We start from the raw sequence: 44,773 nt of genomic DNA on the forward strand, positions 1-44,773 counted from the left end.
ACTGGTAACGCTCTCTTTTTCAAGCTCTTTGTCAGATTAAGTCGGAACTAATACATTTCAATCTTTCCTCGGTTTTTAATAGAAAGTTACTAACTATTTGGATATTTATCTAAATAGCCCTGACTGGATGGATATTTTGTAAAAAATGAAATTTTATTACCATCAATAATTTCAATATCAAAAATCAGAGAGCCATTTTCTTTTAAACCTATGTGATATGAATAGAGTTTCTCCTCGATTTCGTCCAAAAGAGATAATGCCATCTCATTAATAATTCCATTACATTCTGCAATAAGGAAAGTTATTTCTTCCGGGAAATGAGACTCTATAATCACGCCTTCATAATAATAATCGAACTTATCGACTTTAGTATATTCTATAAGAGCATATTTCTGATTATTTCTAAATGAAATGATATAATCTTTCATCTTTATCCCTGACATCTTTTGAAAATACCAAATAGTTTCTCTTTGTTTGCATTAAAACCTGATCCTCGCCAAAATATCAGACCATGCTCACCTCTATAATCTTGTTGTTTTGGTAGAACTGCCTTTCATATTGCTGCCGCGATATCCAGCCGTTGGTAGAATGACGACGAAGGCGATTATAATAAATTTCAATATATTCAAATAGTGCTTTATTTGCTAATTCCCTCGTTTGGTAGTAACAATCATGAATAATATGCGTTTTTAGTGTATGAAAGAAGCTTTCAGCAACCGCATTATCCCAACAATTTCCTGCCCGACTCATACTTTGTTTAAGTCCATAGTGTAACACTAACTGTTTAAAATCAGCACGACAATATTGGCTTCCCCAATCACTGTGAATTAAGACATTTTTAAGAAAAGCACGTCGAAATAATGCTTGTTTTAATGCCTGACAGACTAAATGGCGGTTAATATAACGACTTGTTTGTCGAGCAATGACTTTACGTCCATATAAATCAATAATCACGCACAAGTATAACCAACCCTCACCGGTTTTGATGTAAGTAATATCACTCACCCAGACAATATTAGGTTTATCCGGGTTAAACGCTTTATTTAACTTATTTAGCACCACATTATGACCGCTACCCGAATCGGTTTTATACTTGAATTTGCGTGCAGCTTTACTGCGTAACCCTAAGTGTTGTAAAACACGACTTATTGTCCTCTCTGAGACGTGATAACTTTTATCCCTTGCATCATGAACTAAGCTCGGCGCACCTAAACGAGCTTTATGATACCAATATTGCTTTTTAATATGCCCGGTCAGTACTGTTGACTTAGCTGGCCGGTTTAACCAAGCGTAATAACCGGACCGACTCACATTAAGTAACCGGCAGACTAAACTTATCCGGTAATGCGATAACTGTGTTTTCATATAACTGTACTTTATCGACTTGGATTGTTGATAAAGTACACCTGCGCCTTTTTTAGTATTTCATTCGCCATTTTAAGTTCTTTGTTTTCTTTTTCAAGCGCAATAATCCGTTGTTGCTCTGGCGTTAATTCACGGCGACTGGTTTTATTGGGGGCAAGTTGCCTTACCCATTTATCAAGGGTTGATTGATCCTCACCAAAATATCAGACAGTGCTCATTCATACAGTTCATGGTAGCGGGGAAGTAATGAAAATTTAAATGGATTAATTAGACATTACTTTCCAAAAAGTAATGGTATTTGATAGTATCAGTGATGAAGAGATTAAGGCGGTTGAAAACCGGCTTAATCATCGTCCAAGAAAACGGCTTAAGTATAAAACACCTTATGAAGCCTTTTACTGACTGGATTCGCACTTAGATGTTGAATGTAGGCCATAATTTATACTAAAACGTATAGCATTCCTGAAACATCTTGACAAGCATAATCACTTGTCAAGATGTTAATTGGTATAATTTACGGGCAACTTAGGAAATTCGCATGCCGGGTTTAGCACCGCTATCTGGTGATAATAGATAAATACCATCACTATCATCTTTACCACTGGCAGCTAGTACCATACCTTCTGAGATACCAAAGCGCATTTTTCTAGGTACCAGGTTAGCAATCATCACAGTTAAGCGACCGATTAATACTTGTGGATCAGGGTAGTATTGTTTAATCCCCGAAAATACATTACGGGTTTCATCGCCAATATCTAAGGTTAGTTGTAATAACTTATCTGAACCTTCTACTAAGGTGGCATTTTTAATGAACGCTACGCGCAAATCAATTTTAGCAAAATCATCAAAATTGATGGTTTCGGCAATCGGTTCAGCCATTTTTGCTGTCGCTGGCGTAGCTGATGCGGCTTGTTGTTTTGAGTCTTCAATCATGGCGGTGATTTTATCCATATCAATACGATTAAATAGGGCTTTAAAGCGATTAATAGTATGATTAATTAAGGCGTTATCAATAGTATGCCACTCTAATTTGCTATTTAAAAATTCCTCAGTGCGTTTTGCTAGTGAAGGCACAATCGGTTTTAAATAAGTCATTAAAATGCGGAATAAGTGGATCCCCATGGAGCAGATATCATGTAACGCCTGATCTTGACCCTCTTGTTTGGCAACTACCCAAGGGGCTTTTTCATCAATATAGCGATTAGCTTCGTCCGCTAGTGCCATAATTTCACGAATCGCTTTACTGGATTCGCGTTGTTCAAAGTAATCGGCAATAATTTGTGCTTTTTCCACAAACTGCGCATATAGTTCTGGCTCTGAAACTTGTGCTGACAGTTTACCGTCAAAACGTTTATTAATAAAGCCAGCCGAACGCGAAGCTATATTGACCACTTTATTAACTAAATCACTATTGACGCGTTGGACAAAGTCTTCCAGATTTAAATCAATATCATCAATATGTGGTGATAATTTAGCGGCATAATAATAGCGCAGGCAATCAGGATCTAAGTGTTTTAAATAGGTACTGGCTTGAATAAAGGTACCGCGCGATTTAGACATTTTGGCACCATCGACAGTCACATAACCATGTACAAAAATATTCGATGGTTTGCGGTGGTCGCTCCCTTCTAACATGGCTGGCCAAAATAGGCTATGGAAGTAAACAATATCTTTACCAATAAAATGATACAGTTCAGTTTGTGAGTTTTTATTCCAAAACTCATCAAAAATTGCTTTATTATTTTTATTACAATAATTCAAGAACGAACCCATATAACCGATTGGTGCATCTAACCAAACGTAGAAATATTTACCTGGCGCGTCGGGAATTTCAAAGCCAAAATACGGCGCATCGCGGCTAATATCCCATGGTTGTAAGCCCGCTGCAAACCACTCTTGCATTTTATTTGCCACTTGATCTTGTAAAGTGCCCGAACGTATCCATTCTTGTAACATTGTTGAAAAAGCTGGCAAATCAAAAAAGAAATGCTCAGAATCTTTCATAATCGGCGTCGCACCAGAAACAACTGACTGCGGATTAATTAAATCAATTGGATTGTAGGTGGCACCACAAACTTCACAGTTATCACCATATTGATCCGGCGCTTTACAACGCGGACAGGTACCTTTTACAAATCGATCCGGTAAAAACATCTGTTTTTCTGGATCGAACAGTTGCGAAATCACTTTAGTTTTAATATAGCCATTAGCTTTTAAGCGTTTATAAATCTGCTCGGAGATTTCTCTATTTTCTGGGCTGTGAGTAGAATGGTAATTATCGAAACTAATATTAAACCCTGAAAAATCACGTTGATGCTCGGCTTTTACTGTATCAATCATCTGTTCTGGTGTAATGCCTAATTGCTGAGCTTTGAGCATAATTGGTGTACCATGAGCGTCATCGGCACAAATAAAATAGATTTCATTACCACGCATCCGCTGATAACGCACCCAAACATCCGCCTGAATATGTTCAAGCATATGACCTAAGTGAATTGATCCATTAGCATAAGGAAGCGCACAAGTAACCAGTATTTTGCGTTGAGTTGTCATGTTGATTTATTACCTTTTTTTACATAATGGCAGAAATAGTACATCAATCATGGGATTATCGCCAGATTTATGCCATAATTTGATAAAAATTCTTTAAATACTCAACTAACCTGAAAGTTAAATAATAAGAAGATAAAACTACAAGGCTCATCTTTCTAGTTTTATCTTCTCGTTATCTTTATAAAACAATGTTAAAAGATACTAGCTTACAGTTATATGAGTATAAACATCTTTATCTAGAGAAATAAGGCTTATTCTTATGGAAGCAAAAACGATTCTTGAGCGATTTACTCACCCTACACTAACTAAAAACTTGATTGAACTTGGTGCAGTAAAACAATGTGAATGCATAAATAAACAATTGTTAATTACGTTGGAAATGCCATTTGCCTGGCAAATGGCGTTTGTAGAATTACAACAAGTACTGACTCCTGCATTACTAAAGCTCGATAATGTTGACCAAGTTAACTGGCAGATTAAATATAACATTGCTACCCTAAAACGCGCTAATAACCAACCAGCGATTAATAATATCAAAAATATTATTGCGATAAGTTCAGGTAAAGGTGGAGTTGGTAAATCATCAACTGCCGTTAACCTTGCTTTAGCCTTACAAAAACAAGGCGGTAAAGTTGGCATTTTAGATGCTGATATTTATGGCCCGTCAATCCCTACTATGCTTGGTACTGAAAAACAGCAACCTTTATCACCTGATAATAAACATATGACCCCAATAATGGCTTACGGACTTGCCAGTAATTCCATTGGCTATTTAGTTGATACAGATGGTGCCATGGTTTGGCGAGGCCCTATGGCCAGCAAGGCTTTATTGCAGATTTTACAAGATACGCTATGGCCAGAACTTGATTATTTAGTTATTGATATGCCACCGGGCACAGGAGATATCCAATTAACCTTAGCACAAAATATTCCCGTCACTGCGGCAATTATTGTCACAACGCCACAAGATATTGCCTTAATTGATGCTAAAAAAGGGATCTCGATGTTTAATAAAGTGAATATCCCAACAATTGGTATAATTGAAAATATGAGCTATCACATTTGTGAGAATTGTGGTCACCATGAGGCTATTTTTGGCGAAGGCGGCGCTGAACGCTTAGCAGAGCAATATCACACCAGACTACTCGGCAAAATGCCTTTGCATAAAATGCTTCGCCAAGATTTAGATGTCGGTAAACCAACAATAATTAGCCATCCGGAAAGTGACTTTACCCAACTTTATTGTCAAATTGCAGGACGGATTGCTAGCGAACTTTATTGGCAAGGTAAAGCAATTTTACCGGACATTTCGTTTAAAACATTATAAACAGATATATTTTCCGCTATGGCAATATAGGGTGGGTATTGAGCGGAAAATCTGCCAATCTTTAACTCATAATTTTATTCCGAAACATAAAAAATACCGCCCCAAGTAAACATAATCCCGCCCAAATATAATCCGTTTTAAAAGGTTCTTTTAGGATGAAAATCGAAAATGGTATAAAGACTGATAAACTAATCACTTCTTGAATAATTTTTAATTGCCCGGCACTGGCAACTTGAAAACCAATACGATTAGCTGGCACTTGCAATAAATATTCAAATAACGCAATCCCCCAACTTATAAATACCGCTACAATCCAAACTTGATTATGTAAAAAACGTAAATGACCATACCAGGCAAATGTCATAAAAATATTACTAACAGTAAGTAAACAAACAGTGATAAATAGCTGGTTCATAATTATGATAATAGTAATAGAATAAGTATAGGCATTATATACCCGTATTTATTAGATTTACAAAACTGATACTTAACAATTTTATTATCTAAGTAATTAACTATTTTATTAATTGGAGTAATCACTTATTTTTATAAGTGATAGCTATTGCCGACAAATCATTCTGGCCTTATAGTGTCTATTGGTTTTTGTTTAAACGTCTCAGCCTCAAAGTATTGCAAGTAATTGTTCAATAAATATTGTCATCTGACACAACACTGAGGAACTGGTTATGCAAAAAAGAGCAAACGAAGTCACCATGCACCAAATACCCGTTACTTTACTCGGTCCCAAAATAAAAGTAGGTGATCTGGCGCCAGATTTTGTGGTACAAGATGCAGCGATGAAAACCATTAAATTATCAGATTTTGATGGTAAAATTAGAATTCTTAATTCTGTTCCTTCAATTGATACTTCGGTATGCAGTGCGCAAGTTCACCGTTTCAATATCGAATCGGCTAAATTAAAAGATACGGTTATATTTTCAATCAGTGTCGATCTGCCTTTTGCTTTAAACCGTTATTGCGCAGCTGAAGGCATTGACGCTGTGAAAGTTACCTCTGACCATAAAGATCTCGATTTTGGTCTAAAATACGGGGTAGTTATAGAACAAAAACGATTACTTTCCCGAGCAGTTTTTGTTATTGATAAAAATAATAAAATTGTTTATGTCCAATATGTTAAAGAAACATCTGATGAACCTAATTATGACCAAGTTCTGCAAGTTGTAAAAACACTGGCATAAACTGCCATAATATTATTAACCCAACCCAATATAACTAATAAGTGCCATTAAGATTTATCATCGTGCCGGTTTAATATTAAAAAATATTGGGTTATAATCGCGGGCAATTTATCTATCCCGTCTACAAAATTAAATCATGAATAATACCCAAAAACGGTCTCGTATATGGTCTTCTATTCTTTGTTTGGCTTTTGCTGCCTTCATTTTTAATACTACCGAATTTGTACCGGTCGGATTGTTACCCAATATTGCTAAAAGTTTTTCAATGGATGTGGCCCATGCAGGATTACTGTTAACCATTTATGCGTGGGCTGTGTCATTATTATCTTTACCTTTAACAATATTAACGTCAAAAATGGATCGAAGTAAACTACTGATTGGTTTGTTTGGTTTATTCATTGGTAGTCATATTCTAGCTGGTTTCGCTTGGAATTTTTATAGTTTAATAGCGGCAAGAATTGGCATAGCTTGTGCACATGCCGTGTTTTGGGCAATCACCACACCGTTAGCGGTTCGATTAGCGCCTAATGGTAAAAAAGCAAAAGCAATGGGTTTTATCGTCATTGGTGTATCAATGGCAACAATCCTTGGTATTCCAATTGGCACGATGATTGGTCAACTTGTTGGTTGGCGAATTACTTTCCTGTGTATTGGCTTTATTGCTTTTTGTATCATGGTGTTATTACTTTATTTATTGCCTAGTGTACCAAGTATGGATACTATTTCTATCAAAGATATTCCTCACGTGTTAAAACGCCCTGTTTTATTAAATATCTATCTTTTGACAGCAATTGTTGTAACCGGACATTTTACTGCTTATACTTACATAACACCATTTATGCTCAATGTTGGCGGATTTAGTTCGCATACTGTAGTTATTTTACTATTAGCCGTTGGTTTTTCTGGCATGATAGGAAGTGTTATTTTCGCCAAATTTGCCGAAAAACATCCAACCGCTATTTTAATCATCCCAATGATGTTATTAACTGTCTGCTTATTATCGTTGTATGTTTGTTCATTCAGCTTTTATACAGCTATCTTGCAAGGTATGCTATGGGGACTTTCGATTACAATTATCGGAATGGTAATGCAAAGTAAAGTGATTGATGTCGCGCCAGATGCTACTGATATTGCCACTTCTGTTTATTCGGGCATTTACAATATTGGTATTGGTGGTGGTGCTTTTGTTGGTAGTCAAGTACTGGTGCTACTATCGACTCAATATATTGGTTTTATCGGTGCGATATTTGTTATTATCGCACTAATTTTGTTCTACTTGTTATCCAGAAGAATTTGGTAATATTTAATAATTAATCGGGTAGATATAAGAGCTTGTTTAAACAAGCTCTTATTTATTGATTGATTCTAACAACTCCCACCTTGCAAATACTGTTTCAAGTTCAGCTTCTTTATCAGCTAAGGTTTGTAATATTAAGTTGGTTTGTTCGTGAGGTTGATTAAAAAAGTCACTTTGCCCAATTTGTGCTTGCAGCGCCGTTATTTCAGCTTCTAACTGTTCTATTTTACTTGGCAATTGGGTTAATTCCCGTTGTTCATTATAGCTAAGCTTTACCTTCTTTTTCGTTGGCTGATTATTTTGATTAATAACACGGTTATCTTCTTTTTTAGTAGATTTACTATTATTAGTAATTTCAACTTTAGTTGTTACTGGCCTTGTTTGTTGCTGTTGTTGTAAAGCATCAGTATAACCGCCAGCATAAACCCCGATATGACCTTTATCCTCAAAAAACCAGCAATTTGTTACCACATTATCGACAAACTGCCGATCATGGCTCACTAGTAATACGGTACCTTGATAATCATTAACCAACTCTTCTAATAATTCTAATGTTTCTATATCAAGATCGTTGGTTGGTTCATCAAGTACCAATAAATTGCTTGGTTTTAGAAATAGTTTAGCCAATAATAAACGATTGCGTTCACCACCAGATAATGCTCGGACCGGCGTTCTAGCGCGTTTAGGTGGGAATAAAAAATCTTGCAAATAACCAAGTACATGACGCGATCGACCATTGACCATAACTTCTTGTTTACCTTCCGCAAGATTATCCATTACGGTTTTTTCGGGATCTAATTCTAACCGATACTGATCAAAATAGGCCACTTCAAGCTTAGTACCACAATGTACAGTGCCAGATGTTGGTTCTATATCACCTAACATCAGTTTTAATAGTGTGGTTTTACCAATACCATTTGGACCAATAAGCGCAATTTTATCACCACGTAGTACTTGCACAGTGAAATCATTGACTAATTGTTTGTCGGCGATTTGATAACTGACATGTTCAAGTTCAAAAACGATTTTCCCAGAGCGTAGTGCTTCTTCAATCTGCATTTTAGCACTACCCATAACTTGACGGCGCTGAGAATATTCTTGGCGCATCGCTTTTAAAGCCCGAACGCGACCCTCATTGCGAGTGCGCCGCGCTTTAATCCCCTGGCGGATCCACACTTCTTCTTGGGCGAGTTTTTTATCAAATTCAGCATTTTGTAGTTCTTCTACGCGTAATGCCTCTTCTTTACCGAGTAAATAACTATCGTAATCACATCCCCAAGAAGCAACTTTACCTCGATCCAAATCAATAATACGGGTAGCCATCTGCCGGATAAACGATCGATCATGCGAAATGAACACAATGCTACCATTAAAGCTCTTTAAAAATTCTTCAAGCCATTGGATAGTTTCAATATCTAAATGGTTAGTTGGTTCATCGAGCAATAAAACAGTAGGTTGACAAACTAGTGCTTTAGCCAGTGCCGCTTTACGTAACCATCCACCTGACAATGAAGACAACAATGCTTCACCATCCAACGAAAGTGAAGAAATAATATTACTAATACGGTTATTTAACTGCCAACCATTTTGCTGATCAAGCTGTTCTTGCATTTTGGCTAACTTGGCTAAATTAGCTTCACTAGCATCGCGCTCAATGAGATGAGATAATTCATGGTAGGCTTTAAGTAATTGCGCTTGTTCTTGCAAACCTTCTGCTACAAAATCAAACACATTACCTTGAATATCTCGAGGAGGATCTTGTTGCAAACGCGATACTACAACATTATTTTCATAGATGATTTGCCCTTCATCTAATAATACTTCTTTATTTAGTACTTTAAGTAAAGTGGATTTCCCCGCCCCATTACGCCCAACCAGGCAAACGCGCTCCCCTTCTTCAATCGACATATCAATGTGATCAAGTAATGGCGCGTCGCTAAATGAAAGATAAGCATTTGTAAGATTAATTAATGACATACTTGTGGTTTTTGTTTGGATATAGAATAATAAAACAGTATTCTATCATAAAGTTGTTATAGGCAACTAAAATCAATTACCAAAGATATAATAAAAAAGCCTCACTAATGTGAGATCTCAGTTCTCTTCCTTTATAAAACTAATACTGTAGTATTTGTTAATTAACTGAAAATATTAATAAATCTCGGTATGGAGGTTATTATGAATCATATGTGGACATTTCAACGTGTCGGTGGATTAGATCAAGTTGTTTTTAAAAATACAAATGACATTATCAATTTATCTAACTTAGATCCCAAATTATGGGTAGCACTTAGTTGCCCAACAACAGGCCTCAACTTTGATGAAAGAACACTTGCTCTACTTGATGTTGATCAAGATGGACGGATTCGTATCCCCGATATTTTAGATGCAATTAGCTGGACCAACGATAAAGTAGTATCTTTTGATAAGATCTTACAGTCATCCGATATACTGCCCCTTAATCAAATTGATACTACAACGCAACCAGGCCATAAACTAGTAGTTACCGCGCATAGCATCTTAGCCAATTTAAATAAAAACCAACAAGATTATTTAACTCAAGATGATGTGCAACAATCTATTAAAATTAATGCCAGTAAACTTTATAATGGCGATTTAATTTTTCCACCTTCAGCAGAATTATCATCAGCCATGCAAACTTTCATTCAATCAGCAATTAAAATTACTGGTGCCGAAAAAGATATGAGTGGACAAGATGGTATTAATTTAGATATTGCCACTACCTTTGTGCACAATTTACAAACCTGGTTGCAATGGCAAACCAATATTAGCAAGACTCAAACACCTTTTGGTGAGAATAGAGCTGAAATATGGAAGCTGGTGCAAATTCTAAAACCTAAAATAGATGATTACTTTTTACGAATAGAACTTGCTCAATATGCCCCTCAAGCGCAAACGGCACTGAATGTAAATGAAAAATATATTGTACCAACGGAAAATGGTTTATTATCCGATGAAGCTTTAGCTGAACTACCTTTGTCTAAAATTGACACTAGCAGTTCACTTGATTTAGTCAATGGTCTTAATCCATTATGGAAAGACAAAATTACCCAGTTTAAATCCTTAATTGCATCATCATTGACTAATCCAGATCAACTTACTCAATCTGAGTGGCAGCATATTCAAAGTAGTCTTGAAGCTTACACTAGTTTAATTAATACCAAACCCGAAATGGTACAACTTAAGGTAACCATACCACCTACTGGTAGTATCGAAGATATACCCGCGAAACTTATCGCTAATATGGCTGATGATAAACTTCTCACCGAATTTCAACAAATGGTTGAGCAAGATAATAAAACGCCGATTTCAGCTTCTGATGTCCTCATTTTAGAAAAGCTAGTGCTTTTTCATAAACACCTTTATCGGTTATTGGTCAACTTTGCATCTTTTTCTGATTTCTTCTCACTAGAAAAAACCGCAGCCTTTCAGCTCGGCAAGCTTTATATTGACGGTCGTTGCGCGACGTTATGTGTTGCGGTTGATAATATAGCTAAACACGCGGTACTATCCAATTATTCTGAACTTTGCCTACTTTATTGTGAATGTACCAGACATGGCCAAAAACAACTCATTGCCGCGGCAATAACTGCTGGACAAGGTGACCTATTAATAGAAGGACGTAATGGTGTATTTATTGACAATGAGGGTAATGATTGGGATGCCAATGTGGTTAAAATAATTAGTAAACCAATTAGTATTCAACAAGCGATCTGGGAACCTTATCAACGTATTGGTCGCTTAATTACCGAACAAATTAATAAATGGGCAAGCACTAAAGATGCAGAAATAGAAAAATCCAGTGCGCAAGTAATCCAAAATCCAGAAAATAAATTTGATATAGGCAAAAGTGTAGGGGTTTTTGCTGCTATTGGTTTAGCCATTGGTGCAATTGGTACCGCATTAGCGACTATATTCCAAGCAATTTTTTCATTGTCTTGGTGGCAGTTCCCGTTGGTGATTATTGGACTATTTTTGATTATTTCAGGCCCTTCAGTAATTTTGGCATGGCTAAAATTAAGGCGTAGAACATTAGGTCCGCTACTCGAAGCATCGGGTTGGGCAATTAATGGCCAAGTTAAGATCAATTTATTACTTGGTGGACTGCTTACAAGCAAAGCACAACTCCCAGCCAATGCCAAGCGTAACTTACGCGACCCTATGAGAATTGGTACTAAAAAGCCAATAATAATTTTGTTATTGGCTATAGTCATTGGTATTGGCATAACTGCGGCATGGTTTTGGCATAAAGGTTATTTACATCAATTTTTTGAGCCGCAAAAACAACAACAGATCACCAATAATTCAAATACCGAAAAGGAAAAATAGTGATAAGTCTATTACTGTTATTGTGCTTTATTCGCCGATAATGTCGGCGAACATCCCAACAAATTAATGCTGATACACCGGGAAACGATGACAAATAGCTAACACTTTTTCTTTCACTGCTTGAATTGCTTGTTCATCATTAATGTTATCTAATACATCACAAATCCAATTAGCCAGATCGCGTGATTCAGCTTCTTTAAAACCACGTCGTGTTATTGCTGGTGAACCAATACGTACCCCTGATGTAACAAACGGGCTTTGTGGATCTTTTGGCACACTGTTTTTATTCACCGTGATATTAGCACTACCTAACGCTGCATCGGCTTCTTTACCAGTAATATTTTTATCGACTAAATCAATTAAAAATAAATGATTTTGCGTTTCGCCAGCTACCACTTTGTAACCACGTTTTACAATCACCTCAACCATGGCTTGCGCATTTTTAATAACTTGCTGTTGATATGTTTTATATGCAGGCTCCATTGCTTCTTTCAATGCTACCGCTTTGGCTGCAATCACATGCATTAATGGACCACCTTGCGCGCCAGGGAATACTGATGAATTCAACTTTTTATACAGATCTTCACTACCACCTTTAACTAAAATTAATCCACCGCGAGGCCCACCAAGGGTTTTATGGGTAGTAGTGGTAACAACATGAGCAAACGGCACAGGATTAGGGTAAACACCCGCAGCAACTAAACCTGCCACATGTGCCATATCGACAAATAAATAAGCGCCTACGCTATCAGCAATGTCACGCATTTTTTGCCAGTCAACAATGCCAGAATAAGCAGAAAATCCACCAACAATCATTTTAGGTTGAGATTGTTTAGCAATCCTTGCCACTTCGTCATAATCAATATGTCCAGTATCATCAACACCATAAGCAACAACTTTATACAATTTACCGGAAAAATTAACTGGTGAACCATGCGTTAAATGACCACCTTCCGATAAATTCATACCCAGAATCGTATCACCTGGTTGCAATAAAGCAGTATAAACCGCAAAATTTGCTTGCGAACCAGAATGAGGCTGTACATTTGCATAATCAGCGCCAAATAATGCTTTAGCACGATCAATAGCTAATTGTTCAACAACATCAACATATTCACATCCACCGTAGTAACGTTTACCGGGATAGCCTTCAGCATATTTATTGGTTAGTTGAGAACCTTGTGCTTGCATTACCCGGGGGCTGGTGTAGTTTTCTGAAGCAATTAACTCAAGATGATCTTCTTGACGTTGTTCTTCACCCTGAATTGCATCCCATAAATCCTTATCATAATCGGCAATTGTCATTTCTTTACTGAACATATTGGCTCCTTGTTATCAATTAGATCAGCCTTTAAACTAGTAACAGTACTGGTAGGCATAAAAAATATTACACAATGATCCTACTCAATTAATAGTTAATTTCAATCTTTTTTATTTGTTATAAAAAAACTACTAATCAATTAAAAGTTAAATATCAGCATTTGAATATTATTTATCTAACTTTACTCAATTAAAAGAATCTTACACGGACTACATCTAGCTACCCAATCATTCGAGTCAGGACTAGAAATTTTATCTCCATTTTACCGTATTCCCAGTGGTATAAATCATATAAAAAATGGTACGCTAATAAAAACCTATTTAATTCAAGGATAAACACATGCTCCTTGATAACTAGAAGAAGAAGGATCTATTGCACCTTCACCTGCATCAATAGTATAGTTGCGATCAGAAGTCCAAAACCAATCGTCACTGTGTTGCAAAGGCCAATCTGAATTTGGATAATTACCTGTGGAAGACCATACTTTTCCCCATTCATTTAATAAACCACCAATCCACTTATCATTTTCATCTTTATAACTTAGTTGTCGTCGATAATTATTGATGTTTCTATTTGGTATGCCACCACTCCAATTAACTCTATTATTTCCAGATTTATAACTAGTATTGGTAAAATCGGATACATAGGGAAGTCGGTAATTCATTTCTTTACACAATTCTTCTGCCCTTGATTGTCTCATATATGTTCTAGCACCTAGTGATATGAACCAACGTTCCAATCTAAAACTATATAACAAATTACTTTTTGCTCTATCAGAGTATAATTTAAAGGTCATTGGTGTAAATGATTTGTCATTACTATTTTTTGAAGGTCCTTGTAAAACGATCTGTAAAGCAACACGTTTTGAAGTGTTCCCCCAACCAGGTGTTTTTGTTGACGATAATGCCAATTTAACATTCCCCCCTATTTCAGATGACACTGTTTCACCATTAGCCGCTACAACATCACTGGGTGAAATTCCATCTAATAATAAATAAAATCGTAAATTGTTCGATCCTGTTGTGGGGAAATTTTTTATTGGATTATTTATATTTTGCGGAACAAAACCTTTACTTGCAACCCAATCAGGACCATCTAAATCTTTTAACGGAGTTCCGTTAACCCACCTATCACGGGTTTCTTTATCACTAGTACTAGAGTCAATAGAAATATTCGGCTGAGCATAACAAACCTTAGGTTGAGAAGAATTTTGTGTAATATAATAACTATGACTTTTATCAGTAAAATCGGTTTTACTCGGTATACCATATTTGGTTGACAGGCTGCCATCTACCACGGTTAATGTTAACTTATATGGTGAATCACATCCATCAAACTGTTTTGACGGATCATTTTTTACAACTTTAGTCACATCAATGCCATCTACCGTTTGCCATTTTACATTTACTGTTCCTGCTGTAGTTACTTCATTATCACCATCATCATCGCCCCAATAATTATTGGAACCAGTGATTAAACTACCTAAAGTTATACTTGGATAATCTTCATTGCCTTCAGTTGATAATGGCACAGAAGTTTTGATACTGGCAAATGTATTGGAACTGCCAGATAACACGATAGGATTTGCTTCACTTGACTCATCTTTAGTTGAAAGAATCTCTGAATCATCAGATAATTTTATATTGAGAAATTTTTCAGTAGTATATAATTTGGTTGCGCCTTCATCAAATGTTAAGTATGGTGCTGTGCCATTTATTAGACCAATAGTCTGAGTGGTTATCGCTACTGAGCTCTTTACTGTTAACGCAAGTAAACTTACCACTCCCATTAAATAATAAGTTACTAACCAAAATCGATAACTTAAAATAGAAATAACCAACATTAACGTATTACATTTTGAAGATTTACAATCCATTGTTTAATTTATTTTTATTCCTATAACTACTCAAGCAAATCATATTACTTAGGGAAATAAAATAGTAACTAGCTATAATTTCTAACCTAAACGAAAATAATTTGACAAAAAAAACCATTAATTTAGATAAAAACGGTAATATATTCTTACAGTAAATCTACATATAATTTATCTAAATTGAAATAAATCAATAAATTTACCACTTATAGAAGTATATCTTACCTTATGATTAAAAATCTATTGAAATTTTTTATTTTTTCAGCATTAAGTATATACTAATGTTAAATTTATTTTTGAGTTATTATTCTAAATGCCTTTAGCTACACTGACTGTTATACCTTTTTTTATGTTGACCATTGTTTTTGCTTCACTGTTCCAACAAAAAAAATGGCAATTACTAACCATAATATCAATGGCTATACTTATCACTATGGAGCTCACATCCATTTATTTTAGTGGTGGCTTTATTGATTACCAGTTTTACGTTAATTTGAATATTAATGATATTATTGAAGGGTTATTTATCTTTAAGTTACAAGCGGTTTTGGTCATAGTAGTTTTTTTGGCCTTATTATGGCTTTTAGCCAAATTAGCCAATTTATTAAGAGATAAATGCCGATTACTATTACGATTGTCATTAGCTGTTTTAGCCATTATTTCAATTAGTTATCATAATGGACCATTAAGTCGCTTATTTGAAATATATCAGGTAACCAGTGCGCCTCGTCAACCATTTGCACAAGCATTACAATCGCTAAAAATGCATGACTATCCCAACAAGAATCAACTTATTAGTCATAAAGGCAAAAATATTATTGTGTTGTCTTTAGAATCTTTTGAACAAGGTTTTTTTGATTTTAACGATATAACGCCAAATCTAAAACAATTGCGTGAAAATTATACCTTCTTTCCAAACATGCCGATGAGTGCAGGTAGCAGTTGGACCACTGCTTCAATGTATACCTATATGACTGGTATGCCTTTTTTAATTGGTGGTTATTCTACCACACCATTAATGAAAGCTAATGCGACTAAGTTAGTAAGCTTAGCTGATGTGTTAAAGCAAGCTGGCTATCAAACACGCTATGTGATGGCTAGTCCAGATTTTGCAGCAATTGGACATATTGCTGAACTGCTTGGCACGCAAGTAATCTCCGAAAAAAATTATGTTGGCCAATACCCTAAAGCACCTTTTGGATTATATGATAAAGATATTTTAGATATTGCGCAAAAACAGATTGCCGACCTGAGTCAAAGTGATCAACCTTTTGCCTTATTTATCTCAACGGTGTCAACTCATGCCCCAAATGGTTTTGAAGATGAGCGAATGAAAGCAATCATTGCACCAAAAGATGATAATATGTCATTTGTAGCAGCTTCGCTCGATCATAATTTAGGGATGTTTATTCAAAACCTAAAACAACAAGGATTATTAGACAATACCGTATTTTACATTTTTCCAGATCACTTAATGATGGGCGCAGCTACACCAACAATAAATCATTTATCCCAAAAAGAACGTAAACTGTACTTACTCACTAATGCAACAACTGAGCATTTACAAAAAACACCCGATCAAACAATCTATCAAATAGATTTACCTAGATTGATTCTAAATGGGGCGCAAATTGCAACGAATGCTAAATTTTTGACTGATTATTTGACCGAACCAAATTTAGACAAAAAACAGTTTATTGAACAACATAAATCAGATATTGCAACATTAAATCATTCAGCCGAAGAGTTTAAATAAAATCCATCATGACACTTGATACTTTGATTTTAGTCACTATTATAAGTGGTCTAGGGATGATTTCCCCCGGGCCTGACTTTGTTTTAATAGTAAAAAACAGTTTAAGTTATAACCGAAAACTGGCATTATTCACTTGTCTTGGTGTGATAATGGCAATTTTTGTACATATGAGTTATTGTGTGGCGGGTATAGCGGTTATCATTACAGCAACACCATGGCTATTTAATACACTACGTTACGCTGGGGCAGCATATTTAATTTGGTTAGGGATTAAGGCATTACTTACTAAAGAATCGACCATCACTTATATTAGTAAGTCAACCAATAAGCAACTAATTTCGACTAAAACTGCTTTTATGCAAGGTTTTTTATGTAACCTACTTAATCCTAAAGCAACTTTATTTTTTCTGGCAATTTTTACCCAAGTATTAAATGCAAATTCATCATTATCCGATAAATTATTAGTCGCATGGATTATTTGGGTGGAAGCAGTTTTTTGGTGGCCATTTGTGGTATTTATTTTTCAAACACAGGCTATACAACGACGTTATTTTAAAGCGCAGTTCATAATTGATAAGTTATTAGGTGTTATTTTGACCACTCTTGGTATTAAAGTTGCATTAGGCTTTTAATATTGGTGCGGTTTTTATACTGAAACATATAGCATACCTGAAACTTTTTTACAAATTGAAACTAGTGGCATTTTCTTTTTTGAATATTTAACTGTTAATTGTTAAACTGCTTATTTAATAAATAGTTAACTGGTTAACAATCTACTTTACTCACAATTATAAAAACAGTTAGTTTTTAATACACACTTTTAGGCTATTTAAAATGGATAAATTATTACAATATGGTCGAGAACTGCTTGAATTAGAACTTCATGAAGCGCAAAAATTACCGAATCGACTAGGCAATGATTTTATTAAAGCTTGTCAGCTTATTTTAGCCACTAAAGGCAAAGTGGTGGTGTCGGGTATTGGCAAGTCTGGGCACATAGGTAAAAAAATTGCCGCATCTTTAGCGAGTACTGGTAGTCCAGCTTTTTTTATGCACCCCTCTGAAGCTTTGCATGGCGATCTCGGTATGGTGACCGAAAATGATGTGGCTATTTTAATTTCCTATTCCGGTCGAGCTAAAGAATTCAATTTTATTTTACCCATTCTTGCCGCTATGAATATCCCGGTTATTGCTATTACTAGTGGATTGGACTCACCACTTGCCAAATCGGCACAAGCTGTTTTGGATATTTCCATCGAAAAAGAAGCATGCCCGATGGGACTCGCTCCAACTTCAAGTTCCACTAATACATTATTAATGGGGGATGCTCTAGCCATCGCCGTTATGCGAGCGAGAGGATTTAAAGAGGAAGATTTTGCCCGTTCTCACCCAGCAGGTAGTTTAGGCGCGAAATTACTTAATCATGTTAAAGATGTCATGCGCACTGGTGATGCTATCCCTAAAGTTGGTCAATCAGCAACGGTATTAGATACCATGTTAGAACTGAGTCGAACTGGCCTGGGTTTAGTTGTGATTTGTGAAGATCATAACAAAATGATTGGCGTCTTTACCGATGGTGATTTAAGACGCTTATTATTAAAAAATGGTACTCTACAAGATAGTATTAAGGCTGTAATGACCAGCCCGGGTTATCGAATACCCGAAAACTGGAAAGCCGTTGAGGCTTTAAAATTATTCAATGACCACAATATCACTGCAGCTCCTGTGGTTAACACTGAAGGAGAATTAGTAGGCGCATTAAATATTCATGATTTGCACCAAGCGGGAATTAGCTAAAACTATTGATAAATACCTATTGCAAAAAGGGGCTATCTATTGAGATAATTACCGACCTAAATTTTTGTCGTTAGACGGAGATCCAAGAAAAGTTACACAGTTTATAACCAAAGTGATTTATAAATCATGACAAGTTAATATTGTGTTGTATATTTTAACCAAAATTAATAGATGATGAAACTACAATGGCAGAAAAGCGAAATATCTTTCTAATTGGTCCTATGGGTGCGGGGAAAAGTACTATAGGTCGACAAATTGCACAACAGTTAGGCATGGAATTTTTTGATTCTGATCAAGAAATCGAGAAACGTACTGGTGCTGATATAGCATGGATTTTTGACTTGGAAGGTGAAGACGGATTCCGTGCCAGAGAAGAGAAAGTTATTAATGAATTAACAGAAAAACAAGGCGTTGTCCTTGCAACTGGTGGTGGTTCTGTTTTATCTAAAGAAACCCGAAATCGTTTATCGGCTCGCGGTATTGTGGTCTATTTGGAAACCACTATTGAAAAACAAATGGCTCGAACTCAGAAAGATAAACGTCGACCATTATTACAAGGTGGTAATACTCCTCGTGAACTTTATGAAGAACTTGCTGGCGAACGAGAACCACTTTACGAAGAAATCGCCGACATTACTATCAAGACAGATGAACAAAGTGCTAAAGGTGTAGCAAGTTACATTATTGAAAAAATAGAGCAAATCTAAAAACCTTTATTTCAATAAACATAATGTTAATTATAAAGAAGCAATGAACTGATTGACAGGTGAAGGAGTTAATATGCGTGTAGATAAAGATGATCGCTATATAGCTGAACAATCTAATAAGGACTCCACGCCCTCATTAAAATTACCAAGCTTTGTTAATAATTTTCCAAAGAGAAAATTAATTATTTTGGGTTTAGCAATTGTCATTATTTTTTTATTACTTAGTTTGATTTTATACCGTTCTCCACAAAAAAAAGAACCAACATCATTAACGCCACCAATCGTTAATGATGTAGCATCTACCGATGTTAACAATAATGCACAAAACGATTCTTATGCATCGCTTACTGATTCACAAGTTATCTCTATTTTAAATCAACCATCAAAAATGGAAGAAAATATTGAAATTATCGATAACACAACTACTTATGGGGATAAGCAATCTGTATCATCTGCAATGAATTCGTCAACTGTTAGTTCAGAAAATAACATTACCAAAGCGAATCAAAATACTGATGAAACAAATTCTATTAATCCCAAAGTGACAGATAACAATTTAATTCCAAAGGTCAATATAAAAAACGATCACTATACTATTCAACTTAGTGCATCGGCCTCAGCTGAAAACTTGAGAAAATTCGCTAAACAAAATAGCATTACTGACTATAAAATATATGAAACAAAACTAAATAATAGCCCATGGTTTGTTTTAATAAAAGGTGATTATTCCTCGACTAATGAAGCAATAAAAGCACTTAAATCTTTACCACATACGCTACAAAAAGATAAACCATGGGTCAAATCAGGTGCGACTATTAATAAAGAAAAAGCAATAAAATAAAGGATATAGTTCATTTATCCTACCAACAACACAATAGGAGTATCCGTTGAAGAAACAACGAGCCTTTTTAAAATGGGCTGGCGGAAAATATGAGCTTGTAGATACCATCAGACAGTATCTACCAGAAGGGAATCAATTAATTGAACCCTTTGTCGGTGCAGGTTCTGTTTTCTTAAATACCAACTATAAAAGTTATATTTTAGCGGACATCAATCATGACTTAATTGCGTTATTTAATCTGCTTAAATCAAAACCACAAGAATTTATCGACGATCTTAGACTTTTTTTTAAGAAACAAAATAATCAAGCTGAAGCATTTTATCAACTGCGCGATTTATTTAACGGCAGTAGTGATCAATACCTACGATCACTTTTATTTGTTTATTTAAATCGACACTGTTATAACGGCTTATGTCGCTATAATAATAGCGGTAAATTTAATGTGCCTTTTGGTCGCTATAAAACGATTTATTTTCCTGAAAAGGAATTGTATTTTTTTGCTCAAAAAGCGCAAACTGCGCAATTTATTTGTGCTCCTTATCAGGATGTAATGAAAATGGCCAAAAAAAATTCAGTCATTTATTGTGACCCTCCTTATCTTTCTTCGAACGAGTCTGCTGGGTTTACTGCGTATTATTCGAATAACTTTGGATTTGAAGAACATAGAAAGCTATCATGTTTAGCTGAAAAAATAGCCCATAAAAATGGAATTCCGGTGTTAGTGTCTAATCATTATACAGATGACACCAAAACACTATATAATAAAGCCAGTTATTTGTATCGCGCCGAAATGCGACGTTCAATTAGTTGTGCTGGCGAAGGACGTAAAAAAATTGATGAGATTTTAGCGTTATATGAATGATCTTAAATGAGTTTACGTATAAGCTCCATCAAGAGGTAGATTATGAAACAATTTATTATTGCCCCATCAATACTTTCGGCCAATTTTGCCTGTCTTGGCGAAGATACGCAAAAAGTATTAGATGCGGGTGCTGATGTGGTGCATTTTGATGTCATGGATAATCACTTTGTGCCCAATTTAACTATGGGTGCCATGTTTTGCCAAGCATTACGTGATTATGGTATTACCGCCCCCATTGATGTTCATTTGATGACCTCACCGGTTGAAGAGCTAATTGTCTCTTTTGCCAAAGCAGGAGCAACCAATATTTCCATTCATCCAGAAGCAACCATACATCTTGATCGTTCTTTACAATTAATTAAAGATCATGGTTGCACAGCAGGTATTGTACTTAATCCTGCTACACCTCTTGATTATTTGGATTATATCATTGATAAAATTGACATTATTTTATTAATGGGGGTTAATCCGGGTTTTGGCGGGCAATCATTTATTCCCACAACTTTAAAAAAATTACAACAAGTTAAACAACGCATCTTACACTCTGGCTGTGATATTCGCTTGGAGATTGATGGTGGTGTAAAAGTGGAAAATATTGCTGAAATAGCCAAAGCTGGAGCCGATATGTTTGTAGCTGGTTCAGCTATATTTGGGCAACCAAATTATAAAACCGTTATTGATGCAATGCGCAAAGAGTTAGCAGGAGTTAAGCATGCGTAAATTAGATGATATACAAGCCATAGCATTTGATCTGGATGGAACTTTAGTTGATAGCGTACCGGGACTAGCACTGGCTCTACAACTGATGTTAGCTGATTTAAAATTACCGACCGTGACTAATGAACAAGTCAAAAACTGGGTGGGTAATGGCCTTGATGTAATGTTAGAACGAGTATTTACCTCAATTAAAGTCGAATTATCACAACAACTTTTTACTGACGCTAAAAATCTATTTAATAAACATTATGATAAAGTCATTGATGCAGAAACAAAATTGTTTCCGCATGTTAAAGAAACCCTAGACACCCTTTATAAAAATCATTATCCGTTAGCATTAGTTACCAATAAACCAGCACAATTTTTACCGGCGTTACTAACCTCATTAGGGATTAAAGACTATTTTACTTTAGTACTTGGTGGTGGTGATGTCATTAAGTTAAAACCACACCCAGCGCCACTTTATCAAGTAATGGCCACTTTCGGTTTGTTTAATGATCAACTCCTCTTTGTTGGTGATTCTAAAAATGATATTAGTGCGGCTAAAAATGCCAACTGCCCAACAGTTGCTTTAAGTTATGGTTATAACTATGGCATCTCCATCGCTACTAGCCAGCCAGATTTTTTATTTGATGAATTTAAAGATATTTTAACTATACTACCTCAGCCTAAAGCTGACGCAAAAAAATAATTAGCATAAATTAGGAATAAATTATGAGTAAACCTATTGTCTTTAGTGGTGCCCAGCCATCAGGAGAACTTACACTTGGTAACTATTTAGGCGCATTAAAAAATTGGGTCGCCTTGCAAAGTGAATATGATTGCGTTTATTGCATTGTGAATCAACATGCGATTACCGTTCGTCAAGATCCAATCAAATTACGCAAAGCGACACTAGACACAATGGCACTTTACTTAGCCTGTGGCATCGATCCTCAAAAAAGTACTATTTTTGTGCAATCACATGTCCCGGCACATGCTGAATTAGGTTGGGCATTAAATTGTTACACTTATTTTGGTGAACTTAGTCGTATGACTCAATTTAAAGACAAATCATCACGTTATGCAGAAAACATTAATGCTGGATTATTTGATTACCCGGTCCTTATGGCTGCCGATATTCTTTTATATCAAGCCAATTTAGTTCCGGTTGGTGATGACCAAAAGCAACATTTAGAATTATCCCGGGATATTGCCATGCGGTTTAATGCGCTTTATGGTGAGATTTTTACTGTTCCGGAACCATTTATTCCTAAAGTTGGTGCCCGAGTAATGTCACTGCAAGAACCGACTAAAAAAATGTCTAAATCAGATACTAACCGCAATAATGTCATTGGATTACTTGAAAATCCTAAAGATGTTGAGAAAAAAATTAAACGAGCAATAACTGATTCAGATGAACCGCCTGTTGTTCGTTATGACCTTAACAATAAAGCTGGCGTGTCGAATCTGTTAGATATCTTAACTGGTGTAACAGGTAAAACCATTGCCGAACTTGAACAAGAGTTTGCCGGTAAAATGTATGGTCACCTAAAAACAGAAGTTGCCGAGCAAGTTATCAATATGCTGACAACATTACAAACCAAATATCACCAATACCGTAGTGACGAAAATTACCTGTTCGCTATTATGCAAGAAGGTGCCGAAAAAGCTCGATCTAAAGCCGAACCAACGTTGAAAAAGGTATATGACGCAATTGGTTTTGTCTAAACAAAATAATTAACTATCATCTCAATTGAGTTGTAGGCAAGGTATTATAGTCATTTTAATGATACAGTGGATGGGCTATGAAGATTATCATTCTTGGTGCAGGACAAACAGGTAGCGCGCTGGCTGAATATCTAGTTACCGAAAAACAAAACGATGTTACTATCGTTGATGAAAATCAGGATAAACTACAATCTTTGCAAGAACGTTTTGATTTGCAAGTAATCTTAGGTAAATCTTCCTATCCACAAGTATTAGAAAGTGCAGGTGCTGAATCAGCAGATATGCTGGTTGCAGTCACTAATTCTGATGAAGTTAATATGATGGCATGTCAAATTGCCCATGTACTTTTCAAGGTGCCGCAAAAACTCGCACGAATTCGAGCACCTGAATATAATGATGAAAATTATCCTTTTTTTAACCAAGATTGTATATCGATTGATCATATCATCGCCCCAGAAAATCTTATCACTAACCATATTAGCCAATTAATCCAATATCCAGGGGCACTACAATTTGCCTCTTTTTATGACAACCGTGTCTGCTTGGTTGCTGTCACCGCTTATTATGGTGGGGCACTAGTGGGGAGTGAACTTTCAGAACTGAAAGAGCATTTACCGCATGTTGAAGCAAGAGTCGTGGCAATTTATCGTAAAAATCGTTTTATTCGCCCAATTGGTTCAACTTTAATAGAAGCGGGTGATATGGTTTATTTTATTACACCGCCAGTTAATATAAAAGCAGTAACCAGTGAACTGCAACGTTTAGAAAAACCTTATAAACGTATTATTATCAGTGGTGGCGGTGGTGTAGCGGTAGCTTTAGCTAAACGTTTAGAAAATGATTATCAAGTAAAACTCATTGAACGTAATGCGGAGCGAGCAGAACTTATTGCCGAACAACTCATTAATACCACGGTATTACATGGTGAATCATCAGATCAAGAGTTATTATCACAAGAGCAAGTAGAGTTAACTGATCTGTTTATAGCCGTAACAAATGACGATGAATCAAATATCATGTCATCTATGCTTGCTAAACGCATGGGTGCTAAAAAAGTAATTGTATCAATTCAACGCCAAGCATACCTCGAACTGATTAATGATAGTGTGATTGATATAGCAATTTCACCACAACACGCAACTATTTCAGAATTACTTAGTCATGTAAGGCAAACAGGGGTAGTTAAAGTTGTCTCGCTCAGGCAAGGAGAATCTGAAATTATCGAAATAGTAGCGCATGGCGATAATGAAAGCTCAAAATTAGTAGGGAAAAACATTAATGGCATAAAACTACCGTCTGGCGCAACAATAGGTGCGGTGGTACGCGGTGAAGATGTGATTATTGTCAATACCGATCTTACTATTGAAAATAATGATCATCTAATCATCTTCCTGTCAGATAGGAAAGCTATAACCGATATTGAACGATTATTACAATAACTTGTTTTAAACTAAGTTGTATTTTGTAAAAAAGTTTCAGGTTAAGCATACGTTTCAGTATAAAATCCTTTGGAATTAAATAACTAATTAAATTGGCAATAAGCTAAGAATTTATTAATTCGAAGTCATTTCTATGGAGTTCTAGTCAATGGTAAGGTGGGCAATAAGTCAGCATCTTACCATCACTTTATTAACTTTAAACATCGAATAAGGTTAACTAGCAACACTTAATAAGCTATACCAACAAATTGATAACCCGCTTCGTCAACCGCAGCTATTGCTGCTTCTTGCGAAATGGTGCCATTTTCAATATTAACTTCACGTTTAGCCAAATCAACGGTTACTTTAGCTTTAGGATCAATATCGTTAATTGCCTTAGTAATAGCTTTAACACAATGTTGGCAGCTCATATTGTCAACTATCAATTTCATACTCGCCTCTCTTTTAATATATAAATGCTAACACAGCAAAACAAGTATATGCTTCTTTGCTTACCAATACAAAATGAACATAAATAATAAACCTTATTATTAATATATATTGGCGAGAATCAATACTCATTTAAATAACTCTCGATAGCTATATTTATTAAGTGTATGTTTAATCGATATACTCTAATGTAACGGTAGTATTTTGCTTAAGTTGAGCAAGTAGTTCTTTTCCTTCTTTAATCCTACCTAATGCATAGACACCATCAGCTTGACCATAACCTTTATAAAATATGGCTAAATTTCCCCATGGCGCATAGTAAGTAAAATCACTCGGTATTGTGTTTGCTTTAGGTGTATCTTGCAAGATTAGTTTATCAGGAAGATAGGCTATTTTTTCTTCCCCGGCAAAATCAGATAATTCTAAGGTAAGAGGAATCTGCTTTAGTAATTGCCTGCTAGCAGCGTTATCAAATAATTCAATAATAACAGGTTGGTTATCAATGGTTATTTTGATATCAGCGATTATTTTAGCTTTATTATTAGTAGCGTGAACTTGCATAAAAAATACCATAAGTAGATTAATAATTAGCAGCTTGTAGCATAGTTTAATCATAGCTCCCTCTGCCTTGTAAAATAAATTTTACTTTAAGTATTTGTTAAAAAAATCGGTTAATTTATCAAATGGAATAAGGTCAACGCGATCATAGAGATCCACATGCCCAGCCCCTTTAACATAGTAAAGCTCTTTAGGTTCTAAGGCACGCTGGTAAGCATCTTCACTAAACGCTTTAGAGTGTGCTTTGTCACCAGTGATAAATAAAAGTGGCCGTGGAGAGATAATTTCCAGGTCATTAAATGGATAAAAATTCATAAATTTAACATTACTGGTAAAAGTAAGATGTAATGGTTATGGTAATTACCATTACTGATTGTTTTAACCAAATAAATTGCTTTTTCATATAATCCCCATTAGTCAATGGTACTTTTTTTAACAGTACGGTTATATCGGTTTATTCATCATCTTTAAATAAATCGAAAAACTATGATGTATAAGTAAAATGGCGAATAACATAACGACTGCAGATGCAATAAAAAGTCCACCACTACCAAAATAATCATATAAATTGCCACCAATTGCTGCGGCCAAACCAATAGAAAGTTGAATAGCAGCAACAGATAAACCACCCATTAATTCAGCTTTATTTGATAATGTACGCGTTATCCAAGTTGTCCAACCAACAGGAATAAAACCAAATAAAAGCCCCCAAACAAAAATCATTATTAGGTTTTCCGTAATAAGGTGTTTGCTAAAAAAGAGTGTTATTGCTATAACAAAAAATAACAAGTGAACCATAACCATGGTGATTTTAAAAAATTGTCCTAAAAATAAACCAGCTATAAGTGTTCCAACACAATTAGCAATACCAAATAAAAGCAGTGTAAGCGTGACTATGTTTGATGCCAATTGAAGATCATTTTGTAACCAAGGTCGTAGATAGCTAAAAACAATATGATAACCACCATAACTCGATATAATTGCCAATATGCCAATAAAGATCCATTGTTGTTGTAATAAATTAAACATTGAACTAAAGCTATTTCCCTTTTGAGCGGGTATTGATGGTAACGTAAAGAGTTGCCATATTAAAGAGACTAAACCCATTAAGGCCGCAATAATAAAAACATTACGCCATCCTATAATATTCCCCATATAACTTGAAAGCGGTAAGGCAATGATAGTGGCAATCGAAACACCAGCATAGACAATACTTAGTGCTCGAGATATATCTTTAGGTGTTGCCAGTTGTAGTGTTACCGCCGACGCCATTGACCAAAAACCACCTACACAAATACCCAATAAAGCTCGGCCAATTAACAGAACGGTATAGTTTAGGGAGAATGCTACGATAAGATTGGAAATAATCACCATAACTGAAAAACTGAGCAAAATAATTTTACGATTAATATGTTTAACCACAGGAGACAACGATAGGCTGGTAATCACAGCAAAAACACCAACCATCGTGATACTCTGCCCAGCTACACCTTCACTAATACTTAAGTCATGCGCAATAGGTGTTAGCAGACTAATTGGTATAAATTCAGAGGTAATAAGACTCGATACCCCCATAAACAGGGACAAAATAGCTAACCAGTAAGTATGTTTAGGAACAGCAAATAATTCTTGTTCTCTCACGATATATAAGTTACCTAGTAATGTATGTTTAATTAAATTCTAATCACATTATTGGTTCATAACAAATACCTATATTTTATGGTGTATAATACCTTTTAGGCATAAATATGATTTTATAAGAGAATAGATAAGTGGATATTAGAGTATTAAAGTATTTTTTAGCCATTGCCAATGAAGGTAGTATTACAGCGGCAGCTAATGCTTTGTATTTGACTCAACCAACACTTTCACGCCAATTAAAAGAATTAGAAGATGAACTGGGAAAAAAGTTATTTAATCGCAGCAATCACCGTATTAGCTTAACGGAAGAAGGTATTTTGTTACGTAAACGGGCAAATGAGATTCTAGATTTAGTCAATAAAACTAAAGCCGAGTTTGTGGATATAAAGGAAAATATTACTGGCAATATTCATATCGGCTGCGGTGAAACAGAAGCCTTTAGCTATATTGCCCGCATCACCAAAGAGCTACAAGAAAACTATCCACAGATTCATTTTCATTTTTATAGTGGTAATTCTGAATATGTAATGGAAAAACTCGATAAAGGCTTGTTTGATTTTGGCATAGTAATTGAACCGGTTAATGTCTCTAATTACTATTACTTAACTATGCCAAGCAAAGAGGTCTGGGGTTTATTAATGCGTAAAGACAGCCCTTTAGCCACATTCAATGCAATAACTGCTTCCCATTTAGCTAATTTGCCAATTATTTGTTCCAGACAGTTATTAATAGAATCATTATCTAAAAATAATGTCATTAATTGGCTTGGTGATATGGCTACCAAACTTAATATTGTCGCAACCTATAACTTGATTTTTAATGCTTCAATATTGGTCCGTGAAGGTGTTGGTTATGCCATCACTCTTGATGAACTAGTGAACACCAGCGATGAAAGTCAAATATGCTTTAAACCATTTGCACCAAAACTAGAGTCTGGTTTAAATATTATCTGGAAAAAAGATCAAGTCTTATCAAATGCAAGTAAGTTGTTTTTAGCAAAAGTAAAAGAGGTGTGTGAGTTTAGTTAAGCTCACATAGCTTTAGCACCTAAACGCCTTTAACTATAGTGAATGTTAGTTTAACTTAAAACAGAGTATATTTATTTTTATAAAGTGAGGTTTTTATTTGCTGGCGGAAACTGAATCATATCAACTTAATCCTTTTAAAATAAGGAAATGATATTTATAAAATGCAATTCATAGTCCCAAACGTAGTCCCAAAATAAAAAATGACCCCATAAATTAGATATTATTATCCTGCTACATAAAGCATAAAAATTAAAAAAATCGGGTTAGCGTTAAAATGAAAGAGGGCGAGCGGTTTGGATGATTAAAATCTGTAGAAATTGACCCTACCCCCCATAAAAATAAAATTTAATAAAAAAGTGTTCACGGTGTTCACTATTTCTTTTAAGCCTTATTCTAAAAGGCTTTAGGCGGTGAACACTTTAGGATTTACTATTCACAAGTGTTCACTTTAGGTGTTCACTAAATAAAAAAACCGCCAAAATTAAGCGGTTTATATGATAACAAATAATAACAACTAACTAGGTTCTTCTGCTCTTGGTAGCCAGTCTTTGCTTATGTCTAAGTTTATTTCTAAATTAGTTTTTATACCGGTATTAGTGCGCTTCTTGATATATGCCTTTCTATTTTCATTTATCGCATAATTTAATGATGCTCCAAAGCCACTCAAGGACAATGGATTATTAAGCCCTGTGTTTCGGACGTACTCAATATAAGCATGATATAAATATTTCTTAGGGTTAAATGGTATTATGCCTAAATTGCCAATTAACATCCCATTAGGATAATCAAGAGTTTCAAGATAACTACAAAAATCCACCAAGTGGTCAGATTCGCGTTTAATCGCGGTTGCTTCCTCTGATTGTTGTTGCTTGTGTAGTCTTTCTTTCGCTTCTATAGGATTGGTAAATTCATTTAATAGCAATCTGACAATTGAGGGGAGCTCTTGTTCTATTTTGCTGACTAAGTTTAAATCTCGCTCTTTTTCGGGTATGACCTTGCCAAAGTGAAAGATTACCCTGCGTCGAGATATACCGCCGTTGCGCTCGTTAAATCTCATTGCTTCATTGTTGATTACCAATACCACGGCAGGAATTTTACATGAGTAAGGTTGCTTGTGTTTTGGATCTATTGCGACTTCATCACCACCGGTAATTGCTTTTAAACCTGCACCACTGCCCATGTAGCGCGGTTGGTCGGGTAATATAACCAATGAATAACCCACAATTAAGGCTCTGTCTCTTGCTTTCTCTAAAGCGTCCATTGTGCCTATTACGGTATTACTTTTACCTGCTAACATGGTGGCAATCTCAGCAAAAACACTTTTACCGCTACCGCCTGCGCCTGTAACTTCTAGGAACAATTGCCAGTCATGCCGATTGGCTAATATCATATATAGTGAAGCAAGGATATTTTTAGCCTTATCTTGATTGCCTGATACTCTTTTTAGCCATTTAGCAAAATTCGGCGCGTGAGTTTCAAGAGATTCTTTTTCCTTGGCAGGGTAATAATCAATATCGTTACTGACTAATAACCAATCTTGCTTATTGTGTGGTCTAAAGGTTTGGCTTTTTAGCTCATACACTCCATTTTTAAAGCAGATTACATCTTTTTGAGGTATTCCCATTATAGGCAGTGATAGCCTGAGCGATTCAACTGCTGAGCTTATCCTTAAGGGGTTAAATGGTTCGCCTGATTGGGTAAATAATTCGGCTAACGTTCGCATTAAGACTTTATCGCTAATAGGTCGCCATGCATTATCTTGATAGTGGTAGATTTCATCTGTTCCAAGATTAATCACGAGGTTATTACCATAATATTGTTTTAAAAGGTCAGCGCGTTGACTGGATGCCATTTGCGATAAATTCATGGTGGATAAATCTTTTTGCATTTTATGGTTCGTTTCGGTTTGTAACTCAGGTTTTATAAGGTTTGCATTAAATGAAGCTGAGGTTTTCTCAAGTCCAAATTGTTGCCTGTAATCATCCCAATCTGCTTTGAAATCGGTATCAGGTATTGAGTAATAGCCATTGACGGCTTGCGCTGTTTCTATCGCTTTTTCTTTCCCTGTGTTTTTGTCACTGCCAATATCGTTATCGCCTGCAATGATGATTTTAGCCATAGCATTTAGTTCACGAATAGCCTTAGCTACATGAATAAGATTACCTGCGTCAATGGCTGATATAACAAGAGACTGATGGCGGAATTGCGCTATCGATATTCCGGTGGCCAAACCCTCACAAATAATAATCTCATTATGTGAGCGCACTTTTGCACTTACCTCGGCAGGTCTGCTCAAAATTGAGCTAACTAAAATAAACGCCCCTTTTTTATTTGAGCCTTTCATTAAGTGCTTACTGCCGTCTAGCTCAATAAATTGACCGCCTGCGTATTTATTATCAAGATTCAGCATAGGCGCAAAAATGCGCCCGTTATCCAGTAAAGGTAAGTCAAAGGTTAACCCTTTCTTGGTGAGGTACTCAGATTGTCCTAATGTTGCTTTAGAGAGTAAATATTCTACTTTTTTACATACTGGGTTTTCTGGTATGTTGTTATTATGTAACTGTTCAGAAGCTATCTTTTTAAATACGGTTTTATCTCGTATTTGGTCACTTTGATTAGGCAGATTCAAACATTCCGCCACTTTAATGGATGATTCTTTAGCATCACAATGATAATAGTGTTTAATCAGTTCTAAGCCGTCACCACTACCACATTGATTACAAATATAAGTACCTCGTCCATTTTGATTATCAAACCGAAATCTATCTTTACCACCACATATAGGGCATGGGCAATGCTTGCCATTACCCACTTCAATGCCTAATGAATGAAAGATATAATCCCATTTACCTACCGCTTGGGCTGTAATTTCACTTATTTTCATTACATCTCCCTTTAATGAATAGTCGCGCCAGATTCGGCTTTAATGTCTATGGCTAAATCAATAAATAATGATTCAAGCATTTCTCGTCCTGATTGTGTTAGTTCCATAGGTTTATCACTACTTTCAAAGTACATTGCCTTTAACAAACCATAAGTGCGATTTAATCCCTCGCGTTCGCCGAAATCTTCAATCAAACAATCTTTAAGGACGGTTTTTAGACCAAGGACAATCAGATTCCTGTCTATATCAATCTTGATTCCGTCATGAATAAATACTTTTGCACCGTTTTTATTAATCTGCTCAATTAAAAATAAGCCTGCTATAATAGCCATGGTTGAATCAACTATACTATGGTGAATTGCGGTTACTTCTTGCTTGTTATCCATGATGATTACCTCCATTTGTTCCGATGTTTTGAAGTTGGTTGTAGGCGATATCTGACAAATCAATAATTGCCCGCAATAAATTGCCCATATCTGTATGCTCTATAAATGGTTCATCATATCCAGCACTTTTATAGTTATGATTATTTAAAGCAATTTTAGCCATGCTTTGCGCTTGGAGTAATTTGGCTTCTATTTCGCCAACTAATTTAAAGTTTTTATCAGTCATGGATGTAACCTCCCCAATTTCGGGAACGTTCGACTATTGGATGTAAGCGAATTCTTGCAATAAATATCAGGGATTGCTTACCTAAGTTCTTTCTGGCCTGACGTTCGGTTGTCGCCGTTGTTTGGACTACTTGAGCCGTTGAAAGGTCATAGAATTTAAATAGCTTAATTACTTGACTAATTTTTTCTTTATAATTCATTTCAAGCATGCTATTTACCTCCCTTATTGCTATGTTCGGCATCTAATTGATTAATTTGATTCAAAGCAAAATAAGCTACATCCTTTAGTTGCTTTAATAAATAGCCAATATCGCGCATATCATTTTTTAAGTTTTGCTCTGTATAATCCTCACTCTCACAAGCCCAAAACATTAAATTACCAATCGCGCCGAATCCGCATAAAATAGATTGCTGTAGTTCTTCAAAATGATCTTTAGCTTGTAATAAGTTAGAGGTCGGAATATCCGACTTATAGAGATTTAAGACAGAAAGTAAATTAGGTAGGTCAAGTTGCCCATTTTCTGGGTATAGGGTATCATTACTATTAGCCATAGCATTACTCCGTTTAATGTTTGTGGTTAGATGCCTCGATAGTGTTGGTAGCACTTCGGGGCATTGCTTTTTTAATCTAATAAACTTATTAGGTGCATAAACACTATAAATTAAGGTGCATATACACGTCAATACTTTTTCTATATTATTTTTTAATGTATAGTGTTCAAACACTGAATTGATTAGGATAGCTTTGCTTATGGCAACTGGATATAAAAATAATAAATCCTTTACTAAAGGAATTCGCTTTCCCCACGACTTAATAGAGCAAATAGATGAACAAGCTAAGAAAGAAAATACTAATTTTTCAGCTTGGGTTATTGCTACTTGTCGCGAAAAACTAGCTAAATCAAATAAGAAATAGTCTTTTAACTTAATACCACTGATTGGTGGTATTTGTTTTATTTTCGCTTTAGGTTCTTTTTTTATTATTCCCTTAAATTCCTTATTTTCTCTTTTTATGGACTCAAGAAACCTACTTTTGAAATTCAACCCCATGCAATGAATTTTAAAGAACATGCGCGCGCGCGTAGTGACCACCGAAAAACCTTGCCTAACGTGTCGGAAAATTAAATTAGTTACAGAAAAGTAGCTATTTGATTGGCTATTGATATCAATAAAATCTTCATTGCCGACCAAGAAGAAAGATTTCACCTTTTGGATAGCTTGAGTTAATTCCCACCGTTTGGTGGTATTTATACTTGCCGTAATAATGCCGTAGAGATCAAATAAGCGATTATTTAAGGCTTGGGTATATTGCCCTATTGCTAGGGCGTTAAATATTCTTAAACACGATTGGGAGATCATTGTGCCACCTCTTTAACTGGACTAATAAGGTTAGCTAGTTGCTTAAATCGTCGGCTTACTTCTCTAATTGCTTCCGTTGGTGAGCCAATCTCTTTAAATACTGTCGTTTCTATCTGCTGCAAACAAATAAGCATACCTAGCTGAATTTCATTAGCTTGTTGGCGTTGTCCAGTAGATAAGCCAATCATTTTATTTTCAGCTCTAGCGAGGTTTATATAGTGTTTCTTTTCTACTCCTTGCATAGTTGATAATGAATCTCGGCTTTCATGGTAATAGGCTAATGATTCGCGCTTAACCGTTTCACGCTTGCGACTATTGGCAAAGGCTTTTGTTACTCTGATTTTAAAGTTAATAATCTTCTTATGATCTTTACCGCGAGCAATACGGCTTATAAAATCGAACTGGTTTTCATTAAGTAACGAATAACTGACAGTTACCGCCCCTATATCTCTTTTTCTCGCCTCCTTTTGAAAAGGCAGTGAGCCGAATTCTCTTAACTCATTTTTATTAGCTCTTATTAAATTCATTAAACTTTTATGGGCAATTCCCATTTCTTTAGCAACTAATCGGCTGTCTATTCTGGGCTCTTTATGTTCAATTAATTCAATATCGTTTTTTGTGGTTAAATCTGCCATTTTTTATCTCCTAATCTGTCTATTTATTCCCCATTTAGCTAAATTTAGGCAAGGGGATACCGTCAGCGCAAAAATGCGCTTTGTTCTTAAATAATTAACTAAATAGTTATCTTTTTATGTAGACACTTATAGCAAGATTGACTATGATTGGAGACGTCTAAGTTCCAATCTAAGCCCTTTACTATTTCGTTATATAAAGGGTTTTGCTTTATCTCCATTATGCCACCTCGCGACGTTCTACTTTGCGAGATTCAAGCCAAGAATAAATTTCATCAGCTCGATAGCCAACACGGCGTAAGCCTATTCTGATTCTTTGGGGGAAAGTTTCATCTTTCTGTTCTAGCGTATAAAGGCTAGTATCGCTTTTGAAGTGAAGTAAGGCTTTTACTTCTTTTTTGGATAGGATTTGGTTGGTCATTTAGTTACCTCTTTTAAAAGTTTATAAAACAAGGTAACTGTACCGAATTGAATAACTATAAGGGAATACTATAATAGTTCAGTATTATAGTAATGCTAACACTATTATAGTGACTTAACCCCTTGCTACATATGACTTAATCACTATTATAGGTTTTTTTTAATTTCCCCTTTTTAATGGGCATGCTACTAACTCTATTGAAGATAGCTCCCTATCTGAAAGGTGGGGGTTATTTCTTTTTATCTTATTTTTTATTTGGGTTGAGCTTAATGGCTTATAATTAGGATCTTCATCTGTATATTTTCCCCAAATGTCATTTCTTGTTTTAATTGCAAGTAAAAGTAAATCATCATGTCTAAGATGTCCTAACAAAATAGGAACTTGCTTTGTTAATTTCTCAATTTCTTGTTTGGCCTCATTTAGCTGTTCTGTTAGCTTTTGATTATCTAGTTTAAGTTGATTGATTTCTTCTGTTAAATCGCCAGTATCAGTAATATCTAAAGGTAGGATGTAAACAGATTTAGAATTACTTTTTTTCTGTTCTTCTGATTTTTGCTCAAGCTGATTTAGTTGTTGTGGATGTTTATTGTCATTATTTACACAATCATTATTAGTATGATTAATTACTTTTTTAGTAATGCATGGAGGCAAAGGTATAGAATGTAAATTTAAAAAGTCGTTCACTTCTTCACGGATAAAGTAAAAAGGTTTAAAAGCCCTAATTCCATTGATATCATAATCAAGTTGTCCATTTTTAGATAAACCCCAAAAACCCACCCAATAATCGTCAATTTCATCAGTAATAATCATTCTTTCATAACCATTTATAATGGCTTCTATAAAATTTTCATGATTCTGTAGACTTTTCTTGATACCGTTTACTGGGTCATATTCATAAGGGTAAATATTGACTGATGCTTTCTTGTTGTTTAGGCGAATAAAAGCTGTAGCTACTATGGTTATAGGTTCATTTATTAAATTTGACAGTTCTGTAAATAAATCAATTGGATCTATCAAATTATATTTTTCTTGTTTAATTTTTCTAAAGATATCCATACGCCCCTCACGCCCCTAATAGATATTTGCGCCAGTTCGCTAGGGTTGCGAATGTTCGGGGATCAGCCTAGACGCAAATAATGCTTTAATATACAGTTAGATACATTATAACACTGTATTTATATACATTGAATAAATTATGTTAAAATTACAAAGTAAAAAACAATACTTAAGGATAATTAAATGAGAAAATTTGTAAAAAATAGCAATCAATATTTGAGCCGTCGGGCTGCGTCAAAACATCAAGCGCGCTTATCAGCAAGGTAATAAATATCCCTTTATTGGGCTTTGAAATTCAACCCCATGAAAGAGGGTGTAATCGTAAGTTGTCTTCATTATGAAGATAGCTGACTTTTACAATCAAGCAATGATTTACTTAAGCAATGACTTCTATTATTAGTATCCACCATTTTAAAGCCGTTTCACTGGATACCTATTTTTATTGTGAATAGTAGTTTTGAAAAACAAACCCCATGCAAGCAATATTTAGTTCGCATTTATTAAGTATGTTTTCCGTGCGTACCTTTGTGCGTACCAAATCATCAGACTTAATTTTATGAACTGACAAAATTATAATTCTAATCAGTCTAGATGTAGTTATGTTAATTAAAAGTATTATTTGTAAAAACACCCCATACAATCAAAGTAATTATACCGCTTCTAACGTGTCCTTAAATTCTTCAAGCCAAGTAGAGAGGGGGTAGTAAATTTCTATAGCTTTAATCTTTCTACACCGCTCACCCTCATTTTTATGCAAAACCGCGAATTGAAACCTTTTTTTTAAAATTCATTTATTCATTACCATCATATTAATAAGTATTTAATCGTTCTTTGTAATATTAAGATCGCCTTAAAATATAACTTATTGATTAATAACAATAGTAATTTCATAGCATTTAATAATTTTTATATAAATCAATTTGATAACAATAGGATCAAGATTATATTTAAATGTGAATAGGAGTGAACACTAGTGAATACTAGTGAACACCAAAATATATATATAATAAGTATATAATATATTGATATATATTAATTAATTTAAAAAGGTGAATAGTAGTGAACACTTTTAATGAAAAGTTTAGAATAATGGGGGGTAAGTATAAAAAAACCAGTTTAATAACTGGCATATGTTAAGGGTGATATTTGAAAAGCACCCCTCACATCTGAGGAGTGGATCTTATTAATAATTGAAAGTGTAACTCAAATATGAGGTAGGATATTTATATCGTGAGATGGTTACTGATTGACTAGTTTTAAATTGCGGTTACCTGATAGAGAGACATTTCCTTGGCTTGCTTGCTCTACAAAATCACCCCACCAGTCAAGCATAATGCGCCGTTGTTCTAGGTAAGTAGCGCGGTTATAGGCTCGTCTTACGCTATTAGTATCGACGTGGGCAAGTGCCGCTTCAATAATATTAGGGTCAAAGCCTTGCTCATTTAATATAGTACTTGCCAAAGCCCTTAATCCATGGGCTACTAACTTGCCTTTGTAACCCATGCGCTTAATTGCCATATTTGCTGTACTGCTATTCATTGGCGCGGTATATGGTGGTTTCATGCTTGGGAATATATGCTCTCTATGCCCACTTATAGGCTTCATGATTGATAATATCGCCATAGCTTGCTTATTGAGCGTGATAGTATGCTCTCGTCTCATTTTCATTTTTTCGGCAGGAATAATCCATAAGCAATTATCAAAATCAATTTCCTGCCATTTAGCCCCTACTGCTTCATTTGGACGTGTCATGGTTAATAATTGCCATTCAATTACACAGCGCGTCTGTAATTCAATTCTAGCCATAGCAAGAGATTGCATAAATTCGGGTAAATCCTGTGCGTTAATCGTTGGCATTTGCCCTTTTATGGGGCTTTCAAAGGCATCTTTTATTTTTACTGCTGGGTTAACATCAATTAAGCCAATATTAACCGCATAGAACATGATTTCATTAATACGCTGACAAAGTCTTTTGATTGTTTCTAACTTACCATTAGCCCTTAATGGCTCCATTGTTTTTATAAAGTCTTTGGCTTTTAATTTAAAAATGGATTTATTACCAATATAAGGAAATAAATGTAACTCTAATGAGTTCCAAGTTCCTTTTAAAGTTTTTTCACTTAGACCTTTACCACTTTTAACTTTAAACCACTCTGTAGCAATCTTCTTAAATGTACTGGTAATTTCTTCATGCTTACGCTGTTCTTGTTCTGCTTTGTGTTCTTGGAGATCTATGCCTTGCTTAATTAATTCGCGTGCTTCGTCGCGTTGCTTTCGCGCTTGCTGTAGTGAAACTTCGGGATAACTACCAAAACTGACCGTAGTCCTATTATTCGTTATAGGGCGATAATATCTAAATTGCCATATTTTTGTCCCTGTTGACTTGATAAGCAAAAGTAAACCATTTCCATCATAAATAGGATAATCCTTACTTTGCGGCTTGGCGTTCTTAATTTGTGTATCAGTCATTGGAGCTATTCTTTTAGGCATACTTTCACCTTTTGGGACTATGAAATTATAGGACTATGTTCGCGTAGTCCTTAATATAGTCCCAAAAAATATGAATGTAAATGTATCTTACTGATGCTTACAGGGTAAGGAAATAGGCTTAAAGGCTTATTGTTACTATATTTGGTGTGCTTTAGTGGGTTTAAAAGAATCTTACGAAATAGTGAATTGGTGGAGCTGGCGGGAGTTGAACCCGCGTCCGAAATCTCTACATCCTTGGTACTACATGCGTAGTTTGTCTTTGAATTTCGCCTACCCGCTGCGGACAAACACGCCACTGATAAACTAGCTTGATTAAATTTAATGCTTCCGCCCCAAGCAAGGCATCCACACGATCTCGTTTAGGTTTGACTCCTCTTGATCCCCGTCCTACGAGCGGAGGCTAGGGAGAGAAGGCTCTATGCAGGTTATTAAGCTGCTAGTGCGTAGTTTTCGTCGTTTGCGACTATTTTTTTGCGGTTTATTTACGAGGCCTACCGCACCTCGGCATGCACCTTGGGTTTCGCAAATCCCGTCGAATCCAGAATCAGCCCCAATTGTGATTTGTAACTAATGACAATATCGGGGCATTATAGGTGAATTCAAGTGGGAATACAAGTTAACCGACTTTTGGTTTAACCCAATTCTTGGTGGGTTTTTCGTCTTTTAATGCGGCAATAATATTATCAACAGTACATTTTGCCATTGCATAATAGCTTTCAATAGTTACCAAACCAACATGCGGTGACAATAAAACAGGTACTATTTAGCAAAGCCTATCTAAGGCAAACCAATATCAGATCTTACAATTAGTAAGGAAATATTAGAAATCTGAGGAAACGCGTGCGTTAATAAAAGAAGCATTAAAGGGAGCACATGAAAAAGGCAAGATTTATCCATGTGCAATACAAAATCAGAGGCATTATTATACTGCTCTTGCAGTAAAATAAGATAGAATGGAAATATTCTAATTTGAATGATGAGAATTTAGCAATATGTACCACAAATGTATCAATAACCGGATTATATTATTACTCATTTGTATATTTTCTGTTGCATGTATTCATGCAAATGAAAAAATTGATACCATACCAAAGTTCAAAAATTGGATAGAAAGCAAGGTGTTATGTAAAAATCCAGCGATAAAAATCTCTATCATCGATAAAGATTTTGTAACTCAAATGAAACAATTAGGATTTGATATAGATATCACTACAGATGAAGACAGTCAAAGTTATGAAGGAGAAGTATTAATTAATAATAAATCTATTACAGTATTTGATTTTAATTTACAAAAAATAAGTTTTTATCAAGATAGTGGAGCTGTTTTTTATGCATTTGTTCAAGCTTCGCCAAGCAGTTTGAAAAAAATAATTGAAAATCATGGATTAGATAAATTTTTATTTGCAGGTAAAATTGAAGAAAATGATGTTTTTACCTTTTTGACGAGTAAACCAGAGTTAGGAAATCCATATGGCATAGAAAATCAAGCTATTATTATAAAAACAACAAATCAAGATGGTGTTTCAATGATAGGTTGCTCTAAATTTGACTATTAAATAATGGTATTAATAAATGAAAAAAATGTATAAAACCTTCATTATCGCAATAATCACTTTATTTTTTTCACAATATGTTTTTTCAAATGAACCAGAAAAAATTACAAATGAAAGTACAGAATTTCCCGCCATATCCCTCGATAACAAAAATCTAATTATATTTACAAAAGAGAAATATAGTACTCCGGATATTATTAATACTCCATTTGATTACAGAATTGCTATATCTTTATTTAAAAAAGATGTTGATAAAAAAATACCAATAGATTTAATGCCTTATTGGGGAGGTCCAGGAAAAATAGAGGATGCTTTTATTCACGATTTTCAAAATCAATCGGTATTATTTGTAATATTTAAAGCGAATTCTCCTGAAAATGCCGGAGTTCCTTATTCATCAGATTGTTATTTTGTTTTTGCTTATAATAAAACATCTAAAGGCGTTTTTCTGTCAAATGAAAAGTTATTTAATTATTTCGGTATTGGAGCTGATGTAACAGACATTCCGTTAACAAATGAAGCGATAGATAATAATCTTACAATTGATTTGCCAATTAATGCCTATACGTATCCTTATAAAACTAAAGAAGCGATAATTGCTACTTTGTCTAGCAATTTGTTCATGCAATGGATGAATAATAATGTAATAAAAGCTACTATTTTAAGAAAAACAAAATTACAAGAAGAACCAAATTATTATGATGAAACAAAAAGGTATCTGATAGAAGGGGATAAGGTTTCTGTAAAAGATATTACAGCTGGATGGTTGGCTATTGAGTATCAAAATGCTAAAAAAGGGATAATAAAAGGTTGGATTATGTGTAAAGATACTGATGTTTGTAAATAAAGAACAGAACAGACGGCAACCAACTTATCTAAATAGTTAGCTACAAAAGTAATTTAAAATTAAACAAATAGAAAAGTAGATTATTAGAAAAAATTTCATATAATGATGATGGATAATTTAAATTTAATTCAATAATTTCTTGTAAATATAAATTAGTTTATCCAGCAAGGAAAAAAGACAATAGCAATCAATTCTAATAACTATATAGGACAGTTGTATTGTTAGTGAAATTGGTGTTTACTAACAGTGAGAATTTAATGATACGAAAAAAGACATTTGTATTTATTGGTTTACTTCTATTTTCTCCAATTATTTTGGCCAATAAGATTAATCCACAATGTTATGACTATTTAACTGAGTTAGTTAAAAGTAGTAATTTCCCTTTTAAAGAAATTCCTAAAAAAACTTGTGATTTATTAATTAAAGCGGATGATCATAATACAATATTGGCTCATATTAATTATGATAAACAAGTGTTAAATATTTTTTCTGACACCAATAAAATGGCCATTAATGGCATAATAAAGTACGATACAAAACACCAACAGCTCTATAATATATCAGCTGATATCGATCCAAATCATCCTGTAGCCTTATCTTTTAATAAAGAATATGCTGAGTTATTTGAAAATTGTCGCAAAGGAATAGATACGCAAAATGCCAATAACTGCACTGAAATAAACAATAAATCATTATTAAATCAAACTGTTTTCTTTCCTAAAAAAGAACTAAAAATTTCACAAGCTGGGCGTACTTATTTTTATTCCGCCCCCGATGAAAACTGCAAAATAAATAATAATTTATTTATCATAAAAAATGATAATATTCAGGTTTCTGGAGAGTTTAAAGGATTTTATAATGTTATTTATAAAAAAAGAAATGGGGGTAGTGTTACCGGCTGGATTATTAAAAACAATGTCACATTGCCGCAGGAAAATCTGCAAACGACTCTATTTAACAAATATGAAGGCGATATATTTGTTAGTAATAAGACTGCGATTAAATCAATCAACAAATCATGTACAACTAAAAATATTTATAACAGAACTACAGAGCAAGCTGAACAAGATGCGCAGCGTTGTGTCCTTTCACAAATTACTTTCCCCTACGATCAGTTTTTAAATTTAGACAATGGTTATCAAAATGAGCAAGATTTAGAACCAAACAAAAAAATATACATTTGGCAATCCAACAATTTTAATATCTATATAAAAGAAACAAAAAAATCGTTATCAGAAGGTAACGATTACATTGAAATTACGCTATTTACTGAAAAAAACAATGGAATCATAGATCAACTGATCATTTACAAAGAGCAATATGATATTAATGCATTTTTTGTTAAACATCAGTATTATTTTATTGATCCCTCACTAACGCTTTCAATCCTGGAAGTGTCTACCCTAGAAGAAGGTACTTTAGTTGATTCCTGGCGTAATTATAAGATTAATAACGAAGGTAAAATCATACTGGTAGAATCAATGACGTGTGATGATACCATTAATGGAAAAAAAACATGTTCAAGTAAACACTTCACTATACCAAGCTGAGCAAAGTTTGTTTTAAATGAACCATGGAAAATAATGATGATAAAAATACTAGTTTCGATCTTTACAATATTTTTAGCTTCACCAAGTATTTATGCAGAGGGAAAATACCCGCTAGATCTTTCACAATTTATCGAAAAAAGAGAGCAATGTGATCATTTTCGAGGCGAAATATCCGGGGAATCTGAAATGGATAATGCTCAAGATATAAATATTCAACTTGATAAATATTGTAAAGGAACTGATAAAACTTTATCTGAACTAAAAAATAAATATAAGAATAATAAAGAAATAACTAATAAATTAAACTCTTATGAAAGTAAAATTGAATCTCATACTACTGATATAAATAGTGATTTATTTAATAAATATTTGGTTGATATTTATCAGGGAAAAACGATACCACCTAAAGGCTATACTCAACAAAATGGTATTTGGTTTGACGATTTAGGGAAAGCTGTTAATCCGCCTATTATTAATTTTGCCGGTAGTTACAATATAGGATTACATAGTTGTGGTTATGGGTGTAGGTATTATACTTTAACAAGTTTAATTGATGGAAAAGACTTTTCAAATGTTTTAACAGACTTTACCACAAACCCTGAAAATAATACTGTAACGAATTATTTTATAGAACTTTTCAGTAAACCTGATAGTAACTTATTGCAAGCGCGTTATTATGAAACACCTGACTCTGAAGATTATCAAGATTGTTATTTTATTTTTAAAGATAATAAAATTGAAAAAATAAGAAATGATATAAAATGTCCGATATTCAAATAGATTATCCTTGATTATAGCAATAACGTTTTGAATAAAGGAAAAGCACAGAATAGAAGCTATGAAACGAGCATGTGAGTCATATATAGCTATGAGTTAAACCATGATAAATAGCTATATACGATTAATGATAGGGTTCTAGTCTCACTACCAATAGCATTAATAACAAAATCACTTTATTTGAATGTGGTGCTTTTTTATCAAGATTTTTATTATTTTTTCTTCATACTAAATATAATGTAAAAGGAATAACATTATGAACGACATATCATGTAAATTAAAAACGAACTTATTATTTTTACTACTTTTAATCCCTTTTTTTGCCAATTGTAAAAGTAACTCTGAAGTTATTTATACAAATGCCACATCCAATAGCACTATCAATCAAGGAATAAAAATGTTATCAGAGTTTTATCTAACCTTTTATGGTAATGAATATACCGATAATAACGAACAATTAAAAAGGAAATATATCTCTCAACCGCTTTTAAATAAAATAGATAGTTTATCTAACGATGAAGACCTTATACTTGATTATGATCCTTTTATACAATCTCAAGATTATTCTGAAGATGTCTTAAAAAAAACCTTAAAAATAGAACCATTAACCAAAACGAATGAATATAGAGTTAGTTTTTTATTGTTTGGCGAAAAAGATGAAAAACGCACATATATAGATATATTATTAGAGCAAACTTCAAATGGAGATTTTTTAATTGACAGTATCTTAAATGATAACAATCTGAATTTAAAGAACAACAAATAGTAATTACAAGGAGAGTATTAATTGATGAATTGCTATGAGTGACCGGCCCGGCGTGACAATCAACCAAGATTGATATAACAGTAAAAAGTCAAAAAATAATAGTCAAATTTAACACTTTTAGTCAAAATAACTGATTTTAAGAAAATAGAGGGAACTATGTTTTTTTTATCAAAGTTATTCAAAGCAAAAAGTACAAAATCACAAACCGTAAATAATTGGCTACACGAATATATAAAAATCTTAGCGGAACGTAATTTAAAACCTAAAACAATTGAAATTAAAACGTATTTAATAAAAGTGATTCGACAAAATATTGGTGAAAAACTGGTTAGTCAAATTACCCCTTTCGATATATCTCAATTAATCAAAATATACACCGACCAAAATAAAGCACCATCAGCTAAATGTATGTATCACTTATTAAAAGATGTATTTAGAGAAGCGTATGCCCAAGGATGGAATGATAAAAATCCTACTGACCCAATAAAATGCCCAAAGGTTGTTGTTAAACGTAGCCGTATGACATTAAACGAATTCAAAAAGATTTTAAATGAAGCTGACAGGACAGGAAATAAACTTATGCACGATGCAATGATGTTGGCACTAGTAACCGGCCAACGTCGTTCTGATATCGCTGCAATGAAAAAATCAAATATTAAACGAAATTATTTACTGATTAATCAGTACAAAACTGGGGCAAAAATAGCATTACCAATAAAATTACAATGCAAAAAAATAGGAACGAGTTTGCTTGACATTATTCAAGCAAGCCACAACGATTATTTAATCAGTCGCCATAATAAACAAATAAAATTAGAAGACATAACCCGCCAATTTGCTCGATTACGCGATAGAGTATTTAAAAAAGACTATTGGACCGGAACCCCAACCACATTTCATGAAATACGCTCACTTGCTGAAAGGCTATACCGAGAACAACGAATAGATACCATGACACTATTAGGTCACAAATCACAAGCAATGACCGACCGCTATAATGATAGCAGAGGCAGGGAATGGAAATATTTAAAAATATAACCTATTTATGAGGTAGGTG

At 34.5% G+C, this 44,773-nt stretch carries 41 protein-coding genes, 1 other RNA gene and 3 pseudogenes; 23 read left to right on the forward strand and 22 right to left on the reverse strand.

Translation table 11 applies throughout. The features are described 5' to 3' along the window. Positions 1–89 precede the first annotated feature (89 nt). Positions 90–428, reverse strand: a complete 339-nt coding sequence (locus Q0K76_RS10410) for a hypothetical protein (RefSeq protein ID WP_294615410.1) — start codon at positions 426–428, stop codon at positions 90–92. Positions 429–504: 76 nt separating this feature from the next. Continuing rightward, a pseudogene (locus tag Q0K76_RS10415) lies at positions 505–1,407 on the reverse strand (IS3 family transposase); the annotation flags it as partial. 146 nt (positions 1,408–1,553) lie between these two features. Here Q0K76_RS10415 and Q0K76_RS10420 point away from each other — a divergent pair. Then, a pseudogene (locus Q0K76_RS10420) lies at positions 1,554–1,767 on the forward strand (hypothetical protein); the annotation flags it as partial. A 123-nt stretch (positions 1,768–1,890) separates the two neighbouring features. Here the strand turns inward: Q0K76_RS10420 and metG are convergent. Continuing rightward, the gene (metG, locus tag Q0K76_RS10425; protein ID WP_294615412.1) at positions 1,891–3,918 is read right to left on the reverse strand and encodes a methionine--tRNA ligase; all 2,028 of its coding nucleotides are present in this window, start codon (positions 3,916–3,918) and stop codon (positions 1,891–1,893) included. A gap of 259 nt (positions 3,919–4,177) precedes the next feature. Here metG and apbC point away from each other — a divergent pair, with 259 nt between their 5' ends. Further along, complete coding sequence (apbC, locus tag Q0K76_RS10430) at positions 4,178–5,245, forward strand: iron-sulfur cluster carrier protein ApbC (RefSeq protein ID WP_294615413.1); 1,068 nt, start codon at positions 4,178–4,180, stop codon at positions 5,243–5,245. 61 nt (positions 5,246–5,306) lie between these two features. Here the strand turns inward: apbC and Q0K76_RS10435 are convergent, their stop codons facing one another. Further along, positions 5,307–5,660 carry a DMT family protein gene (locus tag Q0K76_RS10435; protein ID WP_294615415.1) on the reverse strand — a complete coding sequence of 118 codons (354 nt, stop codon included), beginning with the start codon at positions 5,658–5,660 and terminating at the stop codon, positions 5,307–5,309. Positions 5,661–5,931: 271 nt separating this feature from the next. On the opposite strand from Q0K76_RS10435, the gene tpx reads away from it, so the two are divergent. Beyond that, positions 5,932–6,444: a thiol peroxidase gene (tpx, locus tag Q0K76_RS10440; RefSeq protein WP_294615417.1), complete on the forward strand. Its 513-nt coding sequence runs from the start codon at positions 5,932–5,934 to the stop codon at positions 6,442–6,444. 136 nt (positions 6,445–6,580) lie between these two features. Further along, positions 6,581–7,744 carry a sugar transporter gene (locus tag Q0K76_RS10445; protein ID WP_294615419.1) on the forward strand — a complete coding sequence of 388 codons (1,164 nt, stop codon included), beginning with the start codon at positions 6,581–6,583 and terminating at the stop codon, positions 7,742–7,744. 48 nt (positions 7,745–7,792) lie between these two features. Here Q0K76_RS10445 and Q0K76_RS10450 read toward each other — a convergent pair whose 3' ends face one another. Continuing rightward, complete coding sequence (locus Q0K76_RS10450) at positions 7,793–9,718, reverse strand: ABC transporter ATP-binding protein (RefSeq protein ID WP_294615421.1); 1,926 nt, start codon at positions 9,716–9,718, stop codon at positions 7,793–7,795. Between the two features lie 201 nt (positions 9,719–9,919). Between Q0K76_RS10450 and Q0K76_RS10455 the strand changes: the two genes are divergently transcribed. After that, positions 9,920–12,091, forward strand: a complete 2,172-nt coding sequence (locus Q0K76_RS10455) for a phage holin family protein (protein ID WP_294615423.1) — start codon at positions 9,920–9,922, stop codon at positions 12,089–12,091. Between the two features lie 63 nt (positions 12,092–12,154). On the opposite strand, the gene glyA is transcribed toward Q0K76_RS10455, so the two are convergent. Both glyA and Q0K76_RS10465 read right to left on the reverse strand, forming a co-directional pair. Next, positions 12,155–13,411, reverse strand: a complete 1,257-nt coding sequence (gene glyA, locus Q0K76_RS10460) for a serine hydroxymethyltransferase (protein ID WP_294615425.1) — start codon at positions 13,409–13,411, stop codon at positions 12,155–12,157. A gap of 326 nt (positions 13,412–13,737) precedes the next feature. Beyond that, positions 13,738–15,288: a hypothetical protein gene (locus Q0K76_RS10465; protein ID WP_294615426.1), complete on the reverse strand. Its 1,551-nt coding sequence runs from the start codon at positions 15,286–15,288 to the stop codon at positions 13,738–13,740. Positions 15,289–15,598: 310 nt separating this feature from the next. Between Q0K76_RS10465 and Q0K76_RS10470 the strand changes: the two genes are divergently transcribed. From Q0K76_RS10470 to trkA, 10 genes are all read left to right on the forward strand, one after another. Beyond that, positions 15,599–17,041, forward strand: a complete 1,443-nt coding sequence (locus Q0K76_RS10470) for an LTA synthase family protein (protein WP_294615428.1) — start codon at positions 15,599–15,601, stop codon at positions 17,039–17,041. Positions 17,042–17,049: 8 nt separating this feature from the next. Further along, a complete protein-coding gene (locus Q0K76_RS10475) occupies positions 17,050–17,673 on the forward strand; it encodes a LysE family transporter (protein WP_363322471.1) in 624 nt (207 codons plus the stop codon). Between the two features lie 202 nt (positions 17,674–17,875). Then, positions 17,876–18,838 carry an arabinose-5-phosphate isomerase GutQ gene (gutQ, locus tag Q0K76_RS10480; protein ID WP_294615430.1) on the forward strand — a complete coding sequence of 321 codons (963 nt, stop codon included), beginning with the start codon at positions 17,876–17,878 and terminating at the stop codon, positions 18,836–18,838. Between the two features lie 185 nt (positions 18,839–19,023). After that, on the forward strand, positions 19,024–19,545 hold the full coding sequence (aroK, locus tag Q0K76_RS10485; protein WP_267339510.1) for a shikimate kinase AroK: 522 nt from the start codon (positions 19,024–19,026) through the stop codon (positions 19,543–19,545). A 73-nt stretch (positions 19,546–19,618) separates the two neighbouring features. Beyond that, positions 19,619–20,386: an SPOR domain-containing protein gene (locus tag Q0K76_RS10490; RefSeq protein ID WP_294615434.1), complete on the forward strand. Its 768-nt coding sequence runs from the start codon at positions 19,619–19,621 to the stop codon at positions 20,384–20,386. 46 nt (positions 20,387–20,432) lie between these two features. Further along, positions 20,433–21,248, forward strand: coding sequence for a Dam family site-specific DNA-(adenine-N6)-methyltransferase (locus tag Q0K76_RS10495; protein WP_294615436.1), 816 nt, complete (start codon positions 20,433–20,435; stop codon positions 21,246–21,248). A gap of 42 nt (positions 21,249–21,290) precedes the next feature. Continuing rightward, positions 21,291–21,968: a ribulose-phosphate 3-epimerase gene (rpe, locus tag Q0K76_RS10500; protein WP_294615438.1), complete on the forward strand. Its 678-nt coding sequence runs from the start codon at positions 21,291–21,293 to the stop codon at positions 21,966–21,968. Continuing rightward, on the forward strand, positions 21,961–22,656 hold the full coding sequence (locus Q0K76_RS10505; RefSeq protein ID WP_294615440.1) for a phosphoglycolate phosphatase: 696 nt from the start codon (positions 21,961–21,963) through the stop codon (positions 22,654–22,656). Before rpe ends, Q0K76_RS10505 begins: the two co-directional genes overlap by 8 nt. A gap of 23 nt (positions 22,657–22,679) precedes the next feature. Further along, positions 22,680–23,675 carry a tryptophan--tRNA ligase gene (gene trpS, locus Q0K76_RS10510; RefSeq protein ID WP_294615442.1) on the forward strand — a complete coding sequence of 332 codons (996 nt, stop codon included), beginning with the start codon at positions 22,680–22,682 and terminating at the stop codon, positions 23,673–23,675. Between the two features lie 77 nt (positions 23,676–23,752). After that, positions 23,753–25,114: a Trk system potassium transporter TrkA gene (gene trkA, locus Q0K76_RS10515; RefSeq protein ID WP_294615444.1), complete on the forward strand. Its 1,362-nt coding sequence runs from the start codon at positions 23,753–23,755 to the stop codon at positions 25,112–25,114. 227 nt (positions 25,115–25,341) lie between these two features. Here the strand turns inward: trkA and Q0K76_RS10520 are convergent, their stop codons facing one another. The 4 genes and pseudogenes from Q0K76_RS10520 to Q0K76_RS10535 form a co-directional block, all read right to left on the reverse strand. Beyond that, the gene (locus Q0K76_RS10520) at positions 25,342–25,545 is read right to left on the reverse strand and encodes a heavy-metal-associated domain-containing protein (RefSeq protein WP_294615446.1); all 204 of its coding nucleotides are present in this window, start codon (positions 25,543–25,545) and stop codon (positions 25,342–25,344) included. 169 nt (positions 25,546–25,714) lie between these two features. Further along, the gene (locus tag Q0K76_RS10525) at positions 25,715–26,104 is read right to left on the reverse strand and encodes a cyclophilin-like fold protein (protein WP_294615447.1); all 390 of its coding nucleotides are present in this window, start codon (positions 26,102–26,104) and stop codon (positions 25,715–25,717) included. An 81-nt stretch (positions 26,105–26,185) separates the two neighbouring features. Continuing rightward, positions 26,186–26,434, reverse strand: a pseudogene (locus Q0K76_RS10530) (alpha/beta hydrolase); the annotation flags it as partial. A gap of 111 nt (positions 26,435–26,545) precedes the next feature. Then, positions 26,546–27,742, reverse strand: a complete 1,197-nt coding sequence (locus Q0K76_RS10535; protein WP_294615451.1) for an MFS transporter — start codon at positions 27,740–27,742, stop codon at positions 26,546–26,548. Positions 27,743–27,873: 131 nt separating this feature from the next. On the opposite strand from Q0K76_RS10535, the gene Q0K76_RS10540 reads away from it, so the two are divergent. Next, positions 27,874–28,770, forward strand: coding sequence for a LysR family transcriptional regulator (locus Q0K76_RS10540; RefSeq protein WP_294615452.1), 897 nt, complete (start codon positions 27,874–27,876; stop codon positions 28,768–28,770). Positions 28,771–29,284: 514 nt separating this feature from the next. Here the strand turns inward: Q0K76_RS10540 and Q0K76_RS10545 are convergent. From Q0K76_RS10545 to Q0K76_RS13050, 5 genes are read right to left on the reverse strand one after another with little or no spacing between them, the layout of a single operon-like run. Continuing rightward, positions 29,285–31,654: a primase-helicase zinc-binding domain-containing protein gene (locus Q0K76_RS10545; protein WP_294615454.1), complete on the reverse strand. Its 2,370-nt coding sequence runs from the start codon at positions 31,652–31,654 to the stop codon at positions 29,285–29,287. An 11-nt stretch (positions 31,655–31,665) separates the two neighbouring features. Further along, the gene (locus Q0K76_RS10550; protein WP_294615455.1) at positions 31,666–32,040 is read right to left on the reverse strand and encodes a hypothetical protein; all 375 of its coding nucleotides are present in this window, start codon (positions 32,038–32,040) and stop codon (positions 31,666–31,668) included. Continuing rightward, positions 32,033–32,266, reverse strand: coding sequence for a hypothetical protein (locus tag Q0K76_RS10555; RefSeq protein WP_294615457.1), 234 nt, complete (start codon positions 32,264–32,266; stop codon positions 32,033–32,035). Before Q0K76_RS10555 ends, Q0K76_RS10550 begins: the two co-directional genes overlap by 8 nt. Beyond that, the gene (locus Q0K76_RS10560; protein ID WP_294615459.1) at positions 32,259–32,507 is read right to left on the reverse strand and encodes a host cell division inhibitor Icd-like protein; all 249 of its coding nucleotides are present in this window, start codon (positions 32,505–32,507) and stop codon (positions 32,259–32,261) included. The genes Q0K76_RS10555 and Q0K76_RS10560 overlap by 8 nt, the downstream gene beginning before the upstream one ends. Continuing rightward, positions 32,476–32,817 (reverse strand): hypothetical protein, encoded by a 342-nt coding sequence (locus tag Q0K76_RS13050; RefSeq protein ID WP_363322472.1) that lies wholly within the window; start codon positions 32,815–32,817, stop codon positions 32,476–32,478. Before Q0K76_RS13050 ends, Q0K76_RS10560 begins: the two co-directional genes overlap by 32 nt. A 199-nt stretch (positions 32,818–33,016) precedes the next feature. Between Q0K76_RS13050 and Q0K76_RS13055 the strand changes: the two genes are divergently transcribed. After that, on the forward strand, positions 33,017–33,181 hold the full coding sequence (locus Q0K76_RS13055; RefSeq protein WP_363322473.1) for a YlcI/YnfO family protein: 165 nt from the start codon (positions 33,017–33,019) through the stop codon (positions 33,179–33,181). 439 nt (positions 33,182–33,620) lie between these two features. Here the strand turns inward: Q0K76_RS13055 and Q0K76_RS10570 are convergent, their stop codons facing one another. The 6 genes from Q0K76_RS10570 to Q0K76_RS10595 all read right to left on the reverse strand — a co-directional run bounded on the left by Q0K76_RS10570 (position 33,621) and on the right by Q0K76_RS10595 (position 38,971). Further along, positions 33,621–34,259: a Rha family transcriptional regulator gene (locus Q0K76_RS10570; protein ID WP_294615463.1), complete on the reverse strand. Its 639-nt coding sequence runs from the start codon at positions 34,257–34,259 to the stop codon at positions 33,621–33,623. 217 nt (positions 34,260–34,476) lie between these two features. Then, positions 34,477–34,677, reverse strand: coding sequence for an AlpA family phage regulatory protein (locus tag Q0K76_RS10575; protein WP_091348728.1), 201 nt, complete (start codon positions 34,675–34,677; stop codon positions 34,477–34,479). Positions 34,678–34,836: 159 nt separating this feature from the next. Beyond that, positions 34,837–35,733, reverse strand: a complete 897-nt coding sequence (locus Q0K76_RS10580) for a hypothetical protein (RefSeq protein ID WP_294615468.1) — start codon at positions 35,731–35,733, stop codon at positions 34,837–34,839. 1,239 nt (positions 35,734–36,972) lie between these two features. After that, on the reverse strand, positions 36,973–38,223 hold the full coding sequence (locus Q0K76_RS10585; RefSeq protein WP_294615470.1) for an integrase domain-containing protein: 1,251 nt from the start codon (positions 38,221–38,223) through the stop codon (positions 36,973–36,975). Positions 38,224–38,410: 187 nt separating this feature from the next. Continuing rightward, positions 38,411–38,775: a transfer-messenger RNA gene (ssrA, locus tag Q0K76_RS10590) on the reverse strand. 64 nt (positions 38,776–38,839) lie between these two features. Beyond that, the gene (locus Q0K76_RS10595; protein ID WP_294615472.1) at positions 38,840–38,971 is read right to left on the reverse strand and encodes a hypothetical protein; all 132 of its coding nucleotides are present in this window, start codon (positions 38,969–38,971) and stop codon (positions 38,840–38,842) included. A 244-nt stretch (positions 38,972–39,215) separates the two neighbouring features. On the opposite strand from Q0K76_RS10595, the gene Q0K76_RS10600 reads away from it, so the two are divergent. From Q0K76_RS10600 to Q0K76_RS10625, 6 genes are all read left to right on the forward strand, one after another. Next, positions 39,216–39,779, forward strand: coding sequence for a hypothetical protein (locus Q0K76_RS10600; protein WP_294615473.1), 564 nt, complete (start codon positions 39,216–39,218; stop codon positions 39,777–39,779). A gap of 16 nt (positions 39,780–39,795) precedes the next feature. After that, positions 39,796–40,623 (forward strand): hypothetical protein, encoded by an 828-nt coding sequence (locus Q0K76_RS10605; protein WP_294615475.1) that lies wholly within the window; start codon positions 39,796–39,798, stop codon positions 40,621–40,623. A gap of 257 nt (positions 40,624–40,880) precedes the next feature. Continuing rightward, entirely contained in the window at positions 40,881–42,173 is a 1,293-nt protein-coding gene (locus tag Q0K76_RS10610) for a hypothetical protein (RefSeq protein ID WP_294615477.1), read from the forward strand. 36 nt (positions 42,174–42,209) lie between these two features. Beyond that, a complete protein-coding gene (locus Q0K76_RS10615) occupies positions 42,210–42,953 on the forward strand; it encodes a hypothetical protein (protein WP_294615479.1) in 744 nt (247 codons plus the stop codon). Positions 42,954–43,206: 253 nt separating this feature from the next. Beyond that, a complete protein-coding gene (locus Q0K76_RS10620) occupies positions 43,207–43,716 on the forward strand; it encodes a DUF3828 domain-containing protein (RefSeq protein WP_294615481.1) in 510 nt (169 codons plus the stop codon). 156 nt (positions 43,717–43,872) lie between these two features. Beyond that, positions 43,873–44,754 carry a tyrosine-type recombinase/integrase gene (locus Q0K76_RS10625; RefSeq protein WP_294615483.1) on the forward strand — a complete coding sequence of 294 codons (882 nt, stop codon included), beginning with the start codon at positions 43,873–43,875 and terminating at the stop codon, positions 44,752–44,754. Positions 44,755–44,773: the final 19 nt, after the last annotated feature.

It is taken from the genome of uncultured Gilliamella sp., assembly GCA_945271295.1.
Classification (GTDB): Bacteria; Pseudomonadota; Gammaproteobacteria; order Enterobacterales; family Orbaceae; genus Gilliamella.

What these genes read in the sequence shown, in the direction of transcription:
- Q0K76_RS10410 (WP_294615410.1), bottom strand. Translation starts at nt 428, where the DNA reads ATGAAAGATTATATCATTTCATTTAGAAATAATCAGAAATATGCTCTT.
- metG (WP_294615412.1), bottom strand. Translation starts at nt 3,918, where the DNA reads ATGACAACTCAACGCAAAATACTGGTTACTTGTGCGCTTCCTTATGCT.
- apbC (WP_294615413.1), top strand. Translation starts at nt 4,178, where the DNA reads ATGGAAGCAAAAACGATTCTTGAGCGATTTACTCACCCTACACTAACT.
- Q0K76_RS10435 (WP_294615415.1), bottom strand. Translation starts at nt 5,660, where the DNA reads ATGAACCAGCTATTTATCACTGTTTGTTTACTTACTGTTAGTAATATT.
- tpx (WP_294615417.1), top strand. Translation starts at nt 5,932, where the DNA reads ATGCAAAAAAGAGCAAACGAAGTCACCATGCACCAAATACCCGTTACT.
- Q0K76_RS10445 (WP_294615419.1), top strand. Translation starts at nt 6,581, where the DNA reads ATGAATAATACCCAAAAACGGTCTCGTATATGGTCTTCTATTCTTTGT.
- Q0K76_RS10450 (WP_294615421.1), bottom strand. Translation starts at nt 9,718, where the DNA reads ATGTCATTAATTAATCTTACAAATGCTTATCTTTCATTTAGCGACGCG.
- Q0K76_RS10455 (WP_294615423.1), top strand. Translation starts at nt 9,920, where the DNA reads ATGAATCATATGTGGACATTTCAACGTGTCGGTGGATTAGATCAAGTT.
- glyA (WP_294615425.1), bottom strand. Translation starts at nt 13,411, where the DNA reads ATGTTCAGTAAAGAAATGACAATTGCCGATTATGATAAGGATTTATGG.
- Q0K76_RS10465 (WP_294615426.1), bottom strand. Translation starts at nt 15,288, where the DNA reads ATGGATTGTAAATCTTCAAAATGTAATACGTTAATGTTGGTTATTTCT.
- Q0K76_RS10470 (WP_294615428.1), top strand. Translation starts at nt 15,599, where the DNA reads ATGCCTTTAGCTACACTGACTGTTATACCTTTTTTTATGTTGACCATT.
- Q0K76_RS10475 (WP_363322471.1), top strand. Translation starts at nt 17,050, where the DNA reads ATGACACTTGATACTTTGATTTTAGTCACTATTATAAGTGGTCTAGGG.
- gutQ (WP_294615430.1), top strand. Translation starts at nt 17,876, where the DNA reads ATGGATAAATTATTACAATATGGTCGAGAACTGCTTGAATTAGAACTT.
- aroK (WP_267339510.1), top strand. Translation starts at nt 19,024, where the DNA reads ATGGCAGAAAAGCGAAATATCTTTCTAATTGGTCCTATGGGTGCGGGG.
- Q0K76_RS10490 (WP_294615434.1), top strand. Translation starts at nt 19,619, where the DNA reads ATGCGTGTAGATAAAGATGATCGCTATATAGCTGAACAATCTAATAAG.
- rpe (WP_294615438.1), top strand. Translation starts at nt 21,291, where the DNA reads ATGAAACAATTTATTATTGCCCCATCAATACTTTCGGCCAATTTTGCC.
- Q0K76_RS10505 (WP_294615440.1), top strand. Translation starts at nt 21,961, where the DNA reads ATGCGTAAATTAGATGATATACAAGCCATAGCATTTGATCTGGATGGA.
- trpS (WP_294615442.1), top strand. Translation starts at nt 22,680, where the DNA reads ATGAGTAAACCTATTGTCTTTAGTGGTGCCCAGCCATCAGGAGAACTT.
- trkA (WP_294615444.1), top strand. Translation starts at nt 23,753, where the DNA reads ATGAAGATTATCATTCTTGGTGCAGGACAAACAGGTAGCGCGCTGGCT.
- Q0K76_RS10520 (WP_294615446.1), bottom strand. Translation starts at nt 25,545, where the DNA reads ATGAAATTGATAGTTGACAATATGAGCTGCCAACATTGTGTTAAAGCT.
- Q0K76_RS10525 (WP_294615447.1), bottom strand. Translation starts at nt 26,104, where the DNA reads ATGCAAGTTCACGCTACTAATAATAAAGCTAAAATAATCGCTGATATC.
- Q0K76_RS10545 (WP_294615454.1), bottom strand. Translation starts at nt 31,654, where the DNA reads ATGAAAATAAGTGAAATTACAGCCCAAGCGGTAGGTAAATGGGATTAT.
- Q0K76_RS10550 (WP_294615455.1), bottom strand. Translation starts at nt 32,040, where the DNA reads ATGGATAACAAGCAAGAAGTAACCGCAATTCACCATAGTATAGTTGAT.
- Q0K76_RS10555 (WP_294615457.1), bottom strand. Translation starts at nt 32,266, where the DNA reads ATGACTGATAAAAACTTTAAATTAGTTGGCGAAATAGAAGCCAAATTA.
- Q0K76_RS10560 (WP_294615459.1), bottom strand. Translation starts at nt 32,507, where the DNA reads ATGCCGAACATAGCAATAAGGGAGGTAAATAGCATGCTTGAAATGAAT.
- Q0K76_RS13050 (WP_363322472.1), bottom strand. Translation starts at nt 32,817, where the DNA reads ATGGCTAATAGTAATGATACCCTATACCCAGAAAATGGGCAACTTGAC.
- Q0K76_RS13055 (WP_363322473.1), top strand. Translation starts at nt 33,017, where the DNA reads ATGGCAACTGGATATAAAAATAATAAATCCTTTACTAAAGGAATTCGC.
- Q0K76_RS10570 (WP_294615463.1), bottom strand. Translation starts at nt 34,259, where the DNA reads ATGGCAGATTTAACCACAAAAAACGATATTGAATTAATTGAACATAAA.
- Q0K76_RS10575 (WP_091348728.1), bottom strand. Translation starts at nt 34,677, where the DNA reads ATGACCAACCAAATCCTATCCAAAAAAGAAGTAAAAGCCTTACTTCAC.
- Q0K76_RS10580 (WP_294615468.1), bottom strand. Translation starts at nt 35,733, where the DNA reads ATGGATATCTTTAGAAAAATTAAACAAGAAAAATATAATTTGATAGAT.
- Q0K76_RS10585 (WP_294615470.1), bottom strand. Translation starts at nt 38,223, where the DNA reads ATGCCTAAAAGAATAGCTCCAATGACTGATACACAAATTAAGAACGCC.
- Q0K76_RS10600 (WP_294615473.1), top strand. Translation starts at nt 39,216, where the DNA reads ATGTACCACAAATGTATCAATAACCGGATTATATTATTACTCATTTGT.
- Q0K76_RS10605 (WP_294615475.1), top strand. Translation starts at nt 39,796, where the DNA reads ATGAAAAAAATGTATAAAACCTTCATTATCGCAATAATCACTTTATTT.
- Q0K76_RS10610 (WP_294615477.1), top strand. Translation starts at nt 40,881, where the DNA reads ATGATACGAAAAAAGACATTTGTATTTATTGGTTTACTTCTATTTTCT.
- Q0K76_RS10615 (WP_294615479.1), top strand. Translation starts at nt 42,210, where the DNA reads ATGATAAAAATACTAGTTTCGATCTTTACAATATTTTTAGCTTCACCA.
- Q0K76_RS10620 (WP_294615481.1), top strand. Translation starts at nt 43,207, where the DNA reads ATGAACGACATATCATGTAAATTAAAAACGAACTTATTATTTTTACTA.
- Q0K76_RS10625 (WP_294615483.1), top strand. Translation starts at nt 43,873, where the DNA reads ATGTTTTTTTTATCAAAGTTATTCAAAGCAAAAAGTACAAAATCACAA.